Consider the following 56275-nt stretch of genomic DNA (forward strand, 5'->3'; position numbering starts at 1 on the left):
TTGCTTCATACTCTGTATCTATGCCATTGTTATGGATTTTGAATTAGAAGCCGCTTTCATTAACAGATATGTGACGAAGAACAAGCGTCAACGGTACTTAGACTTCATTGGCGTTCCAAAAAAGCGCAAGGTTTTTCTTGAAATGCTTTGCCACGGCCAACACCTCGATAAGAGTATACTTAAGCGTATAGTAGGCAATAACAAAATGGCTATTCTTGCACATATTGCGAGAATGCCTAATAATACACGATGCTATATTATATCGGTTGATCCTGCATTAGATGGCCGGGATTTTACGGTTTCGTCTGCACTTGATGAGTTGCACCCATACATAGAAGGATCAATTCTGATTTTCGGATGCTGCGAAGCAGTTTATTATGTCGGAGAACCACCAAAAAACGAATGGTTGAATAGATAAACGGCGCTTGGCATAGCAGGTGCCGCTTTAGATCTGATCAAATACTTCTTACTTCTGAAATGAATTTGGATTTGTATTTTTCATAAATAATTAGATATTTGTCTAAATAACTAACAGTACTTGAACGCTCTCTTCAAAGCCCTCAACGACCCCACGCGCCGCGCCATTCTGGTGCTGCTGCGCGAGCAGCCACGCACGGCCGGGGAAATAGCCGACCACTTCCAGTTCTCGAAACCCACTATCAGCCACCACTTGGACTTGCTTCGCCAAGCCGACCTAGTAACCAGCGACAAACAAGGCCAATTCGTGACCTATACTCTTAACATGACTGTAGTAGACGAGCTGCTGGGCTGGCTGCTACAGTTCAAACCTAGTAACGATTCAAGTTTATGAAACCGAAACTCACCATCTGGAACTTGTTGGTTCTGCTGCTGCTCGTACTGCCCGTAGCATATCTGGTGTATACGTGGCCACTGCTGCCGGCTCAGATTCCAACGCACTTCAGTGCAGCGGGCGCAGCCAACGGATTCACGGCGAAAGAAAACATCTGGTTGCTGTGTCTGGGAATGCCGTTGGGTACCTATCTACTGCTAGCATTCCTGCCTCGCCTCGACCCTAAAAAGCGCCTTGATACCAGCAGCGTAAACTACCAGAAGCTGCTGCTAGCCTTGGTGGGCCTAACGAGCGGGCTAGCCGTATTTAGCCTGTATGCCGCGCTGCATCCGGCGGTGCAGCCGGGTAGAGGGTTGGCCGTTATCATGGGCGTATTCTTTGCCCTGATGGGCAATTACCTGACCACCGTGCAGCCCAACTATTTTGTGGGGTTCAAGACGCCATGGGCCCTAGAGTTTCCGCTTATCTGGGCGCGTACGCATCGGCTGGGAGGTAGGCTATTTTTTGCCACCGGTGGGTTGAGCGCCTTGCTGGGCCTAGTAGGGTCAGCTGAAATAGCAATGGCAGTACTGCTCGTAGGCGTATTGGGTACAGTGGTGGCCGTGTATGCCTATTCCTATTGGCTATATCAGCAGGAAGTGAAGCAAGCCCGGGCCCATTAGTCTAACTATAGGCACACAACCTCAACAAAAAGAGCCGCCCGGTAAGGCGGCTCTTTTTGTTACGTGTCGTTTCAGTGGGCAACAAGAGACTATAGCTCCACCGCTTTGGTATTGTCTTCCAGCGTCCGGTCTACCAGCATGTGGTAGGGGTCGACGCCAGCTTTGGCGGGCTTTTTCGGCACAATGAACTCCAGGTGGTTGGTGCCCGCGTGCAGGCGGCGCTTCGTCATGGCTAGTGGCAGCACAGGCATTTTTTCTTTGCCTTGCTCCGGGAAAACGGCCACCGGCACCCAGTCCTGATACTTCGCGTCGCGCTCATTGCCGAGGCTATCGGCGTAAAACTTCCGCGACTCAATAGTCATCTTCACCTTGTACTGGCCGTTCGGCAGCTTCTGGGCGGTAGCAGCCGTCATGCGGTTGTCGTAGAGTGTGATGTTCTCGAACATGTCCTTTACTAGGTACTGCAACGAGTCGGGGGTAGCGCGCTTGATGTAGCCCAGAAACTCGGTGGAGTTAGTGAAGGGCGGGCCCTGGTAGGCCACAGCTTTCGTGTACTCCTTCAGCGCCGCGTTCAGCTTGGCTTCCCCGATGTAGTCGGCCAGGGCATACATTACCACTGAGCCTTTGCGGTAATGGATATAGGGCTGGTTTTCTACCTGGGCCAGCGGCACTTCCTTTTTGCGCTCCGAGGAGCGGCCGCCTAGGTAGCTGTTCAGCTCATACTTCAGAAACTTCTGCATCGTGTGCGCACCGTAATGGTGCTTCATCACCATCAAAGCCGCGTACTGCGAGAGGGTTTCCGACATGAGCGTCGAGCCCTGCACATCGCCCCCAATTACCTGGTGGGCCCACCATTGGTGCGCTACCTCATGCGAGGTCACGTAGAAGGGGTAGTCGATGTCGTCGGGGTTCTTGTCATCCACATCGGCAATGAACCCGATGCTTTCCGAGAACGGAATGGTATTGGCGAAACTCTGGGCAAACGAGGCGTACTGCGGAAACTCCAGAATACGCACCTGCCGGTGCTGGTAGGGGCTGAAGTTGCGCGAGAAATAACTCAACGACTCCTTCACGCCCTTCACCATGCGGTCGAGGTTGTACTCGTGGCCGGGATGATAATAGATTTCAATCGGGATGGTGCGCTGGCCCACGGAATCCACCCACTGGTCTTTTTTCACGGCGTAGCGGGCCGAGAGGAAGGAGTAGAAGTTGAGCATGGGCCGGTCCATCTTATAGTGGAAGTAGCGGCGGCCATCTGTGGTCCATTCCTTCTGCAAGTAGCCGGGCGCAACGGCTACTTGGTCGGGAGAGGTGCTAACGGTGGTTTCAAAGCGAATCCAATCCGAGTCGTGGCTGATATAGGTGTTCTGCCGCGCCTTCAGGTCATTTACGCGGGCCATGCGGGGCTTGGGCTGCAAGTCGTTGCGCTTGCGCACATCATCGTCGCCTAGCTCCCGATTTTCCGAATACCCCAAGGAAGGCAGGTAGCTGCTGTTGAAAAACGTGCCGTTGTACACGATGCTCGTGTTGGAGCCACTGTTCGGGAAGCCTTTCTCCTCATACGCTACCTCAAGGTTCAGGCGCAGCGAGTCGCCGGGAGCCAGGGGCTGGCCCAAGCGGTAAATGCGGTAGAGGTAGGCCGAGTCGTTCAGTACTAGGGTAGCGCCGGGCCCAAAGTCGAGCTTCCGGATGCGGGCGTCCTGCGGAATGGTTACGTGCACCGAATCGAGCGGCCGGCTGGTTTTATTTTGCAGCACAAAGTAGCCCGTGAAGTTCACCCGGCGCGCCTCCGGGAAGATGTCGGTGTTCAGGTTTACGGCCGTAATACGCGGCTGCGGAGCATTCAGGTAGCGGCGGTACTTCTTCTCGAAAGCGGCCTGCATCTGCTCTTCCGCCTTGGGCGTACGGTAGTCGTTCAGTACGTTGGTGTTGTAGAAGATAAAGCCTCCTGACACCAGTATCACCAACAGGCCCAGGCCGGCCGCTACCCAGGCTGGGCGCCGGAACCGCCGACCAGCTTCCTGGCGGCGCCAGCTTAAGGAGGCCTCCGTGCCCCGCACCCACAGCAGGTTGCTCAGCACCGCTAGCAGCACCGCAAAAGCCGCCCAGTACACCTTAAACCACACAAAGCCCTGCACAAAGTGACCATATCCGTTCATGGCCGAATACGGAATGTCGGGGTTTCCGCCGTAGTCGAGCAGGTGGTGGTTGAGGCCGAGCTGCCCGCGGAAGATGTTGGCAACATAGTACAGCACCATCACGAAGTGGCCCACATACTTGTTGTTTACCAGCACCTGCACCAGCATGGCCAGCACGCACAGCAGTAGGTAGTCGGGCAGTCGTCCGCCAAACAGTCCTTTAAGGTACAGCAGTGGCTCGTATTGGAAGTAGCCGTGCGCTGTTTGTATCAGCACGCCGCACACCAGCACCACCAGCAGCAACACCACCTGAATCAGGCCCAGGGCCATGAGCTTGGAAAAGAACGGCACCCAGTTGGGTACCGGTAACGAATCGGTGATTTGAGAAATGTTGGATTCCCGCTCCCGCCACACCAGCTCGCCGGAGTAATAGGTAATGATGATGAGCATGAACAGGGCAAAGTTGCCGCCCAGCGCATCCATGATTTCGTTGGTGACGGGAAACACCGTGGTGCCGTACATCTTGCCCACCTGGGTGCCGATTACGAGCAGATAAATAGCGCCCGAAGCCACAATGGCAATGAAATACACACTCCGCACAATACCGCGGAATTCCATCTTGGTCAGGCTCCACCATTGGCGCCAGCTCATGGCCGAAGTGAACAGCTGAGCAACCTTTGGGAGCTGCAATTGGGTAGGGGCGGGCATGGCGGCGGCTTGCGCCGCGGCGGCAGCTAGCGAAGCTGCTTTGCGTTTACCCGGTTTGGCCTCCGAAGCAAAGGCCGAGAAGCGGAACCGAGCAAAGCATAACGCCAGTAAGGCCAACGCCACACCGAGCCACACCCCGCGGTTCAGCAGGATGTATTTGCTCAGGGGCAGCAGCAGCGTGTTTTTCTCCGCAGGCGTCCAGTAGCGGGTAGTGAAGTAAATGGCGCCCGCCCCAAACGCATCCAGGGAAGAGGCCAGCACCTCATTGTCCATGTCGGAAAGGTAGGATTGGGCCACAATGTACCCTAGCAGCAGCACCACCGAGCCGATGTAGGTGCTCAGGATATTGCGCGTGAGTGTGGCCATCGTGAAGAACACTGCTCCTGAAAACAGCAGGTTTGGCAGCACCATAATCAGGTAAGGCCACACATAATGGCTCAGCTGCGTGGGCCCCAGCTTTTCGGGCTTGATCCAGGGCATAAGGGTAGCCAGCCAGATACCCAGCCCAATGCCCGTAAACACCACAATGGCCACCACAAACGAGCCCAGGAAGCGCCCGCCCAAATAGCCCCACTTGCTGATGGGGGTAGTGAAAAACAACGAGTGCGTTTTGTGCTCAAAGTCGCGGTACACGGAGTTGCTCATTAGGGCCGAAGCCACCAGCACCCCAATCCAGCTCAGTACCGAAATCATGGTGCTGATGGTGTGCGGCGCGTTAAGCTTCACGTTGGCATTGCCGCCAATGCTCACGCTGGAGCCCGGCAAACCACCTCCGGCCGCCGTCACCAGCAGAAACGCCATCAGCAAAAACAAGCCAAAGTAAATCCAGGTAGCGGGCCGCCGGAAGCGGTATTTCAGCTCAAAAAGGAATATGGGTAGAAACATACGGGAGGTAGAAAGTCAGATGGAAAAAGGAGGGAAGCGGCCGGCCCACTAGGGTCCGCCACAAGGCAAACCTCAGCTAACGGACGCCGGATAAAGCGTACCTGCGCCTATACCGCGGCGGCTTCTACCATCACCTTCCGCCCATTGATTTGGGCGAAGTACACATCTTCCAGGTCTGGGTTCACCTCTTCAAACGCGCCGTCGGGGCGGTCTTCGCTGAGTACGTGCACCACTGTTTTGCCCGCAAACAGGCGGGAGCTGATAACGTTGTGGTGGGTTTGCAGGGCCGCTAGCTCCGTTTTCTCTACCAACTTGCGCCACACGCGGCCGCGCAGCTCTTCCATTACCGTCAGCGGGTCGCCGTGCAGCAGTACTTGGCCTTTGTTGATGATGGCCATGTTGCGGCACAAATCCGACACGTCGCTGACGATGTGCGTGCTCAGAATCACGATGATGTTCTCGCCAATCTCGCTCAGCAGGTTATGAAAGCGGTTGCGCTCCGCAGGGTCGAGGCCGGCAGTGGGTTCATCCACGATAATCAGGCGCGGATTGCCGAGTAGGGCCTGCGCAATGCCAAAGCGCTGCTTCATGCCGCCGGAGTAGCCGCCCAGGTTTTTCTTGCGGGCTTCCCACAGGTTAGTTTGTTGGAGCAGGGCTTCCACAGCCTCTTTCCGCTCTTTTGCATTTCCTATCCCTTTCAGCACGGCCAAATGGTCGAGCAATTCCTCCGCCGATACGCGCGGGTACACGCCAAACTCCTGGGGCAGATAGCCCAGCACGCGCCGTACACTGTCTTTTTCACGCAGCACATCCAGGCCGTCCAGCAGTATGGAGCCGTGGTCGGGTTCCTGTAGCGTAGCAATGGTGCGCATCAGGCTGCTTTTGCCTGCGCCGTTGGGGCCCAGTAACCCGAACATGCCGGTCGGGATGGTGAGGCTGACGTCCTTCAGGGCTTGCGTGCCGTTGGGATAGGTTTTGGACAGATGCTCAATTACTAGGGCCATATCAGAGAGAAAGTGGGTAAATGATATACTGAAGGCGTTGTCCGGTACCACATCAATACCCCGCGGAACTGGGTAGGTGTCTGATGATGAGAATGTAAGATGCAGCTGGAAGGGCGCTAGGTAATATTATATAGCCCAATTCTAATGTTGGTGCATATTCAACCAACAGGCCACTATTGCCCCTCAAATGGCAGTGAGTGAGGGTTTAGCCGTGGTGCAAGGCTAGTAGGTAGAGTTGCTGTGCTGTAGTGGCGTAGGAGCTAGTTGCCGGAAAGGCAGAATCCTAAGGCATGATCAAAAATACCGCAGACAATTACAGCCATAAAACCGCAGTTTTGCTTGAAACTGCGGTTTTGTGGCTGTTTCTTCTATCTTTCCTGCTTCTCTGCACTTTTTTCCGCGTCCGTATGCGTCTGCTCCGCGACCTGAAGCTCGATGAGGTATTTGTCCTCGACATCGAAACCGTGCCTTGCGTGGGCTGCCACGACGATTTGCAGGAGATGCTGAAGGAGCTGTGGGAGCACAAATGCCACGCCCTGCGCCGCGAAAAAGGCTGGATTTCGCACCACGACCACATTGCGCCCCTGCCCGATGCGCTGCACGCCGCTTCGTTGTTTGAGCAGGCGGGCATCTATGCTGAGTTTGGGCGCGTGGTGTGCATTTCGGTGGGCCGCTTCCGGTACGCGCCTACCGGCGAGGCGTGCTTCAGCGTGAAGTCTTTTTATGGGCACGATGAGCGGAAGCTGTTGCTGGAATTCAGCAAGGCTATCAGTTACCGGCCACATTTCCGGCTGTGCGGACACAACGCCAAGGAGTTCGACTTTCCCTACATCTCGCGCCGCATGCTCATCAACGGGCTAGAGTTGCCGCCTCACCTGGATACCGCTGGCAAAAAGCCCTGGGAAGTACCCCACCTCGATACCATGGAGCTCTGGAAGTTCGGCGACCGGAAATCGTTTACATCGCTGAGCTTGCTGGCCGCCATGTTCGGCATCCCTACCCCCAAAGATGATATCCAAGGTAAGGATGTGGCCCGAGTATATTACGAGGAAAACGACTTGCCTCGCATTGCCCGCTATTGCCAGAAAGACATTATTACTACGGCGCGCCTGCTGCAGAAATTCCGGGGCGAACAGCCCTTCACTGACGACGCCATAGCTTACGCTGACGAAGAAACCGTGCTAATGCGCCGTACCTAAGAATTGTTTGGCGTGAAGGCCGCAGGCTAAACCACTGAACTACAAGCTCATTATATAAGAGCCTTTCTTCAGCTAGAGAAAGGCTTTTTTGTGTACGCGTGTATTTTACGTAATAATTCAAATAAAAAATTATACTTTACAATATGTTGGTTAGAAAGGGAAAGCTATACTTATGAAACAAACACAAGTACATTCATCTCATGCCTTCTTTACGGAAGATGTGCTGGCTCGCCTTGCGCTTGACACGCAGGAAAGCCTCACTGCCATTGGCAAGAGCCTGACGCAACTGGTTCCCCTAGTGGTTCGTGCGCTGGCTGGCCGCTCCAACGGCCCCGACGGTCCAGAAGCTATATGGCGCCTCAGCCGCGAAGCCTACGGCGCTAACGTGTTAGAAACAATATTTGGGGCTAGCCACACTGACTGGATAGCGCGCGGCGACACTATCATGCACGGGCTACTGGGCGAGTCCTATCACTTCACGGGCCTGCGGGTGGCCTCGGCAGCCGGTATCAGGGAAGCAACGGGGCATTATCTGCTGAGCTTAACCACCGTTGTGGCCCTGGGCATCGCCGGCGAGTATAGCCAGGAACATGGCTTCGATGCTATGGCATTGGCCCGTTGGCTACAGCAGGAAGAAGATACCATACGGCAGCTCCTGTTGGTTGGTAGTGCGCCCACAGCAGCAACTGCGGGCTCTGTGGTATTGCCGGAAGTAGCGCTGGGCGTGGGCACTTCTGATTCTGCTGTTGGGGCCTGGGCGGCTGCCGGTGCGGGTCGAACCTATACGCCTGCTACCCCTGCGGTAGCGGCGAAAAGCAACGGGCTGGTGTGGCAGGGAGGCTTACTGCTGCTCACAGCCGTCGGGCTGGGATATTTCTTTGGGCAGGGCAGCTTTTTCAGTATGGATGCCAAAGCAGGCCTAGCGACTACGGTGCAGGCTGCACCTACCACGGCCGCCGTACCAGATGGTGAGTCGGGAGGGCGCTACGATGCCACTTCCGGTAACTACATCTACGACACCGGCCAGCCAATCATCCTGCGCCTCGCCGATGGTACCACGCAGAAAGTAGGCGCTACTTCCACAGAAAATCGCCTCTATACCTTCCTGTCTGACCCAGCCATTGAAGTTGATTCCGTAAACCGCACCAAAGGCTGGATCAACTTCGACCGGGTGTATTTCGAAACCGGCCAGACGACCCTCACCGATGAATCGTTTCAGCAGCTGCGCAACGTGGCCAGTGTCCTGAAAACGTTTCCGAACTCCATTATCAAAATTGGCGGCTACACCGATAGCACTGGCAACTCCCTCAAAAACTTTCAACTCAGTGAAGACCGGGCCAAGACGGCCATGCTGGTACTTGCTACCCTCGGCGTCGACATAAACCGCATGCAGGCCAAAGGCTATGGCGGCAAGTACTTCGTTACGCCTAACACGACCCCCGAAGGCCGCGCCCTCAACCGCCGAATTAGCATCCGGGTGGTTAAAAAGTGAAGGTTAGATTACTTAGTGGGCCTAGTCGCATGGCTTCGGCTTAGGCTAATTCCAGCGCCTTCACCAGCACGGCATTGTGCTGCTTTTGCATATCGGGTAGGGCGTTTTCTACCACCACATCGGGCTGCACCCCCAGGTCTTCCAGCGGCTGGCCCAAGGTAGTGGTGTAGCGTTGGTGGGAGAATGTCACATCAAGGCCATTGGGCAGCTGCACACTGTACATATAGGAGAGCATGCCCTTGGTGGCAGTACCTACCTGCGTTACCTGTGGTAGCTGCGTGAGGACATTGCCCTTAATGTAACCCTAGCCCCCGCAACGGTCCTAACCGTGCCGCTTGCAGTTGCTTACCAGCCACACGCCAGAGCTCCGGCAACGAAAAAGCGCCTCTGCCGGAAGGCAGAGGCGCTTTGATAGATTTTACAACCTAGAACGGTTACAGAATCCCAGCTACTAGGCCCGGAAGTACGCCCAACACGACCGTCAGCAACGCAAGCAGGAGCAAAGCCGCCGACTGAAACGTGGTTACCGGAACTGGAGTGGCAGTTGTTACATCGGGGTTGCGCATGTACATGGCAATGATGGGGCGCAGGTAGTAGTAAATGCTCACCATCGACATCACCACCGCAAACACCACCAACCCAATGTAGCCATTCTCCACCGCTGCTGAGAAGACAAAGAACTTACCGAAGAAGCCACCCGTGAGCGGAATACCGGCCAAAGAAAGCATGGCTACCGTCAGGACGAAGGCCAGAAGAGGGTTCGTTTTTGCCAAGCCAGTAAGTCCGTTATAATCTTCCCGCGAACGGGAATCAGCTACTAGTTTAAGCACCCCAAAGGCGGCTACAGTGGCAATAGAATACGCCAAGGAATAAAAGAAAATGCCGTTAGCCGAGGCCCCTTCCAGTTGCCCATTGAACGCTACCAACCCGATGAGCAGGTAGCCCGCGTGCGATACGCTGGAGTATGCCAGCATGCGTTTGAGGCTGGTTTGCGCAACCGCCCCCACGTTTCCGATGAGCAAAGTAAGCACACACATAGCGGTAAGCGTAGGCAGCCACACCCCCTGGGCCGAAGCCGCGGGGAAAGCCTGCACCAGCAGTTTCAGGAAAGCCGCAAAGCCAGCGGTTTTCACCACGGTGCTCATGAAAGCAGTGAAGAAGGTGGGGGTGCCCTCGTACACATCCGGTGTCCAGAAGTGGAACGGAGCGGCCGAAACCTTAAAGCCAATACCAATCAGCATCATCAGCATGCCGATGTACAGCATGGGCGTTAGGGAAGCATTAGATGGGTTTTGCACCGCAAAGCTGATGTCGCGGAGCACAAACGTGCCGGTAGCACCATATACCAGTGCCATGCCGAAGAGCAGGATGCCGGTCGCAAAGGCCCCCATCAGGAAGTACTTCAGGGCGGCTTCGTTGGAGCGTAGGTTTCGCTTATCAGACCCCGCCAGCACGTACATGGCAATACTTAGCGTCTCGATGCCCAGAAACAGCATCAGCAGGTGGTTATAAGCTACCATCATGATAGCGCCTACCAGCGAGAACAAGAGCAGGGAATAATACTCCGCCAGATTTGCTTCTCCATCGCGCACGTAATGCTGCGAGAAAGGAATCAGCAAGAGGGCCGTCAGGACAACAATACCAGTGAAAGCCACCGAGAAGTTGTCAATAAGCAGCATGTCGTTGAAGTACGACTGCGACGTGCCCCAATCCAGGAAGTTAACGCCGAACACCACCGCCAGCATGAGCATGGCCGCAGGCAGCAGAAGCCGGTTGGAGCGGCGGAAACCTAAGAAGAGGTTACCGAGGCCAAGAACGGAAAGCAGAATGATTGAATTCATTAGCGTAGGAGGTAGCCGGGGCCGGAGCCGCGGGCTGCCGTCAGTTTAGCGTTTTACTACCTCGTTCAGAATCTGCATCACACTACCTTCCGATAGGTGCAGGAAAGTATTAGGGAACAAGCCAATCCAGAATACCAACACGATGAGCGGGACCAGAAGGGCTAGCTCCGCGCCACTGAGGTCGGTGAATGTAGCGGTATGAGCCGAGTCTGGACCTAGCATAACGCGCTGGAACATGCGCAGCAAGTACACGGCTCCCAGAATGATGGTAACACCAGCTACCGCTCCCATCCAGGCGTTGTATTGGTACACTCCGGCTAGCAGCAGGAACTCGCCCACAAAGCCATTGGTGAGCGGCAAGGCCACTGTGCCCAGCAGCAGCACCAGGAAACACACCGTTAGGATTGGTGCCTGGCGGGTGAGACCACCCAGGTCGGCAATGTTGCGGGTGCCGGTACGGCGCTCAATGGCATCGGCAATGAAGAACATGCCCACCACGTTGACACCGTGCGCCAGCATCTGAATGCTGGCACCCTGCATGCCTAGTTGCGTCAGAGAGAACACCCCGGCAATCATCAGACCCACGTGCGAAAGCGAAGAATAGGCAATAAGCCGCTTCACGTCCTGCTGCCGAATTGCAATGATAGCTCCGTAGATGATGCCGATAACTGCCAGAATCAGCACCAGGTTTTGCCAGTAATCAGTGCCTAGGGGCAGTACCGGAATCAACCAGCGCATACAGCCGTAGATACCCATTTTCAGCATAATGCCCGAAAGCAGCATAGTGGCCGGAGCCGGAGCCTCAGTGTAGGTATCGGGCTGCCAGGTATGGAACGGGAAGATGGGCATCTTCACGGCGAAGGCCGCGAAAATCAGCCAGAACAGCCACAGCTGCGTTTCGGCGGGCAGATTCAGGCTGTAAAAGGAAGCCAACTCCGAGTTGTGAGCTGATAAGCCGTTTGCGGCCGGACCCGTCTGGAAGTAGAGGTACACAAAGCCCGCTAGCATAAACAGCGAGCCGACAATGGTGTAGAGGAAAAACTTGAACGTAACCTTGGCGCGGTTCTCGCCGCCCCAAACACCCGCCAGGAAGTAAATCGGAATCAGTGCTACTTCCCACATAAAGTAGAATAGGAAGGCATCCTGCGCCGTGAATACGCCAATCAGGCCGGTTTCCATAAACAGCACCAGCGCATAGAAAACACTTTCGTTCTCAAAATTGCGGCGGAAGGCAGCCAGCAGGATAATCGGAACCAGGAAGGTGGTAAGCAGCACCAACAGCAGGCTGAGGCCATCCATACCTACATGGAAGTTGATGCCTGCGGAGGCAATCCAGGGGTAGTTGGCTTCAAATTGAGCCGCAGCTGAGTTTCCCAAGGCCAAACTGGCACCAGAGAAACCAGCGGCATAAAGCGCGATGGCAAATTCAACCAGCGCCGCGCCAAACGCCGCGACCCGGGCCGCACGACCTTTAAAGAAGTGCAGCAGCAGGGCGGCCGCCACGGGCCAGAGTAGGAGAAGGACAGTCAGCATTAGCTAATCAGGTTATTCCAATGACGTCTGCACCGGAAGGAAGCAACCGCTTCCTTATCAGCAGGCGACAGTTTCAGCGCAAGTTGAAGAGCAGCAAACCATCCGATGATAGTCCAGCCCAAAAGCAGATTTAAAAGAAGTATGGTGCCTGCATTCTGCTGTTCGCGGCCGAAAATGGCGGGCATGAAATAGCCAGCCAAAAGGAGGAAGATTCCGACCGGAGAGAAGCCGAATTCCATGGTGTCCGCTAGAAGCAAAATGCCAAGCATATGCTTAAAACTTCATAAAGTTCAGCGCCAGCACCAGCACAATGCCCACTACCATCAGGATGAGGTAGGTTTCCACGGAACCGGTTTGCACATAGCGAAGTAATTGCCCGCCACCCATGGTCATGCGGCCTAAGCCATTCACGATGGGGTCGATGATGCCGTTTTCCACGAAGCGGTAGAGGCCGCGCGAAAGGCCCATGATGGGGCGAACGAACAGCGCGTTATACAGCTCGTCGATGTAGTATTTGTGGTACACCAGATTCTCGGGAGCCGAGCGCTGGGCTTCATCTTCAGCTGGGCGCACGCCGCGGCTTACGTACTGCACGTAGGCCAGAATAATACCCAGCACGCCAGCCCCTACTGAAAGGCCGATGAGCATGTACTCGGTGGCATGATCAACCTCAGCGCCGAAGGCTTCCGGGTTAATGCGCTGCGAATAGGTGAAGAGTGGCGCGAGGTAATCGGCTAGGTAGCCTTTGCCCAGGAACAGTGGTGCGTTCATAAAACCACCTACAGCTGCCAAAATAGCCAGCACGATAAGCGGCAGCGTCATGGAAGCGGGCGACTCGTGCAGGTGGTGCTTCTGCTCTGCGGTGCCGCGGAACTCGCCGAAGAAGGTCAGGAACAGCAGACGGAACATATAAAACGCCGTTAGGAAAGCGGTAAACAGGCCTACTGCATACAACACTTTGCTGTGCTGATAGACGTGCAGCAGAATTTCATCTTTAGAGAAGAAGCCCGAGAAAGGCGGAATGCCCGCAATAGCCAAGCAGCCCACCAGAAAGGTGATAAACGTGATGGGCAACGATTTGCGCAAACCGCCCATGCGGCGCATATCCTGCTCATTGCTCATGGCATGAATCACGGAGCCGGCGCCCAGGAACATCAGGGCCTTGAAGAAGGCGTGCGTCAGGACGTGGAACAGGGACGTACTGTAACCCATTACGCCCAGAGCCAGGAACATGTAGCCGAGCTGCGAAACGGTGGAGTAGGCCAGCACCTTTTTGATGTCGTTCTGGGCCAGGCCGATGGTAGCGGCAAATAGCGCGGTAGCGCCGCCGATGATGGCAATAACCTCAAGCGTATCGGGGGCGAGCGTGAAGAGCACATTCGCGCGGATGATCATATAAATACCCGCCGTCACCATGGTAGCCGCGTGAATCAGGGCCGATACGGGGGTAGGGCCGGCCATTGCGTCGGGTAGCCAGGTATAAAGCGGCAACTGGGCCGATTTACCGGTAGCGCCCACGAACAGCAACAGCGTAATTACCGTGACGATGCTTGCCGTGTAGTCGCCAAACTGGCCTAGTGAAGCCTTCTGAAAGACCTCGCCAAACTGTACCGAACCGAAGGCGCGGTAAATCAGGAAGATGCCAAGCAGGAAGCCCAGGTCGCCCACACGGTTAATAATGAAGGCTTTCTTGGCGGCGTTGTTGTAGCTGGTATTCTTATTCCAGAAGCCAATGAGCAGGTAAGAGCAGAGGCCTACGCCTTCCCAGCCTATGAACAAAATCACGAAGTTGGCGCCCAGCACCAGCACCAGCATGCTGAACACAAACAGGTTCAGGAAGCTGAAAAACTTGCCCACGTTTTCATCGTGGTGCATGTAGCCAATGCTGTACACGTGAATCAGGAACCCGACGCCCGTCACGAGCAGCAGCATAATCAGGCTGAGCTGGTCGATTTGGTAGGAGAAGGGGATATGCATGGTACCTACCCGAATCCACTCAAACAGTGTGACGGTGTAAGGGTACTGGAAGGTAGCAAACAGGGTGGCCGAAATCAGGAACGAGCCTAACACAGCCGCTGAGCTGATAACGCCTGCCACCGTACCGGAAAGGCGCCGGTTCAGGAGCCCGTTGATGAGAAAGCCCAGGAACGGCAACAGCGGAATCAGCACGTACAGGAAGAGCGGGTACGGAGCGCCGGCAGCGGGGATTACTTGTTCTTGCATAGGTTGGGGGCTTGGGCTCCTGGGGCGGCTGACTAGGTAGGCAAACAGCGTAAACTGCGTGCCCGGCCTGAAGTCTTCGGCTCCAGAATCCTAACTCAGAACTTCAGTCGGTTAAGCAGATTGACGTCGGTATTCTGGAGGTTGCGGTAAATCATCACGATGATAGCCAAGCCCACTGCCACTTCGGCGGCGGCCACGGCCATGATGAAGAACACGAAAATCTGTCCGTTTGGGTCAGCGCGATACGCCGAAAAGGCCGTCAGCAGCACGTTCACGGCATTGAGCATCAGCTCTATGCACATGAAGATGATGATGGCATTACGCCTTGTGAGCACCCCCAGCACGCCAATCGAAAAAAGAGCCGTGGCGAAGAAGACGTAGTATTGTAGAGGTACCGTTTGGATAACCTGCGGTATGTTCTGATCCATGCAGTAAGGCTGACGGCGAAAGGACGTCCCGTTTTACGGATGAGGTAGGGACAACTAGCCGGCAAAGGTATCCTGAAAATCGGAAAACGCCACCCTTAAAATTGGCGTAGCTACGCGCTAAATCAGCTTATCTGCTAGGTGCCAGCCAAGGCTAAGCCACCGGCCTGCTACTACGCGCGCCAAACGGCCTCCTGCGCATGTGCCCAAGTGAAAAGCCAGAGGCTGGATTGATACAACACGTTACCTTCGTTCTATTCACCACCAACTGCACTTAAATGAGCATTACCATTAGCAGCCTAGCCGAGCTTCAGCGCTATGAAGGCCACGAGTTAGGCGTATCAAATCCGCATACTATCACGCAGGAGCAAATCAACCAGTTTGCGGCCGCTACCCTTGATTTTCAGTGGATCCATCTGGATGCGGAGCGAGCTCGTGTGGAGTCTCCGTTTGGGGCTACCATTGCCCACGGCTACCTCACGGTATCGTTGCTACCCTATCTCTGGACGCAAATCGTGACGATTGAGAACCTGAAGATGCAGGTGAATTATGAAGTGGAAAGCTTGCGCTTTAATCAGGCCGTGGTAGTGGATAGCCAAGTGCAGTTGCGGGCCAAGCTGCTTTCCGTAAAAGATTTGCGCGGCATTGCCAAAGCCCGCATTGAGGTAACGCTGGAAGTTATTGGCAGCCGTAAGCCAGCGTACACGGGCATCATTACCTTCCTATATCACTTCAACTAGGCTAGCAGTACTGGGCAAAGTTTCCCGCCATTTTACTACCCCTTCTATACTCAGCAACCCCTTTTTAGCCAGTATTTTTTGGTTAGAAGGAGGGTTGCTGAGTATAGAAGGGGTAGTAAATGAGGGGAAGCGAAGTCGGCCAAATTATTTTCTTTCGGAATAAAGTATTTTCCTGTTGCCCGCGTCTTTCAGGGCAGAATGGATACCATCGCCCTACCACTCGACGCCTCACGCATGACGGCCGGCCACCAGGACCTGCAGATACAGGAAGCCGTGCGCACCCAACGCACCCGGCTGTTGGCCTTTATCCGCCGCCGTATTCCGGATGAAGCCGAAGCCGAGGATGTACTGCAGGATGTATTTGCCGAGCTAGTAGAAAGCTACCGCATGCTGAAGCCTGTGGAGCAGGCCGCCGCATGGCTGTTCCGGGTGGCACGCAACAAAATCACCGACCTCTACCGCCGCAAACGCCCTACTTCTTTGGAAGAAGAACTAGCCCGGGGGCTTGATGAGGAGGAAAGCACACTGTTGCTGGCTGATATTCTGCCCGCGCCAGATGATGCACCCGAAAACCGGCTGCTGCGCGAAACCCTTATGGAAGCCCTAACGGATGCGCTTGCAGAACTACCTGCTGCCCAACGGCAGGTATTTATCTGGCATGAGCTGGAAGACAAAAGCTTCCGCGAGATGGAAGCCGAAACGGGCGTGCCGCTCAAAACCCTGATTTCGCGCAAGCACTACGCCGTACAGCACCTGCGCAAACGCCTCCAGACGCTGTACACGGAGCTGTTTACCGATTAAGCACACCCGCTTACGCATGAGGCATTACGTTGCTGCAACTGCCCGTGCCTGCGCTTGGACTACTAAATTCCCTACTAAAATGAACCGCTCTTCCTGGCTGCTTCGCGGCCTCAAATTCCTGCTCTTCGGAGCGCTACTGGTTGCTGTGGCTGGCTTCGTGACCATGAGCCTCTGGAACTGGCTGATTCCCTCCCTGTTTAATGGGCCTTACATCACGTTTTGGCAAACCTTGGGGCTGCTAGTGCTTTCCCGCATTCTGTTTGGAGGCTTCCGAGGTGGCCGTGCCGGCGGTTGGGCCCGCCACCGCCGGGCATGGCGGCAGAAAATGGAGTCGCGCATGGCCCACCTAACTCCCGAGGAACAAGAGAAATTCCGGCAAAAGATGCGCGCCAGCTGTGGCCCCGCCTGGTTGCGCCGCCAGCCCGCTGAAGACACGCAGACTGCTCCAATGCCCTAATAGCTTGCGGGGCAAGCCCCACTACTAAACGCAACGAAGCCCGTGGTAAGTACCACGGGCTTCGTTGCGTTTAGTAGGCTAGTTCGTACTAGTGTGTCCGGTGAGTAAAGTTCGTAAGCGCACCAGATAGGAAGGCGTTCCGGCATGTTCAGCTGGGGCAGTACGCTTGGGCTGAGCAGCCGGCACCGCTTGTTCCTTGCCTTTAGCACGCCCTTTACTAGCTAGCCCCCGGCGAGAAACCGTTGGTGCTTTTGCTTGGGCCAACGGAACCGCTGCTGGCATCTGGAAGCGGAGTATTGGGTTGCCATCAAACATATACACCGGCGCCATTTTGTCGTTTTCTTGCATCCGGTATTCCATCACGCGGGCATAGTAGGTATGGCCCGGCTGAAGTCCGTTGAGCCGTACGAGGCTATCAGGGCCAGCGGTTACTACAAAGTTGCCGTGGCCTAGGGTGGCACCTTGGCCTAGTATGCGGCCGCCAGCATAGCTGCGTCCTTCCAGCGGAAACGCATTCACCGGCCCACCTTCGCGCACTACTAATAGCCGGTGCGTACCATTGCCATTAGCCCAGGCCAGGGTGGCTGTATTCGGCGAAGCCTGAGCTAGGCGCAACTCAGAGGCATTTTGCTCGGGTGGGAACAGGTCGTAGCTAGGCCAGCTGTTGGTGCTATTGATGCAGTCCCAGCCCAAGTCCTCTAAGTCTTTCCAAAAGCGGTTGTTGCTCGGGAAGGAATTTATCAGAATGGCCCAAGTGTAGCCATCGGCATTGCGGGCTACTAGGCTTGCTGACCCATTGAGGCATCCTGTATGCCACCACACACCCCGCTTGTTTACCATCCAACCCTTTGCGTACCGCTTCATGACGTCGGAGGGGGCCGTCATGGTATCTAGGGTAGCACGCAGCAATAAGTCGGGGCGGGTCGGGGAGCCATCCACAGCCAACAACAAGCGTACTAGGTCTCGCGCCGTGAAAAGCCACCCGCCGTGGGCATTCATGGCCTCTAGGTTTGCGCCGCCATACGCGTAGGGCACCCGCTTACCCGTGCCGTAGCACGATTCGTTTGTCAAGGGCGAGTAATATTCCGCTTCATTTTCCTGCTTGTCTTCGAGCAGATTGTGCGCCATGTGCGCTTCGCGCACGCCACTAGGCTCCAGAATATTTGCACGCACCCACGCTTGGTACCGCTGGCCGGTTATCTTCTCAATGATTTTACCGAGCACCAAATACCCAATGTTAGAGTACGCAAAGCGAGTGCCCGGTGTAAAATTCAGCCCCTTGCTTAATAGATAGCGCACCAGAGTTGAGTCGCCAACCGGGTTAGGGACGCCCATTACCTGCGCCACATGCAAGGGAAAATCAATAGGGTCCGAGCTGCTGAAGCCATCAACGCCGGCGTCACGGTTCCAGCCGCCGGTATGCTCCAGCAGTTGTCGCACGGTTACATCATAGAGGCGCTCGTCCTCAATAACGTCGCTGTAGTACGCTCCATCAAGGTAGCCTGCCGGCCCGAAAACCTTGTGCTGCAGATCGAGGCGACCGTCCTCTACCAGCTTCATAATGGCAATCGACGTCACTGGCTTCGATACACTGGCCACCCTTACTAGGGTCGCAGGTGTCATGGGCTGGGTGCGTTCAAGGTCCGAATACCCAAACCCGCGGGCATACACCAGTTTCCCTTGCCGGCTGATGGCCACGGATGCGCCAGGTATCTTCCAGCGACTCATAAACTTTTGCACTACCGCGTCTAGCGGAACAGTTTCCGGCGACGATACCCCTGTTTGGGCCCAGGCCGGTATAGCAAGCAAGCCCAAAAGGAGGGCTAGTAACTTCTTCACAAATCCAACTTCATAAAAGTGCCTCTATAACAGCTAAATGCAGCTGCTGCAGTCTCGTGGCAGACTCACAATTTTATAAGATTAGAGGCAGAGTTACGCTAGCTTGATACGGGAATAAATTTGATTTTTCTAACAATATTAAAAGCCAGCGCGGCCTCTGAATTGTTCAGAGGCCGCGCTGGCTTAGCCAATGAAATGCTTGACTAAAAGTTCCGCTCTCCGGTTTCGCGCTTCCCTAGCATTACGGCTCCAACCATAGCTACCAGAAATAGCACTGAAGCCAACTCAAAAGGAAGCAAGTACTGCTGATACAGTACTAGGCCCAACCGGTCGACCATGCCAATTTGGGAGTTAAAGGACGCATCAAGAGTAGCGCCAGTAGGTTGCACATCTTTCAGGGCAGCTACCAATACCAACAGCAACGACCCGCCCGCAACAGCGGCAGCAATTTTAGCTAGTGCGGGCTTATGCGGCTCCGTGTCCACATTCAGGTTCAGGAACATAATCACGAATAAGAATAGCACCATGATGGCACCAGCGTACACGATAATGTTCACGGCCGCCAGGAACTGGGCATTCAGTAGCAAATAGTGACCTGATAACGCAAAGAACGTCAGGATCAGGAACAGCACGCTGTGCACTGGGTTTTTGGCAAAAACCACACCTAGTGCGCTGAGCAGCGCTACAAAAGCCAGAAAGAGGAAAATTGGAGACATTAGAAAAGCAGTAGCGCGAACACCTAGCTCGCAAAGGTCAAGACGGTGAAGAGAGGTAGCGCGGGCAGGGCACGAGCGGTTAGGCTCGCGCTACTACCTAGGCCAGCTGGCTGGTCATTTTGTTGCGCAGCGCATCAGCCTGCTCCGGCGTAAGCTGAATACCGCGCACGGAGCGTTCATCTGGCGAAACCGGCTCAACCAAGCGGTCTTTGCCATAGATAAACTCATCCCGCTCGTAACGTGGCGGCGCCATTTTATCGGCCTGCAGGTACACGGCTGCTTTCGGACAAGCTTCTTCACACAGGCCGCAGAAGATGCAGCGCAACATGTTAATCTCGTAGCTGATAGCATACTTCTCTTCCCGGTAAAGGCCTTCCTCGCCCTTTTTCCGCTCGCCGGCTACCATCGTAATGGCTTCGGCGGGGCAGGCTACAGCGCAGAGGCCACAGGCGGTGCACCGCTCCCGGCCCTGCTCATCGCGCTTCAGCACGTGCAGGCCTCGGAAGATGGGGGAGAAGGGGCGAACCTCCTCGGGGTAACGTACCGTGGCCTTCTTCATGAAGAAGTGGCGCATGGTAATGCTCAAGCCCTGGAAAATAGCCGGCAGGTAGGCCCGCTCGGCCAAAGTCATGGGCTTCTTTTCTAGTTTCTTGGCTCTATTGGTGAGTTGCATATCGTCAGACCGAGTGCCACGCTCTCTAGGTGAGAAGCCGTGACGAGGTAGTGGAAAAGTTACTAAATCACCCCGAACAGGATGAGCCCGCCGGTGATGAGGATGTTGATTACGGCCAGCGGAATCAGAATGGTCCAGCCTAGGCGCATCAGTTGATCATAGCGGAAGCGGGGCAAGGTCCAGCGAATCCACATGAAGAAGAAAATAAAGGCGAAGATTTTCGCAAACAGACCCACTGTACCCAGCACCGTAATCAAGTTTTGAGCTCCGGCCAGCGTCCAATCTTGGTTGCTTACCAACCAGTCACGCAGTTCATATTGGAAGGGGAAGTTAAAGCCCCCAAAATACAGCACGCTCATCACGGCCGATACCACGAAGATGTTCACGTACTCCGAGAAGAGGTAAAGACCCAGCTTCATCGAAGAGTATTCTGTGTGGTAGCCACCAACCAGCTCTGTTTCGCACTCGGGCAAGTCGAAGGGCGTACGGTTGGTTTCAGCGAAGGCACACACCAAGAAGATGATGAAGCCCAAGGGCTGTTTCACGATATTCCAGAAGTGCCACTCACCAGCAATGGACTGCTGCAGTGTGATTTCGCGCAGGCTCAGCGTGCCCGAAATCATGAGCACCGCAATAAGCGACATGCCCATGGCCAACTCGTAGCTAATGTTCTGGGAAGCGGCCCGTACGGCACCTAGCAAAGAGAACTTGTTATTGGAGGCCCAGCCGCCAATCATTACGCCATAGACTCCTAGCGAAACCACGCCAAAAATCCATAGCATCCCAATGTTCACCTCGATGCCCTGCAGGAAGAAAGCGTTTTCACCAAAGCTCACATTATTGCCAAACGGAATTACCGCCGACGACATCAATGCCGTAATCATGGCCAAGCAGGGCCCAAAAACGAAGAGAGCCTTGTTGGCGCCGCCGGGGAAGAACTCTTCCTTGGTGAACATTTTAACGGCATCGGCCAGAGGCTGAGCTAGGCCATACGGACCAGCGCGGTCAGGACCTACGCGGTCTTGCAAGAAGGCCGCAATAACGCGCTCAGCGTAGGTGCAGTAGGTTGCAATCAGCAGCGAAAGCGCAAATACAACGAAGATGACAATGGATTGCCAGCCTAATGCGGGTAGTTCAATCATTTCAGTTATGAGTTGTCAGTTGCCAATTGCCAGTTATCTGAAGTGCTAGCCTTGCCAAAATGGGCAATCGGCAACTCACAACTGGCAACGGATTACCCTAATTTCAGAGGAGGATTCTTTTCTAGGTCGCGCTGGGTACTTTCAGGCAGGTCAGCAATAACCGACTGATTCAGGACGGGCAGCTCGTAGTGGTTGGCCGAAATTACCGAAGAACGGTCGATGTGCGCAGGGCCTTCAATGGTCCAGTCCGATGTCTCTTTCTTTTCAAAGCGGCACTCGTTGCAAATCCACTCCTTTACCTCACCATACTGGTCCTTACGGGCTGTGGTGCGGAGTACTTCCTGGCCTTTATACCAGAGTACTACATTGCCTGAGCACTTAGGGCAGTCGCGGTGCGCGTTCACCGGCTTGGTGAACCACACACGCTGCTTAAAGCGGAACGTTTTATCGGTTAAGGCGCCTACTGGGCACACGTCGATAACGTTGCCAGAGAAGTCGTTGTCGATGATGTTCTCGATGTAGGTACCAATTTCAGCAGCATCGCCGCGGCCTAATACACCGTGCACCCGGTCGCCCTTAGCAATCTGATCAGCAGTATATACGCAGCGGTAGCACAAGATGCAGCGCGTCATGTGCAGCTGGATGAGTGGGCCGATATCAATTTTCTCGAAGGTGCGGCGCTCTTCTTGGTAGCGAGTCGTAGACACGCCGTGCTCGAAAGCAAAGTTCTGCAGGTCACACTCACCAGCCTGGTCGCACACGGGGCAGTCCAGAGGGTGGTTAATGAGTAGCATTTCTACAATGCCCTTGCGCACGTTCAGCACTTGCTCAGAGGTAGTGTTTTCTACTACCATCCCATCTTGTACCGGCGTCACGCAAGAGGCCACGAGTTTAGGCATCGGACGGGGGTCCTTGGCCGAACCAGCCGCTACCCGCACGAGGCAGGCGCGGCACTTACCGCCTGAGCCTTTTAGTGGGGTATAGTAGCACATGGCTGGGGGCACAATGCTACCCCCAATCTGGCGGGCTGCATTAAGGATGGTGGTTCCGTCCGGAACTTCAACCTCAATGCCATCAAAGGTTATTTTAGCCATTATCAAGAGCTTCCGGAGAGGAAGAGAAAGTCAATTACTAGAAATTAAACCAGTACTGCATTTGCGCGATACACGGCACCGGGCTGAGCAGCCTCTTTCGCGTGAGTCACGTGCCACTCAAATTCGTGACGGAAGTGACGCACCGCAGCTGCAACCGGCCAGGCGGCCGCTTCACCCAATGGGCAAATGGTGTTGCCTTCGATTTGCTTGGCCACGCTTACTAGCAGGTCGATGTCTTCCATGTGCCCGTGGCCGTGCTCGAGGCGGTGTAGCACTTTCTCCATCCAGCCTGTTCCCTCGCGGCAAGGCGAGCATTGTCCGCACGACTCGTGGTGGTAGAAACGGCTGAAGTTCCACGTGTTGCGCACGATGCAAGTCGTCTCGTCCATGGCAATAAAGCCACCCGAGCCGAGCATAGTACCCGTAATGAAACCACCGTCCGAGAGCGATTCATAGGTCATCAGGCGGTTTTCACCGGCTGCTGTTTTCAGAATCAACTCCTTGGGTAAAATTGGAACGGAGGAACCACCAGCCACTACAGCCTTAAGGTCGCGGCCTTTCCAAATACCGCCGCAGTACTCATCGGAGTAGATGAATTCCTCAACGGGCAGGCCGAGCTCGATTTCGTAGATACCGGGCTTGTTGAGGTGACCGCAAGCCGAGATTAGCTTGGTGCCAGTGCTCCGGCCCACGCCAATCTTGGCATACTCGTCGCCACCTTCGTTTACTATAACCGGCACGGCGGCAATCGACTCCACGTTGTTTACTACCGTAGGGCGAGCATACAAACCTTGCACGGCCGGGAATGGCGGCTTGTTGCGCGGGTTGCCGCGTTTGCCTTCCAAAGACTCCAATAGCGCCGTTTCTTCGCCGCAGATGTAAGCGCCACCACCAGGGTGCACATGCAGGTCCAGGTCGTAGCCCGAGCCTAGGATGTTTTTACCAAGAAACCCTGCCGCGTATGCCTCAGCAATAGCTTTCTCCAGAATGCGCAGCACGTACAATAGCTCGCCGCGGATGTAGATATACGAGGTGTTAGCGCCTAGAGCATATGAGCTCGTAATCATACCCTCAATGAGCAAGTGCGGCAGCTTCGACATCAACTGACGGTCCTTGAAGGTGCCCGGCTCTGATTCGTCGGCGTTGCAGACGAGGTAGCGCGGCACACCTTCGGGTTTGGCCAGGAAGCTCCACTTCATGCCAGTAGGGAAGCCAGCGCCGCCACGGCCGCGTAGCCCCGACTTTTTTACTTCTTCCACCACCTCGTCGGGGGTCATCGTTTTGATGGCCTTCTCTACCGAGCGGTAGCCGCCATGTTTGCGGTATACCTCAAAGGTGTCGATGCCTTCAACGTTAATATGTTCGGTCAGCAGTTTGCGTCCCATAGGTTCAGAGCTGAAAGACGTTAGTTGTTGGCCAGCGCGTTCGGGAGGCCAGTTTCTTCCCAGGGCAGGGCGGGGCGGTGCACTTGGTTGCGCAGCTCAGAGAGCATGGCATCCACAGCTTCCGGAGTATCGAGCTGCTCGTAATACTTCTCGCGTACCTGCACAATGGGAGCAAAGCCGCAAGCCGCTAGGCACTCTACCTCCTTCAAGGTAAACAAGCCATCAGCTGAAGCCGGACCGCCTACTTTAGCACCGGTAATGCGCTCCAAGTGAGCCGTCAGTTCGTCGGAGCCGCGCAGCATGCAAGGACCCGTGCGGCAGATTTCCAGCACGTGCTTGCCTACCGGCTTGAGGTTGAACATGGTATAGAAGGACGAAACCTCGTACACTTCAATCGGCTTGATGCCTAGCACCTCAGCTACCAGGTCCTGTACTTCGGGGCTCACCCAGCCACCAAACTCGGCCTGGGCAATATGCAGGACCGGCAGTAGCGCCGATTTGCGGCGGTCGTCGGGGTAGTGAGTAAGCAGACGCTTGATTTCAGCCTGCGCGGCTTCGGAAAATTGCGGCTTGACGGCAGTCGTCTCCATAGGGGTCAAATTCAGCAAAAAACTACGCGTCCAGCTCGCCGGCAATTACGTTCATCGACGACAGGGTCACGATGGCGTCGGAGAGGGTTTGGCCCACTACCATCTCGGTGTAGGCCTGGTAGTAAATGAAGCAAGGACGGCGGAAGTGCAGGCGGTACGGCGTGCGGCCTCCATCGGAAACCAGGTAGAAGCCCAACTCACCATTGCCGCCTTCTACCGAGTGGTAGACCTCGCCAACCGGAGCTTCAATCTCACCCATCACAATTTTGAAGTGATAAATGAGGGCTTCCATGTTCTTATACACGGCCTGCTTGGGTGGCAGGTAGTAATGCGGCGCATCAGCGTGGTAAGGGCCTTCGGGCAGATTTTCCAGGGCCTGCGTGATAATGCGCAAGCTCTGCCAGATTTCCTCGTTGCGCACCATGAACCGGTCATACGTGTCGCCCTTAGTGCCCACCGGAATTTCAAATTCGAAATCCTGATAGCTAGAATACGGGTTCATCACTCGCACGTCGTAGTCGACGCCAGCAGCCCGCAAGTTCGGCCCCGTGAAGCCGTAGTTCAGCGCTCGTTCGGCCGAAATGGCACCTACATCAACCACGCGGTCCATGAAGATGCGGTTGCGGTTGAACATCTTCTCAAACTCAGCCATAACGGCCGGGAAGGTTTTCAGCCAAGCCCGCAGTTTGGCAATGGCTACGTCGTTGAAGTCGCGCTCCATGCCGCCTACCCGGCCCATGTTGGTGGTCAAGCGGGCGCCGCTTACTTCCTCGTAGATTTCATAGACCTTCTCCCGTTCATCCATCAGGTAGAGGAAGCCGGTGAAAGCGCCCGTATCTACGCCTAGAATGCCGTTGCAGATCAAGTGGTCCGTAATACGGGCCAGCTCCATCAGGATAACCCGGATGTACTGCGCACGCTTCGGAACCTCTACACCCAGCAGCTTCTCTACCGTCATGTGCCAGCCCATGTTGTTGATGGGCGACGAACAGTAGTTCATCCGGTCGGTGAGAGGCGTAATCTGGTAGAAGGGCCGGCGCTCCGCAATCTTTTCGAAAGCGCGGTGGATGTAGCCGATAGTCGGGACGCCCGAAATGATCCGCTCCCCATCCATCTGCAGAATGTTCTGGAAGATGCCGTGGGTAGCAGGGTGAGTGGGGCCCAGGTTCAGGGTAGTGAGCTCCTGGTTGAAGTCGTTTACAGTAGGTGCCAACGGGTTAATCCGGGCCTGCTGCTCGCGGGCTTCTTCAATTATTTTATGGGTGCCTTCCAGCGTGTCGTTTACTGCCATGATATGGGTACCAGGGGCCTAGCGGCCGAAGAAAAGGTCAGTTTTATCTTCACGGGTGCCATCTTCCAGGGCGTACTCTTTGCGCATGGGATGGTAGTCCATGTCATCCACATTAAGGATGCGCATAAGGTTAGGATGGCCGGGAAAAATGATGCCGTAGAAGTCAAAGGCCTCACGCTCCATCCAGTTGGCAGTAGCGTAGAGGTCCGTCATGGTGGGTACTACCGGGTCGGCAATGGGGAAGAAGATCTTCAGCCGCAACCGGATATTTTGGGTCAGGCTGTGCAGGTGATATACCATGCCTAGCTCTTGGTCCTTCTTCTCAGGCCAATGCATGCCGCACATGGTGGTCAGGAAGTTGAGCTGCAACTCTTGGTCCTGCTGCAAACCGGCAATGATATCGTGAATCCGCTCCCGCGTGGTGGTCGCCGTTAGTAGGCCATACGGTTCTTCTACCTCAGTAAAAGCGTCCTCGCCAAACAAGCGGTGCAGCAAGGCCAGCAATTGGGCGTTTTTCTGCGCGGCTGGGTCCTGGACAGCTGCCGCTTCCTGTGCCGCCGGGGATTCGTTTTGGTCAGCCATTCTTTCTTTGAGAAGCTTGAAGATAGGAACTAGTGGCGGGAGGCAAGTAATAGGTTCTTACCTCCCGCTACTAGCTGCTTACTTAATGTTATAAGACGCTAGCAAAGCCTGATACTCGGGCGAGTTACGGCGGCGCGTCGATTCGTTGCGTGCTAGGTCTTGGATGCGCATCAACCCATCCAGCACCTGCTCTGGGCGAGGCGGGCAGCCGGGCACGTACACGTCAACCGGGATAATCCGATCGATGCCCTGCAGCACGGAATAGGTATCGAAGATACCACCCGAAGAGGCGCAGGCACCCATGGCCAGCACCCAGCGGGGCTCGGCCATCTGCTCGTACACCTGCTTCACGATAGGAGCCATTTTCTTAGCAATGGTACCCATCACCATCAGCAGGTCGGCCTGCCTGGGCGAGAAGCTGGGGCGCTCGGAGCCGAAGCGGGAAATATCGTAGCGGGCGCCCATGGTAGCCATGAACTCGATGCCGCAGCAAGAGGTAGCGAATGGTAGTGGCCAGAGGGAGTTAGCGCGGGCGATGCCCACAACTTTCTCCAGGGAGGTAGCGAAGAAGCCCGCGCCTTCCATGCCCTCGGGGGCGTCTACCATTTTGATTTCAGGAGCTCTATTTTCCATGATGGTCAGTCAGTTTGGGAGAAGCGAAATGCTTCATACAGGCAACACACGCCTGGGCTCAAAGGTTGCCCTAGCGGGCCTCATTCCAGCGCAAAACGCCTTTTTTGATGACGTAAGCGAAACCAGCCATCAGCAGCGCCAGAAATACAATCATTTCATAGAAGCCCTCTTTACCCAGGGCGCGGAAGTTCACAGCCCAGGGATACATAAAGATTACTTCCACGTCGAAGAGTACAAACAAGATGGCCGTGAGGAAGTACTTCACCGAAATAGGGGTGCGGGCGTTGCCCACCGATTCGATGCCGCACTCAAAAGCTTCGTCTTTTACTACGCTCTTGCGGCGCGGTCCCAGCAAGTGGGACGCAATCATAGAGAAAGCCACGAAAGCTATGGCAAGCACAAACTGCACGATAATCGGCAGGAAGTCAGAAGGTTGGTACTGGGTTGTAACAGCGAGAAGCATAGGCGTCTACAAAGTAAGGCCGCTCAGAAACGGCATGGAAGGCAAAGGTACCACGAAATGCGGGCGGAACAAACGTGAAATCTGGCTGCACGCCTGGCAATGCAACTAGGATGGATAGCCGATGCGCTGTATCGTACAAGTACAATCCAACACAAAGCCAATATGTTCTTGATGAGATATTGATTCTTGACTGCTAGCCTAGCTTCAGCCTAAAGCCCACGGCTTAGTGGCGCCAGTAAAGCAAGAAGCCACTGCAGTTTCCTGCAATGGCTTCCTGTTTACTAAGTCTGGTCAGGTTAGAAACCGCCCTGGCCGGTTACGTTCAGGTTTTCGCCGGTTTCCACGCCCAGGAAGGGGTAGCGGTAATCCGTTACGGGTACGAACGTTTCTTTGATGGCGCGCGGCGACACCCAACGCAGCAGGTTCAGCAAAGATCCAGCCTTGTCGTTGGTACCGGAAGCGCGGGCCCCACCGAAGGGTTGCTGGCCTACCACAGCACCAGTTGGCTTGTCGTTGATGTAGAAGTTGCCGGCCGCTTGCACCAGCTTCTTCGAGGCCAGATCAATGGCGTAGCGGTCTTGCGAGAAGATAGCGCCAGTGAGGGCGTACGGCGACGTGGTGTCTACTACCTCTAAGGTCTGCTCAAACTCGGCTTCGTCGTACACATACACCGTAACCACGGGGCCGAAGAGCTCGTCGCACATGGTGGTGTACTTGGGGTCTTTGGTCACGATAACTGTGGGCTCAATGAAGTAGCCTTTTGACTTATCGTAGCCACCGCCCGCCACAATTTCGGCGTTGCTGTCGGACTTAGCGCCATCAATATACTTGGCCAGCTTATCGAACGAAGCTTCGCTGATAACGGCGTTGATGAAGTTCGAGAAGTCCTCAACATCGCCCATTTTAAACGAGGCCAAGTCTTCCTTTACATAGCCCAGGATTTCGGTAGCCAAGTTGCTAGGCAGGTACACACGCGAAGCCGCCGAGCACTTCTGACCCTGATATTCGAACGCGCCACGGGTAATGGCGGTAGCTACTGCTTTGGCGTGCGCCGAAGGGTGAGCTAAGATAAAGTCTTTGCCGCCGGTTTCACCCACAATACGGGGGTAGCTCTTGTAGCGCTTTATGTTCTGGCCAATCGTCTGCCAGATGTTCTGGAACACGCCCGTGGAGCCCGTGAAGTGAATACCAGCAAAGGCAGGGTGTGAGAATATAACATCACCTGCTGTTGGGCCATCAACATACACTAGGTTAATAACGCCATCGGGTACGCCGGCTTCTTTAAACAACTCCATCAGCACCTGCGCCGAGTAGATCTGGGTGTTGGCGGGCTTCCATACCACTACGTTGCCCATCAGCGCGGCCGAGGTAGGCAAGTTGCCGGCAATGGAGGTGAAGTTGAAGGGCGTGAGGGCAAACACGAAGCCTTCGAGGGGACGGTGCTCCAAGCGGTTCCACATGCCGGGCTGGCTCTGGGGCTGCTGGCGATAGAGCTGCTGCATGAAGTGCACGTTGAAGCGGAAAAAGTCGATCAGCTCGCAGGCTGCGTCGATTTCTGCCTGGAAGGCGTTTTTGCTCTGGCCCAGCATGGTGGCTGCGTTCAGGCGGGCCCGGTAGGGGCCAGCCAACAGCTCGGCGGCTTTCAGGAAGATGGCGGCGCGCTGCTCCCAGGGCAGTTCGGCCCATTCGGTACGGGCGGCCAGGGCGGCGTCAATGGCCTGCTGCACGTGCGAGGCATCGCCTTCATGGAAGTAGCCTAAGGTGTGCTTATGGTCGTGGGGCGGGAAAATGCGCTGGGTTTTGCCGGTGCGTACTTCCTGGCCGCCAATGTGCATAGGTATGTCGCGCTCCTGTTGCTTTAGCTCTTTGAGCATCTTGAGTAGCTCAGTGCGCTCCGGCGAGTTAGGAGCGTATGCCTTAACCGGCTCGTTAATCGGGACAGGAACGTTGAAAAATCCGTTGGCCATGGGGGTTGCTGGTTTTGGGTTGCGTGGATGGTGGAGGGTAGTGGCAAAGGTAGCCAGTGAACGGAAATAGATGCTTGTTAGCCAAAATCTAAGTGGGTTGAGCGTGTATGGTGGCCTAGGACATCCTCGCTCCCCGAAATCCGTTTAGCTCAGCAGAATGCTTCTCGTTTCTTTTTGCCTGGTCTGCCGATGTCTGACGCTGCTACGTACCGCAACCCCATCTGGGATTTTGACTTTCCGGACCCTACCATTATCCGGGCTTCGGACGGATATTACTATGCCTACGGTACCCAAACCAAGCACCCTAACAGCTACATCATCAATCTGCAGGTAGCCCGCTCCTCTAACCTGATTGAGTGGGAGCACCTGGGCGAAGGCTTACCAGCGAAACCGCTGTGGGCCCTGACCACGCAAAAGTTCTGGGCGCCGCACGTGAGCGAGCACAATGGCATTTACTACCTCTATTATTCAGCCAAACCGGACTCCGGTGCCGGTTTGTGCCTAGCCGTAGCCACCGCCGCAACTCCTGCTGGCCCGTTTCGGGATATTGGCGCGCCGCTCAAGTGTGGCCGGGGGTTTCGGGAAATCGACCCCATGTCTTTCGACGACCCCGCGACCGGTAAGCGCCTTTTGTACTGGGGCTCGGGTTTCGGGCCGCTGCGCGTGCGGGAGCTGGCCGAAGACCGGCTTTCCTTTGCCGCTGGCAGCCAGGAAATAGTACTGCTGCAACCCGCCGGCGCCGGTGACCCACGTCGCTACGACCAATTGCTGGAAGGCAGCTGGGTGGTGCTGCGCAACGGCTGGTACTACCTATTCTATTCCGGCAACAACTGCTGCGGCCCCGATGCGCATTATGCCGTGCTTGTTGCTAGGTCGCGCGCAGCCACGGGCCCCTTCGAAACGCTAGCCGAAGCCACCCATGACCCGTACCGTACGCTGCTGGAAGGCAATGAGCACTGGCTTGCTCCGGGGCACAACTGTGTAGTGACTGACGCCGCCGGGCACGATTGGCTGGCCTACCATGCTATCGACCCGAAGCAACCCACTTTCCATGCAATTGATGATGAACAGGGCTTTTCCCGCCGCGTAATGCTCCTTGACCGGCTGGAATACGTGGATGGCTGGCCGCGGCTAATTACGGGCGGTGCCCCATCGTATCAGGAACAGGAGGCACCTAGTGTGTAATAATAGCGGATATGATATGTCCGGTTGGAGGAGAGGATGAAGTAGGCGATTAGTAAGACTATCGGTGGAAATAATATTTAGCTTATTCTGATATTATATTATACTTTGCATTGTAATAGTTAAGAAAAATATAATTTACGGACAATATAATACCGCGTTCTGAATGCTGTTGTAGATACAAGGCATGACGGAACTCTGATTGCGCCTTCATTTCATTCCACCTTACTCCACACTAATCGTCCCTGTATGAAGCAGTTTAAACGCGCACTGGCATTACTTACCTTCTCCACCGTCCTAGCAACTGGCTGTCAGAAGGAAATTGAAAGCGAAGTTAAACCTGTTGCTACCAAACAATCTGCTCAGTTGTCGGCACCAACGCTAGCGAAGCCCACACCCAATGCCTCATTGGTTCTCACAACCGATCCGCAACACCGGGATATGGTGCTGCGCGCATTGGCTTTGCAGCCAACGCCCTGTAGCAGAAATACTTCAATAAATCTGTGGCTGAATGAGCAACTAGCAGATTGGTCGGCTGATGCATTCTACTATGCTGATTTCACGGCAATGTTCGATTTGCCTACATATGATGCGTATGTATTCGAAAACAGCTCTGAAAACCAGTATTTTGGCGTAAAGGGAGAGTACACTCAGCCGCTTACCAAGGCGTTCAAAGACTTGCGGCGCTTCTGGAACATTCAGACCAGCGACATGGTGCTGGCTGCTATGCACGGCAGCATGCTGCAAGACCGCAGCAAAATCATCAGAACATACAAAGCGGTATATGGCCTGGATGATGCCTCAGCAGCGTATTATGCTGACTTCGTTTTAGTGCTTCTTGACTCTTTCCCGGAGCTTAGGGAGGGCAACCATCCAATCTTCACTTTCAACGCCTTCGCCCTGAAAGGCTTCAACTTTCCTCCCTACGGTACCATCCCTAATAAAATTATTATGGGAGATGGCATTATGGAAGCCTACACGGCCATCGGTTTCGACGATGTAGCTCCTCAGGCAATCTTAGCCCACGAGTTCGGGCACCAAATCCAGTTTCAGCTAAACTTATTTGGCAAAGTGTCTTCTCCGGAAGCTACCCGCCGAACCGAATTGATGGCGGATGCTTATTCTGCCTATTACCTTTCTCATGCACGAGGAGCTGCTATGCAGTGGAAAAGAGTACAGCAATTCCTGCAGGTATTCTTTAACATCGGCGACTGCAGTTTCACAAGCAATGGCCACCATGGCACGCCTACTCAGCGCATGGCCGCCGCGGCATGGGGATATAGCATTGCAAATGATGCCCAGAAACAAGGACACATTCTCTCAAGCCAGCAATTCACGGCCTTATTTGAAGCAAAATTGCCGCAACTGGTAACTCAATAGAGCGTGAGCCAAGTGACAAAAGGAAAAGAGGACGAATTATTAATTCGTCCTCTTTTCCTTTTGTTAAGTACTAGGTGCCAAATCTGGCTGAAGCGCAAAGCATTAGTGGCTGGCGCACTTTAGCAGTACCTGATGCCTAGCAAAATAACCGCTGAGTGAGACGGGCCAGTTTAGCGTATTAGGCGGGTGTACTTTTCCGCAAGCATTGTTTACAGCCGCTGCATTAGCTCGCGCACTTGCCGCTCTAGGTCTGATAGGGAGCCGGAGTTATGGATAGTGAGGGCAAAACTGGGGTATGTGTCGAGGGCGATTTCGCTGGGGTGGTTGTCGTCGCGGGTGCCGTCGCCGCGCTGGCGCAACGGGTCGCCTTCCACGCGTAGCATCAGGCCGCCGTGCTGCCGAATGAGGTCGGCCTCGCCAGGAAAGCGTACATCAGGCACTAGCACAAAGGCGTTGGGCGGAAGGCGCGAGAAGAAAGCCTGAATCCAGATATCCGGCTCCCATAGGCGCATGGCCTGGCCCACCTGCTGCAGCATTTCGCCGCGTGTACGCCCGAATGCAGGCAGCAGCTCCGTTTTGCCACGCTGCGAGTAATAGGGCGCTACTTCTTCGCCCGCCAGGGCAGCACACACGGCTTTAATGGCATCACCAAAAGAGCGAATGTACCACTGGCGCTCCGGTTGCAGCTGCTGAAGCAGCCGCGCCACGGTGTCTTTGCCGCTGCCGCGTTTTCCCGAAAGACCTACTAGGTGTATCATAGCGGCAAAGGTCGGGAGTTCCGGCTGGCTATACCTACAAAATGTCCTTCAGTTCGCTGAGGCAGCTGATTTCGTAGGTTATTTCGTTGAAGTGGCGGCGCTTGTCAGGGTTGAAATACACCTGGTCGAGGCCAGCGTTGTAGGCGCCTAGCACGTCGCACTCCAGGTTGTCGCCAATCATAAGGCTTTCTGGGGCGGTGGCGCCGGTGCGCTCCAAGGCGTGCTGAAAAATGCGGGTATCGGGCTTAAGATGGCCGCAGCACTCCGAGGTCACAATTTCCTGGAAGTAGTCCGTCAGCTTCGAGGAGTTGAGTTTTACGTACTGAATGTCTCGGAAGCCGTTGGTAATCAGGTGCAGCTCGTAGCCTTTGTCGCGCAGGTAATCCAGCACCTCGTAGGTGTGCGGAAACACGGCCGTTTTCAGAGGCAGCAAATCAGTAAACTCCGAGGAGATGTTAACCGGAGAGTCGGCCTCCGTCAGGCCTAGCTTCACGAAGGTGCGCGGGAAACGGGTGGCCCGCAGCTGCTCCTGCGTGATCTTGCCGCCCTGGTACAGGCGCCACAAGCCGTGGTTAATGTCAGAATAGACCTGAATAAACTGCTCCACGGTGAAGGCACGGTGGCGTTCTAACTTGTGCAAATCGTAGAGGTGGCGCAGGGTTTCATCGGCGTTGGTTTCAAAGTCCCAAAGCGTATGATCCAGATCAAAAAAAAGATGACGGTATTTCAAGAGACGAGGAGGTCAGAGCAAGGAAGATATACTAGGTGCTGAGGCAAGCTAAACCGCTGCAACGAACGGCAGAGGCGCCGCCTAGGTGCCGGCTGATTGAGCGGGAATAAGGGAGCGTAAGGGTAGTTGAGATGAATGCTTAACTTTCTAGCACTAGTCTCTTTACAACCCGGCCCTCGCCCAAGTGTTCGTGCACAATTTCGGCGGCGTCTTTGGGCTTTACGTCGCCGTATACGGTGCCTTCGGGGTAGATGATGAGCGCTGCGCCGGGGCCTTTTTTGCAATGCTTACATAGGTCGAGGCAGTTGCAGGTTTGCACGCGGGTTTTGCGTTTTTCACCCCCTAGCAGCAGGCTTTTTAGGCCTTGTTTTTTCAGCTCTAGTTTCAGGGCCCGGGCTACATCTTTGCCCACTTCATTTTTTTGGGCGGTGCAAACGAACAGGCGGGTAACGGCGACAGACTTCACAGAATTGGGGTTAAGCAGGAGAGGAGACCTAGCCAACTCAGCGCGGCTCGGGGCTGCCGGTCCAACGGCGGTTTTGCAGCTTATACGCCGCCAGCTCCCGATTCGACCAGAGTGTCTGGTAAATCTTCTGGTCGTGCACCAGCTGCGGGTCGCGCTCCATGTAGCTCAGCAGTTGGTGCAGGAAATCCTGCGCTTCATCTTTAATGAAGTAAAACACCCAATTGTCGAGGCGCTTGAAGTTTACGAGGCCCGCATTTTTCAGGTACGCTAGTTGACGGGAGGTTTTGGTCTGGGTGAAATCAAGCACCTGCTCAAGGTCAGAAATGCACATTTCCTGGTTGCGCCACAGCAAATGCAGGATGCGCACGCGGCTTTCATCGCCAAGGGCTTTGAATAGTTGCTGGCCGAATGCAACGGTAAAGTGTTTGAGGCGCATCTTTAGACGAAAGCGGGAAATTGAAGAAGCTGAACCAAAGTGGCTAGGCCCGAATTTAGGTTAAACCCACCAGCGGCCCCCGAAAGTGCCGTATCTTTGTCGTCTGTAATGCCTTGTATGTCTGCTGTGGCTCGAATTCATGTTTCTTTTTTGCCGGCCCTGCTAGGGTTTTTGCTGGTAGCGTTGCTGCTGGCTCCCGGTCAGGTGCGGGCACAGGGCCAGCGCAAAGTGGTGCAGTTTACCGGCATTGTGGCCTCCGGCGACTCCTTGCTGGGTGTGCAGGGTGCCGCCATTTTCGTACCCAAAGCCGGACGCGGTACCATTTCCAACCCTTACGGCTACTTCTCTCTGCCCGTGTTGGCCGGCGACAGTATTGTTATCCGGAGTTTGGGCTACCGCAATCAGTACGTGGTTATTCCGCCTGATTATCAGCGCCAGAGCTACTCCGTCATCGTGAACCTAAAGGAAGACGCCACCATACTGCCGGAAGTACGCATCTTCCCGTATGCCACCGAAAAGGCCTTTAAAGAAGCCTTCCTGGCCATGAAGGCCCCCGCTGAGCAAGACCGGACTGCCGCCGAAAAGCTCAACGAGCAAGTGATGCGCCGCATGTTCAACACGCTGCCGGCCTCCAGCATGGGCAACTACCGCCAGGCCATGCAAAACCAGCAGTACGACCAGCAGCGCCGCATGGGCTTTGGGGCCACCCCGGCTACCAACAACCCGCTGCTCAACCCCTTCAGCTGGCTTCAGCTCATCAAGCAGGTGAAAGACGGAGAGTTTAAGAAAAAAGAAGGGGTAGACTACTAGCCCTCTTCGCGCGCCAAACCGCTTATGCCCACCACGCTGCCTTCGGGTCAGCGTGGTGGGCTTTTTTTATAACCTCAGCCCTGCTTTTTCGGTACAGGATTTTGGCACTGTTGCCTGGGGTTGGTCTCGTCCTGTCCCATCACTTTCTGATACCGATTATGGATACCAATCTTCCGGTTACCTCTCAGCCGCGCGTTGTTATCATTGGCTGCGGCTTTGCGGGGTTGCGGCTGGCCAAAGACCTAGCCGATTCCCCCGTGCAGGTGGTTGTCATCGACCGCAACAACTACCACAACTTCCAGCCCCTACTGTACCAGGTAGCCACCGGCGCCTTGGAGGCCGACAGTATTGCGTATCCTATCCGAAAGATTTTTGCGGGCCAGACCAACTTCTTTTTTCGCATGGCCGATGTGCAGCGCATTGAGGCCGAGCGCAACACTGTGGTAACCAACATCGGCGACATCCACTACGACCACTTGGTTATTGCCACCGGCTCGCTTACCAACTACTTCGGGTTGGAAAGCATTGAGCGCAACTCCATGCAGATTAAGAGCGTGCCGAATGCCCTGAACCTGCGGAGCTACCTGTTTCAGAATTTCGAGAAAGCTCTGCTCACCGAAGACCCCGCCCAGCGCCAGGCCTTGCTGAATGTGGTAGTGGTAGGCGGCGGCCCTACGGGCGTTGAAATATGTGGCTCACTAGCTGAGATGCGAAAAGACGTGCTGCCCCAGGACTACCCCGAGCTAGACCTGAAACAGATGGAAATTTATCTGGTGGAATCAGGCGGCGAAGTGCTGGGGCCGATGTCGAAGGACTCGCAGGTGAAAGCCAAGAAATACCTGGAGGAAATGGGCATTCACGTGCGCCTCAATACCCAGGCCAAGCGCTTCGAGGACGGCAAGCTGTTCTACTCTGATACCGAATTCATCCGGAGCGAAAACCTGATTTGGGCGGCCGGCGTGAACGGCGCGGCCGTAGAAGGCCTGCCCGAGGAGGTAGTAGCCCGCAACAAGCGCATCAACGTGGATACAGTGAACCGCGTGACGGGCGCCAAAAACATCTATGCCATCGGTGATGTGGCCAACATGGTGACCGAGGAAATGCCGCGCGGCTACCCCATGCTGGCGCCGGTTGCCATTCAGCAGGCCGAGCAGTTAGCCGCCAACCTGAAGCGTTTCCTGCGGGGGGACGCACTTAAGCCGTTCAAGTACGTGAACAAAGGCAGCATGGCCATTGTGGGCCGTAACCGCGCCGTAGTAGACCTGCCCGGCGACAAGCACTTTGGCGGTTTCTTCGGGTGGCTTACCTGGCTGTTTGTGCACCTCATGACCCTAGTAGGCTTCCGCAACAAAGTCGTTACGTTCATTGGCTGGGCCATCAGCTACTTCAGCTCCGATAAAGCATTGCGCCTTATTATCCGGCCCTACAAGCGCAATGATTTCAAAGATGACAAAGGCAAAACCACGGCTCAGCATAACGCCTCTACGCCTGAGTACAATCCATCCGTACCCGTCCCGAATGCGGCAGTAGTAGGAGGATAGTTGTTCAATTGGTTTGTATAAAAAAACACCCTAGTGTAAGAGCTAGGGTGTTTTTTTGTAGTAGTAGCACTAGCAAGTTCCTTCACCTAACAGAAGCAGCGTTTCTTTTAGGTTGTGTCTGGAAACTCAAGTCCGGTCATGCTTCCACTGCGCTCAGTATGACCATCAGGAGGATCACAACAACTTTGCAGTCACTTACTTTTTACTGTCTCTCAGGCATAGTTTGCCCAGTACAATCTGTCTCGAGCTACTTTGGGCAGCGTGGGCTCTCTACCACCATTTGCGGTACATCGTAGGTTTGGTAGATGGCTAGGCAGGGGCGGGGTGTCGCTTCAGTAGCCGTTGCCGTTCGCAGCGCAACTACTAGCTCGTCTCCAGCAACAAGGGTGTCAGGCAACGCAGAATAAGTGCCAACTACATTCGGGTAAAGGGTGCCTTGATAGGTAATACTTTTACCTCCCTTATTGTCTTCCTGAATCTGAAGTAGGGTTCCGTTGCAGCTTGGCCCTAGCATCTTCACACGGGTGCACGGCACTACTACCGAGGGCGCGGGGTCCTCGCGGCAGCTTGCAAAGCTCAGGACACATAAGCCAACTAGTGCAATGGAGTAAGGAAGCTTCATAATTTCTTGGGTAGAGGTATACTCCCAAGAGTCGCTAGGCCTGAGGCAGGTTGCATCTTGCTGAGTCTGCTAGTTCAACAGAACATAACCCACCAGCAACTTGGCTACCGCAAGGCACCTAGTAGCTCAGTCACTTGCGCAGTAAGGCGGCTAGGGTCAGCAGTATCCAGCAGGCGCGCATCCAGGCCAACGCAGGTAGCTCCTGCTTCTTTCCATGCGCTCAGGCTTTCGTGAGTGGGCTGAATGCCGCCCGTCACCAGTAGGGGCACGTGAGGCAAGGGGCCGCGCAGAATTTGAAGGTAAGCAGGCGTGAGATACGCTGAGGGAAACAACTTTACCAACGTAGCACCCAAACGGTGGGCCTCATACACTTCGTTCAGGGTTTGGGCGCCAGGTAGCCACGCCAAATCATGGCTGCGGCAAGTGGCAGCCACATCGAGGCTTGTAATCGGCTGAATGATAAAATCAGCGCCAGCATCAATGAAGCGGCCCGCTTCTTCGGCCGTGAAAATAGTGCCAGCGCCAAGCAGCAAATCGGGATAATCAGACTCTACAAAGCGCTGCAGGTTAGCAAAAATGGTGTGCGCCTCGGGGCCCCGGTTGGTAAACTCAAAGAGGCGTACGCCGGCGGCGTAGCTGGCGGCCAGTACGGTGCGCGCATATGCTTCCTGCGCATGGTAAAAAACCGGAATCAGTGGGTGCTGCTGGGCCTGTGTAAGCGTGTAAGCAGCTGGAAAACGAGCCATAGGCAAAAAGAGAAAGCATGGTTGAGCTACCCTCCATTACGGAGGTTTTCGCATCAGCGCCTTAATCTGGCCGATTTACTAGCCCCGTTTATATCGCAAACTCACTAAGCGCCCGGTACACGTCGTACACGTTTTTGTCGCCGCGGAAGGTTTTGTTGATGGGCTCCGTTTGGCCACGCACCCAAATTTTGAGTTCTGCATCGAGGTCGAAGTGGCCGGTAGTTTCCATGGAAAATCGCTCGATGCTGCGGTACGGAATGCTTAGGTACTCGCGCTTTTTGCCCGTTACGCCTTGCTTATCAATCATGATGAGGCGCTTGGTCGTGAACACCATCAGGTCCCGAATGACGGCGTAGGCATTGCGCACCTGCTCGCCCGGCGCTAGCAGCTGGCTCAGCTCCAGTTGAATTTCATTAGCATCAGTTTGCGAGGCGTTGCCGAGTAGTCCGTCGAGAAGTCCCATAGGGCGAGTGGTTTTGTGATAGTGTAGTTAAAAAGTATCCAGCTTAAGAAGTGTACGCAACTTAGCATTGTCCGTCACTTTCTGTATAGTCTCTTATATGTCAAACGTATTTATATCTGTTTAAAAAACTTGGCAGTGGTACAGAGTATAGGCATTGCCCTGTTTCTTCACTATACTCGAAATGTCGCCTTCATAAGCGCTTAAGTTAATCTTGCTTGGTTCTGCAAAAGCACTAGAATCATACTTGATGCCGCCGCTGATATATCTTTTTGAAATCTGAATAGCGTGTAATGTGAAAAATAGGAGCATATTTCTCGGTCTGCTATTGGTAGTGGCTTGTTCAGATTCAGACAATAAGTCGAAAAACAACATTGAAATTTCAACTGCAACTAAATCAATTGAAGATGATATTGTAATTGATGATGTTTTAATTTATAGTGTTAAAAAAATAAAACCTATATTTAGGATAGATACTTCTGCAATATTGAGTAATAGCAATCTGACATCTATACTGTCGAAAATAGAGAGTGATTCAATTGAGGAAAAAACCAGTAAAAAGTTTATGCCGAAATTTATTGCCAATGCTTTGAATAGCGTGTCTATTACCGATACTTTTGATATTGCTGATTTTAATCAACCATTCCAATCAACTGATGTAGTTGATGATAATCCTTATATGCCGAATAGGCAAATTACCTATCTAGGAATAGGTAAACATACTGTTATTATAGCGTTTTATACTGGTGGAGTAGGTATGTGTGAGCGTGTTCTGCTCTTTGGGATAAACAATGATAAGATAAGAGACTTTTGGACTGGTACAATAAATATTGAAAATAAAAATAAAAAAGAAATAATTAAATACCTTAAAACTAATAGCAAGCTAAGTCCTTGGTTGTTAAACTCAAATAGAATCTATCTATAAATGCTGGTGTTAATGCAGATATTTAAACAAATAAAAAAGCCTTCCTAATTAAAGGAAGGCTTTTTTAATAAGCACATCAGGAGGCTAGTTGCCGCCGGCACCGGTAGTTCCTCCACCTTGCTTCGGCTGCTGCGACGACACGTTGCGCTGCTGCATGGGGTTGGTAGCGGGCTGCTGCTGCTGCTGGAACAGCTCGAAGCGCGACGGCGCCAACTTGCGCGGGAAGCCATTGTTCGAGAGGTCCGTATCGGCGGTTTGCAGGTAGGGGTCGAGGGTGAACGAAGCCACGGGCTTTTCGGTCACGAACACCTTGGTTACCTCTACATTGTTTTTGCGCCAGATTTCAGCCGGAATGTTCACCACTTCCTGCGTGCCATCGGCGTAGGTCATTTGCACGATAACGGGCATTACGAGGCCGCCCAGGTTCTTCAGGCTCATCTGGTAGAAGTTGAGGCCTTTGTTGAGCACTTCCTGCTGCTCGGGCGTGAGTTTGGCCACGTATTGCTGGTAGCGCGCTTTGTCGGCGTCGGTGGTAGTCAGCGGGTCGTAGCCGTTGTAGAAGTCCTTCAGCTCGGGCTTGTCGTCCAGCAGGGTTTTCTTGATATCCTGGAGGTTGCGCTGCTGCGACAGGGTTTTGGGAGCGGCATTCAGCTCCTCGCGGCGGGCAGCATTCTCAATGTCGGGGTTCTTGGAGTCAACCTTGTACCACTGCACACCTTCGATGCTGATGTCAGTATGTTCGTTGCCGTAGAACCAGCCACGCCAGAACCAGTCGAGGTCCACGCCCGAGGCGTCTTCCATGGTGCGGAAGAAGTCGGCGGGGGTGGGGTGCTTATAGGCCCAGCGCTGGGCGTAGGTCTTGAAGGCGTAATCAAACAGCTCGCGGCCCATTACCGTTTCGCGCAGAATGTTCAGCGCCGTGGCAGGCTTGCCGTAGGCGTTGTTGCCCAGCTGCAGCACCGACTCCGAGTTGGTCATGATGGCGTTCTGCATGTTCTGGTTCATGCTCATGTAGGGCACGATTTGGGCGGGTTCGCCGCGGCGCGAGGGGTAGCCCCGTTCCCATTCCTGCTCCGTGAGGTACTGCATAAACGTGTTCAGACCTTCGTCCATCCACGTCCACTGGCGCTCATCGGAGTTCACAATCATCGGGAAGAAGTTGTGTCCTACTTCATGAATAACTACCGAGATCAGACCATACTTCGTGGCTGCCGAGTACGTGCCATCGGCCTCAGGGCGGTAGCCGTTAAAGCTCAGCATCGGGTACTCCATGCCGCCAATGGGGCCGTGCACCGAAATAGCCACGGGGTACTCGTAAGGAATGGTGAATTTCGAGTACGTTTTCAGGGTATGCGCTACAGCCTGCGTAGAGTACTGACCCCACAGCGGGTTCGCCTCCTTGGGGTAGTACGACATAGCCACTACGGGCTTGCCTTCTACTTTCACCCCCATGGCATCCCAAATGAACTTCCGCGAAGAAGCCCAGGCAAAGTCACGCACATTTTTGGCCGAATACACCCACGTTTTGGTGCCTTTGGCGCGGCCTTGCTCGGCTTTGGTAGCCTCCAGCTGCGTTACAATAGCAATAGGCTTGGAGGCCGATTTGGCATCATCAAAGCGCTTGCGCTGCGTAGAGCTCAGTACCTGGTCGGCGTTCTGGAGCGTACCGGTAGCGCCTACCACGTGGTCGGCGGGAGCGGTAATGGCTACTTTGTAGTCACCGAAAGGCAAGGTGAATTCGCCTTGGCCCAGGAACTGCTTGTGCTGCCAGCCGTTCACGTCGTCATAAACGGCCATGCGCGGATAGAACTGGGCAATTTCGTAGAGGTAGTTTTTGTCCTGCTCGAAGTACTCGTAGCCCGAGCGGCCGCCAGTAGCCTTCTGGTCGTTCACGGTGTAGTGCCACTTCACCGTGAAGGTTACCGACTGCTTGGGGGCTAGGGCCTGCGGCAGATCCACCCGCATCATGGTGTAGTTCACGGTGTACGGCAGCTGCTTGCCGGCACCCTTCATCCGGATGTCGTCAATCTTAAACGAGCCATCGAACCCGGAGCGCTTAATGTAATCCAGCGCCTCAAACGACATCTTATTCCGCAGCTCCGCCGTCTGGGTCGAGGTCGTCATGGAGTTGGGCGCGTAGATGTTGGCATCTAGCTGCAGCCACAGGTAGCTGAGCTTATCGGGCGAGAGGTTGGTGTAGGTAATGTCCTCAGTACCCGTGATGCTCTGGTTGGCGTCGTTGAGCGTGACTTTGATGTTGTAGTCGGCACGCTGCTGCCAGTAGTCGCGGCCCGGGGCGCCCGATGCCGTCCGGAACGAGTTCGGCGTGGGCAGCTCCGTACCGAGCTGGGCAAATTTGTCGGTTCCGGAGTGGGTATTCTGCGCCAGCGTGGGTGTAGCTAGCAGCGCTACCAGTCCGGCAACCAGCAGAGTAGGTTTCAGCATAAAAGAAGGGGAGAAAAGAAGTCGCAAGGAAAAGCGAAGATACATACCAGCGGCGCAGTTACCCGCGCGTGCCGCGAAAGACACCATGTGGCCCGGAGCGTTGCACAATGCTGCAAGTAAATTGCTGCTTGGTAGGCCCCGCATTACTAGGCCAACAGCAGAGCCAAACCGTCGGTTCGCTAGGGTACTTGGCTACTGCAACTGCCCTAGTAACAGCACCACGGCAATGCCCAGCGCTGCGCCGCTTGTAACCAGCAGCCAGTCGCGGCGCGAAACGCTGAGGATGCGCAGCAGCACAAACCCCACCAACAGAATAATGCCCACAATCAGCAGCTGGCCGAGCTCTACGCCTAGGTTAAAGCTCAGCAGCTCCAGCACCGGCCGGCTTTGGCGGCCTAGCAGTTCGCGCAGGTAGCTGGAAAACCCTAGGCCATGGATTAGGCCAAACACAGCAGCCAGCAAGTTGGGCAGCGTCAGGAGCAGGGAGGTGGGTTTGCGCCGGTCAGTGAGGCGAGCGTTGGCTTTACCAGCCTGCGCCAGGTTCAGGATGCACGTCAGCACAATCGTGACTGGTATTAGCATCTCGATGGCCTTCGCCGAATAGCCTATGCCCCCCAGCGTAGCTAAGGCCAGCGTTATGGAGTGGCCGATGGTAAAGCTCGTTACCAACGCCACTACCTTCCGCCAATCCTGCAGCACATACGGCGCGCACAAGGCCAGCAGGAACACCATATGGTCGTAGGCCTGCAGGTTGAAAATGTGGTGGAAACCGAGCTGAAGGTAAGTAGTGAAGACAGATGGCATCGGGCAAATCTACAAGGTGTTCTTTACTTGGAATAAGGTTTTAAAAAGGAAATCTATACTTCGTTTAAGAAGCTTTGTACGTCACTTTTATGCCCTACCAAACGGGGGTAGTATTGTGGGTTGGATTTATTACTTACTACCTCGTTTTACATGATTACACGTGTACTCTGTTCTGGGTTTCTTGCCAGCATTATGTTCACCGCAAGTACTTTCACCGCAAATGCGCAAGAAATGCCTGCTGTGGGGTCTTCAGCTCCATCGGCCATTCAAGTGCCAGTTACAGCACCTCTCCTAACTCGTGCCGACACCGCGCGGGCCGTACATGAACTGTTTCGGAGCCGGCGCGGAGGTGGCATCGGGTGGTTAGCACTGGGTACGGTAAGCATGCTGGCCTCCATCTTACCCGCGCAGCAGTCTACCAGCGCCGGAGTCTGGACACCCGGGGTAGTAGCTGGTACTGCGATTGCTGGCATTGGACTAAACAAGCGTATTCAGTTCCGGCGAAGCCGAGAGCGGCTCATACTGCAGGAACTGGCCGCCACCGGCCACTTGCCTGTTGACATCAGCCGACGTTTGAAGGGCAATTTTCTTCCTGTACACGGCACTGCTTCCGAAGAGAATCCACTGCTGTCAACAGAGGTAGCACCTAGTGGTCAGGTGCCTTCTGTCTCGGTTCCTACTCATGCCCAAATGTTGGCTGATGCTCGGCAAGACACACTCGATGCTGTACAGGGATTTTTCAATGCCAAGCGCCTTGGTGGGCAGCTGCCCATTCTACTGGCGTTGCCAGGGTTACGCCTCATGACCGGGGCCGACGCCAGCAGTAGTTCTGTATCTTCGTATGGACAGCCCCAAAACAGCGAGCCTTCTGGGGGCCAAGTTGCCGCTGGCCTACTGTTGACAGCAGGTGGGCTTACATACATGTTCGTGCACAACGCTCCTTACTCAGATGCTAAGTTTGCTGCGCTACGTGCCAGTTACCTGGCCGGTGCGCCGTTGCCACCAGCTATCCGGTCCCGGCTCAAAGAAAAGCACATTGCTTCAGGACGAACCTACCGCGCAAGGATGGAACGTAAAGCTGCCCGTCGGCGCTAGGCAAGTCATTTTGCTGAAGCAGCTTCCCTACGCGAGGCGCTGTGCCAGCAAATGGAGTGGGAAAAACTGCAAACGCAGGTTATGCCTCGCTAATGCTTTCAACAAAGTGTAACTAGTCAAGCATCGTAGCAAGTTTATATATTAGAGGCAGTTAGTTATGCATCTATTTCCCCTTCGTTTATATGAAAAAGCTTATCCTCCTCTTCACCCTAGTAGTAGCACTGTGCGGTGCTAGTTTTGCCCAAACTACAGTGCCTGCAACCGGCTGGTACCCCGTAGATTCTCCGGGCGCCACCGCTGTTCGTGCTCCCTTACCTGATAGCGTCCGGCAAGTGGTGCACAAGCTCTTTAAATGGGGCCGACTATATAGCACAGTTGGGGCCGTTAGCGGGGGCGTTATGGTGGCCAGTGCTATTTCGTACATCGCCAGGCGTGATGATAACTGGACAACCGGAGTAGACCTGGTCTTAGGGGCCAACGCGCTAGCCTTTGGTACGGTAAGTATGGTACGCTTTAGTCGTAAGCGTGAGCGGAAGGTTATCGCTGATTTAGAGCAAGGTCAACCTCTACCGCCCGACGTAGCGGCCTGGGTGCCCTTGGTGAGAAATAACCGACGGAAAAATAAATAGCTTAATAAAAAGCCCCGCCGACGTAACGTTAGCGGGGCTTTTTAGTAAGTCATTTGCAATTACCCAACCGCCGGAATTTCCACGTTGTTGAAGCGGATCTGATGACCGTCTTCCAGCACAGCTTCCACCACGGCGTCTTTGCTTACGCGGCCTGAGAGGATGTCTTTCGACAGCTCATTGAGCACAAGGCGCTGCAGCACGCGCTTGAGTGGCCTAGCGCCAAACTGCGGGTCGAAGCCTTGCTCGCCGAGGAAGTCGAGCACCTCGTCGGTAGCCTCCAGCCGGATGCCGGCTTCTTCCAGGCGGTGCTGAATCTGCTTGAACTGGATGTCCACAATCTTGCGAATCTCCTTGCGCTTGAGCGGCTGGAACATCACAATCTCGTCGATGCGGTTCAGGAACTCGGGGCGCATATGCTGCTTCAGGCGCTCCACTACTTCGTCGCGGGTGCGGTCCACCACTTCGTCGTGGTTGTATTCATTCAGCTCTTTGAAGTTCTTCTGAATGATATCAGCCCCCGTGTTCGAGGTCATGATGATGATGGTGTTCTTGAAGTTCGCCACCCGGCCTTTGTTGTCGGTGAGGCGGCCATCATCCAGCACTTGTAGCAAGATGTTGAACACGTCGGGGTGAGCCTTCTCGATTTCGTCGAGCAGAATCACGGAATACGGCTTGCGGCGCACGGCCTCCGTCAGCTGGCCACCTTCATCGTAGCCCACGTAGCCGGGAGGTGCCCCAATGAGGCGCGACACAGCATGGCGCTCCTGGTACTCGCTCATATCAATGCGAACCATGCTGTTCTCATCATTGAACAGGTACTCGGCCAGGGCCTTGGCCAGCTCGGTTTTACCCACGCCGGTAGTGCCCAGGAAGATAAACGAGCCGATGGGCCGCTTGGGGTCCTGTAGGCCTGCCCGGGAGCGGCGCACCGCATCCGAAATAGCCGCAATGGCCTCGCTTTGGCCGGCTACCCGCTTGCCTAGCTCTTGCTCCAGGTTCAGCAGCTTCTCACGGTCCGACTGCAGCATTTTGCTTACCGGAATACCAGTCCACTTGGCCACTACTTCCGCAATGTCCTCCTGCGTCACCACTTCCTGCAGCATCGTGCCGCCGTCTTTGTTCTCATTGGCTTCATCCTGCAGGGCTTTCAGCTTGGCTTCGGCTTCCTGAATCTTGCCGTAGCGCAACTCCGCCACGCGGCCGTAGTCGCCCTGGCGCTCGGCTTGGTCGGCTTCCAGCTTGAAGCGCTCTATGTTTTCCTTCTCGGTCTGAATGCTGGTGAGAGCCGATTTCTCGTTTTCCCACTGGGCTTTCAAGGTGTCGCGCTTGGCAGTCAGCTCACTTAGCTCCTTGCTGAGCACGGCTTCCCGGTCGCGGTTGTCTTCGCGGCGGATGGCTTCGCGCTCAATTTCCAGCTGCATAATGCGGCGCTGCACCTCGTCCAGCTCGGCAGGCATAGAGTTCAGCTCGATGCGTAGCTTGGCTGCGGCCTCGTCCATCAGGTCAATTGCCTTGTCGGGCAGGAAACGGTCAGTGATGTAGCGCGAGCTAAGCTCTACGGCAGCAATTACGGCGTCATCCGTAATCCGGACGCCGTGGTGCAGCTCGTACTTCTCCTTAATGCCGCGCATGATGCTGATGGCGTCCTCAATGCTCGGCTCATCCACCATCACGGCCTGGAAACGGCGCTCTAGGGCCTTATCCTTCTCAATGTACTTCTGGTACTCCTTGAGAGTAGTAGCCCCGATGGAGTGCAGCTCACCACGAGCCAGAGCAGGCTTGAGCAGGTTCGCGGCGTCCATGGCGCCTTCGCCACCGCCGCCAGCACCAATCAGGGTGTGCATCTCGTCGATGAACAGGATGATCTGGCCTTCGGAGTCGGTTACTTCCTTGATGACGGACTTGAGGCGCTCCTCAAACTCGCCCTTGTACTTGGCGCCCGCAATGAGCAGACCCATATCCAGGGACATGATGATTTTGTCCTTGAGGTTTTCGGGCACGTCGCCGGCCACAATGCGCTGGGCCAGGCCCTCCACAATGGCGGTCTTACCTACGCCGGGCTCACCCAGCAGGACGGGGTTGTTCTTAGTACGGCGGCTCAGAATCTGGAGTACCCGCCGAATTTCCTCGTCGCGGCCGATAACTGGGTCCATTTTGCCGGTGCGCACCTGCTCGTTGAGGTTACGGGAGTAGCGGTTGAGACTCTGGTACTGGTCTTCGGCGGTCTGCGAGGTCACCTTGCGGCCCCCACGTAGCTCCTTAATGGCCGCTTTTAGGTCTTTCTCATTGAAGCCTGCGTCTTTCATCAGGGTAGCCACGGCGTCTTTACCGCCCAGCAGCCCCAGCAGCAGGTGCTCCACCGATACATATTCATCGTCAAACTCCTTCAAGAAGCCGGTAGCGCGCTGGAGAGCGGCAGCAGCTTCGTTGGAGAGGTAGGGCGAGCCCCCGCTTACTTTAGGGTAGCCCGCTACAAGAGCATCGAGGCGGGGCGTGAGAATGTTGAGGTTCACACCTAGCTTCTTGGCCAGAAACGACAGCACATTCTCGTCGCTCTGGAAGAGGCCCTTCAGCAGGTGGCCTGTTTCAATGGCTTGCTGCTGGTTGCCCCCGGCAATCTCGGTGGCCTTCTGCACGGCCTCCTGTGCCTTGATCGTATAGTTATTGAAGTTCATGATTGCTAGGTCGTTAGTAGGTGCTTCAGATTAAGAAGTTCTACGAGTGCCTTAGCAAACGGGGTGCAGAAGAGCCTTTACTGACTTTTTGGCTTATAATTGTTGAAATAGTTAGATTTAATGTGACAAAATTGCATAAATGAGCTGCTCTTACTGAGCAGATCGTGCCATATGTACACGTGCTGGGACGTTTCCTGGTGGCACTATATTCTCGGCAGACCTAACAGATACAGCTTTTTCGCTCGGCCGGTGAGCAAGCCTTTTTCCCACGTATAGTTTTCGGCTTCCAGATCGCTTATCAAAATGTCGAGATCATCCAGGGTGTAGGTTCGGGCGTTGGAAACGGCGCCATCCCAGGCAAAGCAGAAGGGAATAATAGGCAGTCCGTAGGTAAATAGCAGTTGCTTCCAGGTCAAGGGCCGCACAAACGGCGTAATGCACAAGCACATGAGGAATATCATGGGCAGCGAAACCCACCAAAGCGGGGTAGGAAAGCTGTTGTCGCTTATTTCGTAGATACAGATGGGTTGACGGCTGGCTTGGGCATTGGCAAGAATACGCCGGGCGGTATCGGGCTCCATGTGGTGGAAGCTCCCGACCATAGTGCGCACGCCCTGTAGCTCCGTAGTAACGTCGGCTGCATCTATCGGAGTCAGGGAGTAAGAAAGACCTGGAGTATGGCTGTTAGTTAGTCGCGTTGCGACTTCTACATTCGGGTACAAGTCGGTGAGCAGTAATGTTAGGTTGGCACCTCCCGGCTGGGCCTTCAATGCCTTGAATACCTCCAGCATGGGGCCGCCGCTACCAGAACAGAGGTCAACAATTGTTGGGCTGGATGAATGCTGGAGGGCTCTGGTTAACAGATGGGCTAGTTCTTGACGGGTGCCTAGCATGTTGTGCATTACCACCATAAGCCGGGTGAGGCAGTTCCTTAGCCACTTCGGAAACCATGAAAAATCCTCTAGCTCAAACAGGTGTATTCTCTTCATGCTACGGGATGCGCGGTGAAGCTGATGCACAAGAATATAGCGGGCAATATATAGAGCATAACTTAGTAGCAATTTATTCAATGCCCTAGCCGATAGTAGCGGAAGCAGCAAACAGCAACGCCCCGGAACCTGAGTGGTCGCGGGGCGTTGCTGTTTGTTAGTTTATGAGAATATTTAGCCCATATAGGCCTAGAGATCTACTTTACTAGGCCACCTGCTGGTTTAAGCCTAGGCCACTACCATTGGCGCGGCGAAACAGCAGACCCGATGCCACCCACAGACCGGCAAAGATGGTGTTCAGCACAATTACCCATAGCACACCCAGGTTAAGCTCAGGCCGCCAGATAGCCATAGCCACAAAAGGAACGGCAAACTGCGCAAGCGCCGTAGCAAACATGGCCTTCGACATGCCCTGCGGCTGGAGCTTCGCCAAAATGGCCCCGATGAAGCCGACAGCCAGCACCCCAGCATACAGCAGGTTGGCGGGGTTGTCTTCGCTGCCGATGAAGCCCACGGCAAGGTTGCCCCACACGAGTAGGAGGGAAGCCGTTATGGCCACGAGGGTAGCCCATCTATAGGCGCCACTGCGGCCTCGGCTTGCTACCAGCAGGTACACGAGACCTAGGACAAGCAGAAGGATGCCAGCCATTACAAAGTGCGCTACGGTCATAGGAGTAGTAGGTAAGGTGTAGAGATGATTCAGTTTGAAGCTCTGTACTGCTAGGCCAGTTGTTGGCTGGAACCCGAGCTGGGAGCACTGGCGCGGCGAAACAGCCAGCCCGAAACAGCCCATATCGCGGCGAAAGCCCCATTTGCTACCAACACGTTTACTAGGCCTACATTGGGTTCGGCAGCTGCACCTGCGGGCTTCCAGATAAATAAGGCTATTGCCGTAATTATCACATAGGTAAGCGAGGCCGCAAACATAGCGTTGGACATGCCCAGCGGCCGGAAACGCGCCACAAAGGCCCCGATGAGGGCAACCGCCAGCACCCCGACATACAGCATATTGACGGGGTTGTCTTCGCTCCCAACTAGCCCCACCGCCATGTTCGCCCACACGAGCAGGAGCCCGGCCGCTACCGCCACACCCACGGCAAGCCGGTACGCGGTACTGTTACCCATTCGTGCAATCAGAACAAACGTGAGGCCTGCGCCGAAGAGTAGGATGCCGGCCGCCACAAAGTCGCCGGGGCTCCAGAGCATGCCAGGGACAAACAATTTGGCCGCTAGGGGAATAAGCAGCAGTAGGCCAGTGCCCAGCGCCACGCGCAAAATGCTTTTGGTGAGTGTCATGACAGTAGTGCTTTGTGGTTGAAATGAGGGAGGAAAACTCTTTGGTCTCTGGTAGGTATTCGGTCTGGGCTTTTAGAAGAGGAGCGGCTATTGCTGCTCCTGAAGTGCTTTGCGAAATGCGACTTCGGCCTTCGTTATATCCTCCAGATACCCTTTCCGGTCAAGAAATGGAGCCACAGGATCGGTTGCGGTGGTGCGTTCTTCAAACTTGCGCTTCAGGCTAAAAGGCCGCGCATGGGAGGAGAGGTAGATATCGGCCGGTAGGCTCCGGAGCGTAGCAAAGCTGCGCTCTAGTTCGCGGCGTAGTGGCGCATCGTATGCCCAATTGAACAGGGAAGTAGGCATAGGCAACGACAGGCTGCCCACACTGACAGCTAGCAGTTCCCGGTTGCCATCCTGGACCGGAAATGCCCAGGTGGTGCAGCCCGGCGTGTGGCCAGCCGTAACGTGTGCCGTGAGGCGAATAGGCCCCAGGCTGATCTGGGCGCCGTCTTGGAACTGGTGGTCTATGTGGGGAGCCGGGTAGCGCATGAGGCCGCTGTATATAAGCCAGTTCAATGGGGCCACGTTCCGGTGGCTAGCCCCGCCCGAGGCTACCATGTCGGCATCCCCTTCACTTACCCACAATTGCGCGCCGGAGGCTTGCTGCAGTGCTGCTAGGCCACCGGCATGGTCGAAGTGGGCGTGGGAGTTGAGGAGGATTTTTACATCAGTAATGCGAAAACCTAGGGTGGCAATGTTCTTCAAAATCATTGGGGCCGTACCGGGGTAGCCGCCATCAATAAGCACGTGGCCCGCGGGGCCGGTAAGCAAAAAGGATGTTACATCACGGCTGCCCACATAATAGAGATTGCCAGCAATGCGAAACGGCTCCCTGGGCAGCTGTCCGCCATCGTTGATGGCTGCTTTCCACTTAGGCAGTAAAATGAGTGCAGCCACCGCAAGCACAACCGCAGCACCTACTAGGAATCGGCGCTTTAAGCTCCATCTACTTTTAATCCCTTTGGGGCTGGTCATGGCAACAGGAGGACTGATTCTGTGATGTTGTGCTGAGCAATTTATTACATGAGTAAAAGTACTTTGTTTTTCAAAGTAAGCAAGCAAATCCAGATAAATTTTGCCTCACTTATCTATCGAGTTTGCTGAGAGCTAATCCAGTCGAATAATTCGCTCTACCTGAAGCTGCTCTAGAAAAGCCTCATCGTGCGATACCATAATCAGGGTGCCGTGGTAGTCGTGCAGAGCTGCTATTAGGATATCCAGGTTCTGCAGGTCGAGGTTATTAGTAGGCTCATCCAAGATGATCAGGTCCAGGGAGTGGTGGCTGATCATCAGGCCGCAGAGCAGTATACGCATTTTCTCGCCGCCGCTCAAGGTGCGGCAGGGGTTGTCCTAATAAGCCAATTAAACAGGAAGCACATCAGCCAAATCTTGATTTCGTGCTCCTGCAGCCCTGATGCATTGAGCTGGCGGGCCTACTTGCCAATAAGCAATCTGTTAAGTGTGTTCTGCTGAAACCCTCGAGGATTAATTATCGGACACTAGGGTAGCAGAATATCCTCCTGGTAACCGCTACCGTAGCCAATTTAATCGGCGGCTATTTTTGCCAATGATTTTAAGTAGGTTGTACCCCTCCGTAGCTAGTATGCGAGGGTTCATGCGGGAAAAGATAATGCCCGGTTTAAGTTCTACGGGTACTGCAGCTACCCGCAACTGCGGAACTCGAGCCGTACGAAACAGGAACTCCAGATCAAATAGATACCGGTCAACCTGCGTTTGCAGAAATAGCGCCTTGCCTTGCGTATTGAATCCTTTGATGCCGCATTGAGTGTCGGACACCGGTAACCGCAGCAAATAGCGGGTGAAAAACCGCAAGGTGCGCGAAATGCCTGTGCGTATGGCGGGTACCTCGGCGTAGTAAGCATCGTCGCGTACGCCAACTGCAATGTCACAGCACTGCTCTGCTAGCTTGCGAAACACTGCCGCTACGCTATCTTCCTGATAGGGAAAGTCAATATCAGTGAAAAAGCAATAGGGATTGGCAGCCTGTTGTACCCCGTAGCGTAGGGCATAGCCTTTGCCCCGGTTTTGTTCATAGGATAAATAGTGAAACTGTGGCAGTGCTGCCCGAAGCAACGTGATGTCGGCCGCAGTAGGAGGCTGAGAGGAGCCATCGTTAACCACATATACCGTGAAATCGGCTTCTGGAACGCGCTGCTGCAAACCCCGCATACACGTAACAAGGTTGGCTGCCCAGCCTGCTGGTGGATTATAGCACGGGAGAACTAAGTCGGTAGGGATACGCGGCATGAGTTAGGAAGCCGGCTGCCAGGTAAAGCAGCCTGGTGGTAGTTTCTAATCCTGTAAAGGAAGATTGTTTTTGCACGGTCTGCCCGACGCAAGAGTTTCGTATACATCGGCATAGGCAGGCCGAATAAGTACATCAGCAGCTTCAAACTTCTCGCCTTCCAGATATACTTCCAACCGATTATCAGGATGTTGAAGCCGGGTGCTTAACCTGGAGCAAAGCCACCCGTGGTATATATCGGTGACCGTTGAAACCAATATTTCCTGGTTTCTTACTTCTTGGCCGGTTTTTCCGTCTAGTTCGCGCAAGTGCAGAACTGGCAAGCTTTTCATATTCACGGAGCTCACCCATACGGAGGCCTCGTATGTAGTAGTGTCCTGGGCTTGTGGTACTAGGCCCTTCCATAATACTAAGCTGCCCGTACCTGCTATACTGGGATTACCTAGGGGGGAGCGCCCCGCTGTAGGTTTCCAGGATTGCAGACGCACCACATCGGGCCGCGGCTCGTAAGTAGCTAGGGCGCTCAAAGCAGCCTTCCTATGAGGTTCTGCATTCAGGGCTGATAAAGGCAACTCGTAGAGTGAAGCGCGTTTGTCAGTCAGAAGTAAGCGAGCTTTGCTCACCAAGTTCTGTTCTGACTTACTCAACGGATGTGGGGTTACCAGTAATAGCAGAGGCTTTTGGTTAGGAAAATCACGGAGTATTTCTTTAGGCAGTACATCGTTGCTGAGAAGCTGCAGGATAGCCGCTGAGCGACTCCAAGAGGCTCGCGACATAGAAGCCGACACCAAGGGGAGACCAGTCTCAAGCGACGTGCGCATTGATTCGTACATAGAACCACCTCCTCCAAACTGGAGTACTTCTGACCCAATCAGGTAAAACGGCATCGGAAGAATAGCTTGGAAGTCGGTAACGGAACGATTCCAGCTTAAGTGTGCCATATACGAATCCTGGGGCTCCATAAAGTCCTGGGTTATCTCGATGCCCGAAACGCGTTGGGCAAACGATGTTGTAGCATTGCGGCTTTCCCAACCCCAAATGGCTATCAGCAGCACCGATAAAGACAACGCAAAGCGGCCGGCCCGCCTATTGCGCAGATAACGGAAAAGCAGGCTAAAGTAAAATACTACATACACCGTGTATATGTAATAGAAGATCCAGGCGAAACGGCCAATGGAGCGAAACTGCTTAAGTGGCTTCAGGTATTCTAGCAGCCCCGTGAGGCCCCAAATAAACGGAACGCCGCTGGCGAATAACGCACTAAGAATACCCGCATATATTCCAATGCGCAACGGCAAGGGCAACACCGGTTTTAGTATTAAGTCCGGTCGGAGGCGAATGAGGTATTGTACTACCCGAATAATAGTCAGGAACAGGGTTACTAGGCCAATAAGTCCTACATAAGCCCACCCCTCCCAAATCTCAGCCGATTCGGTTTTAAGTGCGGTTTTCCAAAACCCTCGCAGGGGTTCTAATACGGGGTAAAAGATACTGGCAAAGCCTGAGCGATAGTGCAGAAACCCCCAAGGAGTAGCAGGCCGGTCGGGAACACTATCAGTAGCCACCATAAAAAGCTGGAATACACCTACTGAAAGTAACCCCGCCAGCATGACGCGTCCGGTCAGTCCTTTAGTATAGGAAGAGGCCTTGTTATGCTGTAGTAAGGCCACAAGTCCATAAGCCAAGGCCAGCAACGCTGCCATCGTAACCCAATAGGGGTGCAGCAGGCCCGCCATAAAAGCAACTGCAACATAAAGTGCTAAGGGCCGCCAACTGTACTTTTCTGTGCTGGCAAAGGCCTTGATAAGAAGGTACCAGTAGAGCGGAATAATAAAGCTGTACGACAAGGCATAGTGCGCTAGGATACGCTCAAATTGCGGCGACATAAAGCTTATCAGTAGCGCCCCAATTACTGCTGACCACACAGGTACTAGATTAGCCCTAAGGATGCGGAACAACAGTAGCGCTGTGAGCGGAAAGGCTCCTAGCATAAACGCATTCAGGAAGCCTAAGCCAGAGTGAGGCAAGGGTAGTCCTAGTTGCTTTAGATAGGCTAGCGAGATAGATAAGAGAGGCTGCCCATCGGCGTAAACCACATGGTCGCCGTACGGATACATCATCCCACTGAAGTGAGTGTTGTAGCCGTATAGAACGTGATATAAGTAGGTATAATAGTTTTTTAGTCCGTCGCCATCAGAGCTGAGGAGATAAGAGCCCGGATGGATTAAGACATCCTTAAAAGCTGTTTTAAGAAGGAATAACGCAGCAACTAGCAGTACTATCTCAGGAAGCCTGCGGCGGAGAAACGAAATTATTTTATAAAGCCAAATGGACACAACTGGCAGATAAAAAGGGAAAGATATAGTGCAAATATAGGCGTAGTGATGTGTCTGGCTGGAATCATTTGCTTGTCATTGCAAGGATGGCCGCAGGTGGGCAGTACTGCTGCTTAGTGCTTTTACCTTTCAGTATGGAAGCTGAGCCGCTGATTGTAAGGCTTAAAACCAATGCACGCCGCCAGTGAAAGGTAGTGAACTATTGATGTGGCTTAGGTAAGCCGAATGGCTTGCTGTACATGCAATTGCTGCAGGAACAACTCATCGTGCGATACTACAATCAAAGTGCCGTGGTAGTCGTGGAGGGCGGAGGTTAGGATGCCCAGGTTCTGCAGGTCGAGGTTGTTGGTGGGCTCATCCAGAATGATCAGGTCCGGGGCCTGATGCCTGATCATCAGGCAACAGAGGAGCAGGCGCATTTTCTCGCCGCCACTGAGGGTGTGGCAGGGTTTATCCCGATAGGCCGAGGTAAGTAGGAAGCGGGCCAGCCGAATCTTGATTTCGTGCTCCTGCAGTCTTGATGTGTTGAACTGCTGCGCTTGCTCGTACACCAAAAGCTGGTTGTTAATGAGGGAATATTCCTGGTCGATGAAAACGGCTTTGTTTACGGCGCGATAGAGCGTGCCTTGCGTAGGCTCCAGGTAGCCTAGTAGAAGTTTGATCAGGGTGCTTTTGCCGGAACCATTCAGCCCGTGCAGCGCCAGTCGCTCACCGCTTTGAATCTGGAAGCTTAGGGCCTCAGGCCACAGTAGGCGCGGGCCGTAGCCGTAGTTCAGGTCAGTGGCGGTGAAAAGTATCTTGCCTTTGTGCAGACTGTAATCATCGAAGCCGAACTTTATTTTGTCGGTATCGGTTAGCTCCTGGGAAAGCGCGCCTACTTCTCAGTATGGATGCCCTTGAGGCGGGAGGTGCATTGTTCGGCGCTGTTGCGCATCATGTTAAACATGATGGTGGGTAGGCCTGCTTTGTATTGGTTTTTCTTGCCGCGGGCATCTAGCTTTTGTTTACGTTCCAAGGCTTCGCATTCCGTTTCGCGGGCTTTGCGGAGGGCAGTTGCGCGGCTCCTAATATCCTGGTTGAGCGCCTGACTTTCCACCTGCTTTTGCTCGGCATAGACCTCGTAGTTGCCACCATACAGCGCAATTCCCCGCTTGCTCAGTTCCGCAACCGTGTCGAGCAGATTCAGCAATTTCCGGTCGTGGCTGACTACCAGCAGCGTGGCAGAGCTGGTCTTGATGAAGTTGTAGAGCAGTTGCCGGCCGGCGGTATCGCGGTGATTGCTAGGCTCATCGAGCAATATCAGTTCGGGCTGACGCAACCCCTGGCCAAGCCCTAGTGCCCTAACGCTTCCTGGCTCCGTTCCTCAATGGTCCAGTCATCATCCAGCACGGCCATATTGGCTTCGGTGGCTTGGCCATCCAGAATGTCCTGCAGGGCCGTGATTTTGGCCTCAATATGCAGTGCCTGGGCCACGGTCAGGTGGTTGAACTGGCCAAAATGCTGCGGAATGTAGTAGGGCGCAGAGCTAGTCTGCACGCGCCCGCTGGATGGCACCAAAAGCCCTGCCATTATCTATAGCAGCGTAGACTTTCCGACGCCGTTGTTGCCGATCAGGGCAATCTTCTGGTGGCGATTAAGGGCCAGATTCAGACCCTCAAATAGCACATCTTTATTGGGGTGTGCGTACCCGAGGTTTTGTAGCAGTAGCATGAGTTCTTTCTCTAAAAGCAAGATATAGCCGCCCATAGGGTGGGTCGGCTACTCGATTGACGAAAGCAATCAGCTATTACATAAACCGGTATTTGGGGTTGGTAGATGCATAAATACGGTTTCTAGCCAACAGCTGCGCTAGGCTGGTAGCGGCGCCTTTATGTAAGTGGCAGAAACACTTACCGCCTGTTCAGCTTATAGAGTAGCTGGCCCGAAAGCCAGTAACACTCAAGAGAAAGCAACTATGAAAGAACAAGGCCTGACGGCGGCGGATATTGACCGCATCATAGAAATGGCCTGGGAAGACCGTACCCCGTTTGAAGCCATAAAGCTGCAATTTGGTCTTTCGGAGCAGGAAGTGATTACGCTGATGCGGCGAGAAATGAAGGCCTCGTCGTGGCGCATGTGGCGGGCTAGAGTGCAGGGCCGCGCCACCAAGCACCGGGCTAAAAGTGCCGTAGACGATGGTCGGTTTAAATCCAGCCTGCAGCGAAGCATCACGCTTAACACTATTTCTAAACGCAGATAAACTAATAGCTTGCTGATGCATTACTTATCAAGCAGCCGTATCCAAGCGGTAACATTATACTATGTCCTGTAGCTTAATGCCTAGGTACTGTGTTCGATAAATCAAGGCG

The 56275-nt window shown here is 54.5% G+C and carries 55 protein-coding genes; 15 read left to right on the forward strand and 40 right to left on the reverse strand.

The window, feature by feature from the left end:
- The 3 genes from ACYVGU_RS00245 to ACYVGU_RS00255 all read left to right on the forward strand — a co-directional run.
- The coding region (locus tag ACYVGU_RS00245) for a hypothetical protein (protein ID WP_460620426.1) at nucleotides 1–418 on the forward strand (418 nt) is incomplete at its 5' end.
- A 120-nt stretch (nucleotides 419–538) separates the two neighbouring features.
- The gene (locus tag ACYVGU_RS00250; protein ID WP_460620427.1) at nucleotides 539–811 is read left to right on the forward strand and encodes an autorepressor SdpR family transcription factor; all 273 of its coding nucleotides are present in this window, start codon (nucleotides 539–541) and stop codon (nucleotides 809–811) included.
- A complete protein-coding gene (locus ACYVGU_RS00255) occupies nucleotides 808–1473 on the forward strand; it encodes an SdpI family protein (protein WP_460620428.1) in 666 nt (221 codons plus the stop codon). Before ACYVGU_RS00250 ends, ACYVGU_RS00255 begins: the two co-directional genes overlap by 4 nt.
- 89 nt (nucleotides 1474–1562) lie before the next feature.
- On the opposite strand, the gene ACYVGU_RS00260 is transcribed toward ACYVGU_RS00255, so the two are convergent.
- Together ACYVGU_RS00260 and ACYVGU_RS00265 are read right to left on the reverse strand one after the other, a co-directional pair.
- A complete protein-coding gene (locus ACYVGU_RS00260; RefSeq protein WP_460620429.1) occupies nucleotides 1563–5204 on the reverse strand; it encodes an ABC transporter permease/M1 family aminopeptidase in 3642 nt (1213 codons plus the stop codon).
- 107 nt (nucleotides 5205–5311) lie between these two features.
- A complete protein-coding gene (locus ACYVGU_RS00265) occupies nucleotides 5312–6208 on the reverse strand; it encodes an ABC transporter ATP-binding protein (protein ID WP_460613065.1) in 897 nt (298 codons plus the stop codon).
- A 407-nt stretch (nucleotides 6209–6615) separates the two neighbouring features.
- On the opposite strand from ACYVGU_RS00265, the gene ACYVGU_RS00270 reads away from it, so the two are divergent.
- Nucleotides 6616–7407 (forward strand): 3'-5' exonuclease, encoded by a 792-nt coding sequence (locus tag ACYVGU_RS00270; protein ID WP_460620430.1) that lies wholly within the window; start codon nucleotides 6616–6618, stop codon nucleotides 7405–7407.
- A 172-nt stretch (nucleotides 7408–7579) separates the two neighbouring features.
- Nucleotides 7580–8899, forward strand: a complete 1320-nt coding sequence (locus tag ACYVGU_RS00275; protein ID WP_460620431.1) for an OmpA family protein — start codon at nucleotides 7580–7582, stop codon at nucleotides 8897–8899.
- 40 nt (nucleotides 8900–8939) lie between these two features.
- On the opposite strand, the gene ACYVGU_RS00280 is transcribed toward ACYVGU_RS00275, so the two are convergent.
- The 6 genes from ACYVGU_RS00280 to nuoK all read right to left on the reverse strand — a co-directional run bounded on the left by ACYVGU_RS00280 (nucleotide 8940) and on the right by nuoK (nucleotide 14924).
- Nucleotides 8940–9134 carry a S41 family peptidase gene (locus tag ACYVGU_RS00280; RefSeq protein WP_460620432.1) on the reverse strand — a complete coding sequence of 65 codons (195 nt, stop codon included), beginning with the start codon at nucleotides 9132–9134 and terminating at the stop codon, nucleotides 8940–8942.
- 199 nt (nucleotides 9135–9333) lie between these two features.
- On the reverse strand, nucleotides 9334–10740 hold the full coding sequence (locus ACYVGU_RS00285; protein ID WP_460613062.1) for an NADH-quinone oxidoreductase subunit N: 1407 nt from the start codon (nucleotides 10738–10740) through the stop codon (nucleotides 9334–9336).
- A 45-nt stretch (nucleotides 10741–10785) separates the two neighbouring features.
- Entirely contained in the window at nucleotides 10786–12273 is a 1488-nt protein-coding gene (locus ACYVGU_RS00290) for a complex I subunit 4 family protein (RefSeq protein ID WP_460620433.1), read from the reverse strand.
- Nucleotides 12273–12512, reverse strand: a complete 240-nt coding sequence (locus tag ACYVGU_RS00295; RefSeq protein WP_460620434.1) for a superinfection immunity protein — start codon at nucleotides 12510–12512, stop codon at nucleotides 12273–12275. The genes ACYVGU_RS00290 and ACYVGU_RS00295 overlap by 1 nt, the downstream gene beginning before the upstream one ends.
- A gap of 34 nt (nucleotides 12513–12546) precedes the next feature.
- The gene (gene nuoL, locus ACYVGU_RS00300) at nucleotides 12547–14496 is read right to left on the reverse strand and encodes an NADH-quinone oxidoreductase subunit L (RefSeq protein ID WP_460620435.1); all 1950 of its coding nucleotides are present in this window, start codon (nucleotides 14494–14496) and stop codon (nucleotides 12547–12549) included.
- A 95-nt stretch (nucleotides 14497–14591) separates the two neighbouring features.
- Nucleotides 14592–14924, reverse strand: a complete 333-nt coding sequence (gene nuoK, locus ACYVGU_RS00305) for an NADH-quinone oxidoreductase subunit NuoK (RefSeq protein ID WP_460613058.1) — start codon at nucleotides 14922–14924, stop codon at nucleotides 14592–14594.
- 275 nt (nucleotides 14925–15199) lie between these two features.
- Between nuoK and ACYVGU_RS00310 the strand changes: the two genes are divergently transcribed.
- From ACYVGU_RS00310 to ACYVGU_RS00320, 3 genes are all read left to right on the forward strand, one after another.
- Nucleotides 15200–15661, forward strand: coding sequence for a MaoC family dehydratase (locus ACYVGU_RS00310; RefSeq protein WP_460613057.1), 462 nt, complete (start codon nucleotides 15200–15202; stop codon nucleotides 15659–15661).
- A gap of 198 nt (nucleotides 15662–15859) precedes the next feature.
- Nucleotides 15860–16462: an RNA polymerase sigma factor gene (locus tag ACYVGU_RS00315; RefSeq protein WP_460613056.1), complete on the forward strand. Its 603-nt coding sequence runs from the start codon at nucleotides 15860–15862 to the stop codon at nucleotides 16460–16462.
- A 79-nt stretch (nucleotides 16463–16541) separates the two neighbouring features.
- Nucleotides 16542–16919: a hypothetical protein gene (locus ACYVGU_RS00320; protein ID WP_460613055.1), complete on the forward strand. Its 378-nt coding sequence runs from the start codon at nucleotides 16542–16544 to the stop codon at nucleotides 16917–16919.
- A 78-nt stretch (nucleotides 16920–16997) separates the two neighbouring features.
- On the opposite strand, the gene ACYVGU_RS00325 is transcribed toward ACYVGU_RS00320, so the two are convergent.
- The 12 genes from ACYVGU_RS00325 to pruA all read right to left on the reverse strand — a co-directional run bounded on the left by ACYVGU_RS00325 (nucleotide 16998) and on the right by pruA (nucleotide 29294).
- The gene (locus tag ACYVGU_RS00325) at nucleotides 16998–18758 is read right to left on the reverse strand and encodes a serine hydrolase domain-containing protein (RefSeq protein ID WP_460620436.1); all 1761 of its coding nucleotides are present in this window, start codon (nucleotides 18756–18758) and stop codon (nucleotides 16998–17000) included.
- A gap of 203 nt (nucleotides 18759–18961) precedes the next feature.
- The gene (locus tag ACYVGU_RS00330) at nucleotides 18962–19474 is read right to left on the reverse strand and encodes an NADH-quinone oxidoreductase subunit J family protein (protein ID WP_460613054.1); all 513 of its coding nucleotides are present in this window, start codon (nucleotides 19472–19474) and stop codon (nucleotides 18962–18964) included.
- Nucleotides 19475–19571: 97 nt separating this feature from the next.
- Nucleotides 19572–20147: a NuoI/complex I 23 kDa subunit family protein gene (locus ACYVGU_RS00335; protein ID WP_460620437.1), complete on the reverse strand. Its 576-nt coding sequence runs from the start codon at nucleotides 20145–20147 to the stop codon at nucleotides 19572–19574.
- A gap of 62 nt (nucleotides 20148–20209) precedes the next feature.
- Complete coding sequence (gene nuoH, locus ACYVGU_RS00340) at nucleotides 20210–21286, reverse strand: NADH-quinone oxidoreductase subunit NuoH (RefSeq protein WP_460613137.1); 1077 nt, start codon at nucleotides 21284–21286, stop codon at nucleotides 20210–20212.
- Between the two features lie 95 nt (nucleotides 21287–21381).
- On the reverse strand, nucleotides 21382–22383 hold the full coding sequence (locus ACYVGU_RS00345) for an NADH-quinone oxidoreductase subunit G (RefSeq protein ID WP_460613052.1): 1002 nt from the start codon (nucleotides 22381–22383) through the stop codon (nucleotides 21382–21384).
- 44 nt (nucleotides 22384–22427) lie between these two features.
- Entirely contained in the window at nucleotides 22428–23768 is a 1341-nt protein-coding gene (nuoF, locus tag ACYVGU_RS00350) for a complex I 51 kDa subunit family protein (RefSeq protein WP_460613051.1), read from the reverse strand.
- A 20-nt stretch (nucleotides 23769–23788) separates the two neighbouring features.
- Nucleotides 23789–24358: an NADH-quinone oxidoreductase subunit NuoE family protein gene (locus tag ACYVGU_RS00355; protein ID WP_460613050.1), complete on the reverse strand. Its 570-nt coding sequence runs from the start codon at nucleotides 24356–24358 to the stop codon at nucleotides 23789–23791.
- 22 nt (nucleotides 24359–24380) lie between these two features.
- Nucleotides 24381–25649, reverse strand: coding sequence for an NADH-quinone oxidoreductase subunit D (locus ACYVGU_RS00360; protein WP_460613049.1), 1269 nt, complete (start codon nucleotides 25647–25649; stop codon nucleotides 24381–24383).
- A gap of 18 nt (nucleotides 25650–25667) precedes the next feature.
- On the reverse strand, nucleotides 25668–26231 hold the full coding sequence (locus ACYVGU_RS00365; protein ID WP_460613048.1) for an NADH-quinone oxidoreductase subunit C: 564 nt from the start codon (nucleotides 26229–26231) through the stop codon (nucleotides 25668–25670).
- A 78-nt stretch (nucleotides 26232–26309) separates the two neighbouring features.
- Nucleotides 26310–26864, reverse strand: coding sequence for an NADH-quinone oxidoreductase subunit B (locus ACYVGU_RS00370; RefSeq protein ID WP_460613047.1), 555 nt, complete (start codon nucleotides 26862–26864; stop codon nucleotides 26310–26312).
- A gap of 70 nt (nucleotides 26865–26934) precedes the next feature.
- Complete coding sequence (locus ACYVGU_RS00375; RefSeq protein WP_460613046.1) at nucleotides 26935–27327, reverse strand: NADH-quinone oxidoreductase subunit A; 393 nt, start codon at nucleotides 27325–27327, stop codon at nucleotides 26935–26937.
- A 296-nt stretch (nucleotides 27328–27623) separates the two neighbouring features.
- Nucleotides 27624–29294: an L-glutamate gamma-semialdehyde dehydrogenase gene (pruA, locus tag ACYVGU_RS00380; protein WP_460620438.1), complete on the reverse strand. Its 1671-nt coding sequence runs from the start codon at nucleotides 29292–29294 to the stop codon at nucleotides 27624–27626.
- Nucleotides 29295–29483: 189 nt separating this feature from the next.
- Here pruA and ACYVGU_RS00385 point away from each other — a divergent pair, with 189 nt between their 5' ends.
- Entirely contained in the window at nucleotides 29484–30479 is a 996-nt protein-coding gene (locus tag ACYVGU_RS00385) for a glycoside hydrolase family 43 protein (RefSeq protein WP_460620439.1), read from the forward strand.
- A 246-nt stretch (nucleotides 30480–30725) separates the two neighbouring features.
- The gene (locus ACYVGU_RS00390) at nucleotides 30726–31856 is read left to right on the forward strand and encodes a neutral zinc metallopeptidase (RefSeq protein WP_460620440.1); all 1131 of its coding nucleotides are present in this window, start codon (nucleotides 30726–30728) and stop codon (nucleotides 31854–31856) included.
- Between the two features lie 209 nt (nucleotides 31857–32065).
- On the opposite strand, the gene ACYVGU_RS00395 is transcribed toward ACYVGU_RS00390, so the two are convergent.
- From ACYVGU_RS00395 to ACYVGU_RS00410, 4 genes are all read right to left on the reverse strand, one after another.
- Complete coding sequence (locus tag ACYVGU_RS00395; protein WP_460620441.1) at nucleotides 32066–32614, reverse strand: nucleoside/nucleotide kinase family protein; 549 nt, start codon at nucleotides 32612–32614, stop codon at nucleotides 32066–32068.
- A 34-nt stretch (nucleotides 32615–32648) separates the two neighbouring features.
- Complete coding sequence (locus ACYVGU_RS00400) at nucleotides 32649–33344, reverse strand: YjjG family noncanonical pyrimidine nucleotidase (RefSeq protein WP_460620442.1); 696 nt, start codon at nucleotides 33342–33344, stop codon at nucleotides 32649–32651.
- Nucleotides 33345–33483: 139 nt separating this feature from the next.
- Nucleotides 33484–33810 carry a (2Fe-2S) ferredoxin domain-containing protein gene (locus ACYVGU_RS00405; RefSeq protein WP_460620443.1) on the reverse strand — a complete coding sequence of 109 codons (327 nt, stop codon included), beginning with the start codon at nucleotides 33808–33810 and terminating at the stop codon, nucleotides 33484–33486.
- 37 nt (nucleotides 33811–33847) lie between these two features.
- Complete coding sequence (locus ACYVGU_RS00410; protein ID WP_460620444.1) at nucleotides 33848–34246, reverse strand: ArsR/SmtB family transcription factor; 399 nt, start codon at nucleotides 34244–34246, stop codon at nucleotides 33848–33850.
- Nucleotides 34247–34372: 126 nt separating this feature from the next.
- On the opposite strand from ACYVGU_RS00410, the gene ACYVGU_RS00415 reads away from it, so the two are divergent.
- Together ACYVGU_RS00415 and ACYVGU_RS00420 are read left to right on the forward strand one after the other, a co-directional pair.
- The gene (locus ACYVGU_RS00415) at nucleotides 34373–35056 is read left to right on the forward strand and encodes a carboxypeptidase-like regulatory domain-containing protein (protein ID WP_460620445.1); all 684 of its coding nucleotides are present in this window, start codon (nucleotides 34373–34375) and stop codon (nucleotides 35054–35056) included.
- 158 nt (nucleotides 35057–35214) lie between these two features.
- The gene (locus tag ACYVGU_RS00420; protein WP_460620446.1) at nucleotides 35215–36597 is read left to right on the forward strand and encodes an NAD(P)/FAD-dependent oxidoreductase; all 1383 of its coding nucleotides are present in this window, start codon (nucleotides 35215–35217) and stop codon (nucleotides 36595–36597) included.
- Between the two features lie 726 nt (nucleotides 36598–37323).
- Here the strand turns inward: ACYVGU_RS00420 and ACYVGU_RS00425 are convergent.
- Both ACYVGU_RS00425 and ACYVGU_RS00430 read right to left on the reverse strand, forming a co-directional pair.
- Nucleotides 37324–37965, reverse strand: coding sequence for a beta/alpha barrel domain-containing protein (locus tag ACYVGU_RS00425; RefSeq protein WP_460620447.1), 642 nt, complete (start codon nucleotides 37963–37965; stop codon nucleotides 37324–37326).
- An 88-nt stretch (nucleotides 37966–38053) separates the two neighbouring features.
- On the reverse strand, nucleotides 38054–38428 hold the full coding sequence (locus ACYVGU_RS00430) for a PH domain-containing protein (protein ID WP_460613035.1): 375 nt from the start codon (nucleotides 38426–38428) through the stop codon (nucleotides 38054–38056).
- A 331-nt stretch (nucleotides 38429–38759) separates the two neighbouring features.
- Between ACYVGU_RS00430 and ACYVGU_RS00435 the strand changes: the two genes are divergently transcribed.
- Complete coding sequence (locus tag ACYVGU_RS00435) at nucleotides 38760–39350, forward strand: hypothetical protein (protein WP_460620448.1); 591 nt, start codon at nucleotides 38760–38762, stop codon at nucleotides 39348–39350.
- Nucleotides 39351–39434: 84 nt separating this feature from the next.
- On the opposite strand, the gene ACYVGU_RS00440 is transcribed toward ACYVGU_RS00435, so the two are convergent.
- Both ACYVGU_RS00440 and ACYVGU_RS00445 read right to left on the reverse strand, forming a co-directional pair.
- A complete protein-coding gene (locus tag ACYVGU_RS00440) occupies nucleotides 39435–41795 on the reverse strand; it encodes a M1 family metallopeptidase (protein WP_460620449.1) in 2361 nt (786 codons plus the stop codon).
- Between the two features lie 192 nt (nucleotides 41796–41987).
- Entirely contained in the window at nucleotides 41988–42599 is a 612-nt protein-coding gene (locus ACYVGU_RS00445; RefSeq protein ID WP_460620450.1) for a HupE/UreJ family protein, read from the reverse strand.
- 192 nt (nucleotides 42600–42791) lie between these two features.
- On the opposite strand from ACYVGU_RS00445, the gene ACYVGU_RS00450 reads away from it, so the two are divergent.
- Nucleotides 42792–43694, forward strand: coding sequence for a hypothetical protein (locus ACYVGU_RS00450; protein WP_460620451.1), 903 nt, complete (start codon nucleotides 42792–42794; stop codon nucleotides 43692–43694).
- A 688-nt stretch (nucleotides 43695–44382) separates the two neighbouring features.
- Here the strand turns inward: ACYVGU_RS00450 and clpB are convergent.
- From clpB to ACYVGU_RS00510, 12 genes are all read right to left on the reverse strand, one after another.
- Nucleotides 44383–46998, reverse strand: a complete 2616-nt coding sequence (gene clpB / locus ACYVGU_RS00455) for an ATP-dependent Clp protease ATP-binding subunit (RefSeq protein WP_460620452.1) — start codon at nucleotides 46996–46998, stop codon at nucleotides 44383–44385.
- Between the two features lie 203 nt (nucleotides 46999–47201).
- Nucleotides 47202–47789 (reverse strand): hypothetical protein, encoded by a 588-nt coding sequence (locus ACYVGU_RS00460; protein ID WP_460620453.1) that lies wholly within the window; start codon nucleotides 47787–47789, stop codon nucleotides 47202–47204.
- A 403-nt stretch (nucleotides 47790–48192) separates the two neighbouring features.
- Entirely contained in the window at nucleotides 48193–48657 is a 465-nt protein-coding gene (locus tag ACYVGU_RS00465) for a hypothetical protein (RefSeq protein WP_460620454.1), read from the reverse strand.
- Between the two features lie 50 nt (nucleotides 48658–48707).
- Complete coding sequence (locus ACYVGU_RS00470) at nucleotides 48708–49283, reverse strand: hypothetical protein (RefSeq protein ID WP_460620455.1); 576 nt, start codon at nucleotides 49281–49283, stop codon at nucleotides 48708–48710.
- Between the two features lie 87 nt (nucleotides 49284–49370).
- A complete protein-coding gene (gene bla, locus ACYVGU_RS00475) occupies nucleotides 49371–50222 on the reverse strand; it encodes an MBL fold metallo-hydrolase (protein WP_460620456.1) in 852 nt (283 codons plus the stop codon).
- A 210-nt stretch (nucleotides 50223–50432) separates the two neighbouring features.
- A complete protein-coding gene (locus tag ACYVGU_RS00480; protein ID WP_460620457.1) occupies nucleotides 50433–50639 on the reverse strand; it encodes a P-loop NTPase family protein in 207 nt (68 codons plus the stop codon).
- Between the two features lie 216 nt (nucleotides 50640–50855).
- Nucleotides 50856–51593, reverse strand: a complete 738-nt coding sequence (locus ACYVGU_RS00485; protein ID WP_460620458.1) for a glycosyltransferase family 2 protein — start codon at nucleotides 51591–51593, stop codon at nucleotides 50856–50858.
- A 45-nt stretch (nucleotides 51594–51638) separates the two neighbouring features.
- Nucleotides 51639–53477 carry a hypothetical protein gene (locus ACYVGU_RS00490; protein ID WP_460620459.1) on the reverse strand — a complete coding sequence of 613 codons (1839 nt, stop codon included), beginning with the start codon at nucleotides 53475–53477 and terminating at the stop codon, nucleotides 51639–51641.
- A 662-nt stretch (nucleotides 53478–54139) separates the two neighbouring features.
- Nucleotides 54140–54766 (reverse strand): ATP-binding cassette domain-containing protein, encoded by a 627-nt coding sequence (locus tag ACYVGU_RS00495; RefSeq protein ID WP_460621981.1) that lies wholly within the window; start codon nucleotides 54764–54766, stop codon nucleotides 54140–54142.
- Nucleotides 54767–54801: 35 nt separating this feature from the next.
- Nucleotides 54802–55245, reverse strand: a complete 444-nt coding sequence (locus tag ACYVGU_RS00500) for an ATP-binding cassette domain-containing protein (protein ID WP_460620460.1) — start codon at nucleotides 55243–55245, stop codon at nucleotides 54802–54804.
- 14 nt (nucleotides 55246–55259) lie between these two features.
- Complete coding sequence (locus ACYVGU_RS00505) at nucleotides 55260–55463, reverse strand: hypothetical protein (RefSeq protein WP_460620461.1); 204 nt, start codon at nucleotides 55461–55463, stop codon at nucleotides 55260–55262.
- A gap of 36 nt (nucleotides 55464–55499) precedes the next feature.
- Nucleotides 55500–55637, reverse strand: a complete 138-nt coding sequence (locus ACYVGU_RS00510) for an ATP-binding cassette domain-containing protein (RefSeq protein ID WP_460620462.1) — start codon at nucleotides 55635–55637, stop codon at nucleotides 55500–55502.
- Nucleotides 55638–55881: 244 nt separating this feature from the next.
- Here ACYVGU_RS00510 and ACYVGU_RS00515 point away from each other — a divergent pair, with 244 nt between their 5' ends.
- Nucleotides 55882–56166 carry a TIGR03643 family protein gene (locus ACYVGU_RS00515; protein WP_460613019.1) on the forward strand — a complete coding sequence of 95 codons (285 nt, stop codon included), beginning with the start codon at nucleotides 55882–55884 and terminating at the stop codon, nucleotides 56164–56166.
- The last annotated feature ends 109 nt before the right edge of the window (nucleotides 56167–56275 follow it).

It is taken from the genome of Hymenobacter tenuis, assembly GCF_054780495.1.

What these genes read in the sequence shown, in the direction of transcription:
- ACYVGU_RS00255 (WP_460620428.1), top strand. Translation starts at nt 808, where the DNA reads ATGAAACCGAAACTCACCATCTGGAACTTGTTGGTTCTGCTGCTGCTC.
- ACYVGU_RS00260 (WP_460620429.1), bottom strand. Translation starts at nt 5,204, where the DNA reads ATGTTTCTACCCATATTCCTTTTTGAGCTGAAATACCGCTTCCGGCGG.
- ACYVGU_RS00265 (WP_460613065.1), bottom strand. Translation starts at nt 6,208, where the DNA reads ATGGCCCTAGTAATTGAGCATCTGTCCAAAACCTATCCCAACGGCACG.
- ACYVGU_RS00270 (WP_460620430.1), top strand. Translation starts at nt 6,616, where the DNA reads ATGCGTCTGCTCCGCGACCTGAAGCTCGATGAGGTATTTGTCCTCGAC.
- ACYVGU_RS00275 (WP_460620431.1), top strand. Translation starts at nt 7,580, where the DNA reads ATGAAACAAACACAAGTACATTCATCTCATGCCTTCTTTACGGAAGAT.
- ACYVGU_RS00280 (WP_460620432.1), bottom strand. Translation starts at nt 9,134, where the DNA reads ATGCTCTCCTATATGTACAGTGTGCAGCTGCCCAATGGCCTTGATGTG.
- ACYVGU_RS00285 (WP_460613062.1), bottom strand. Translation starts at nt 10,740, where the DNA reads ATGAATTCAATCATTCTGCTTTCCGTTCTTGGCCTCGGTAACCTCTTC.
- ACYVGU_RS00290 (WP_460620433.1), bottom strand. Translation starts at nt 12,273, where the DNA reads ATGCTGACTGTCCTTCTCCTACTCTGGCCCGTGGCGGCCGCCCTGCTG.
- ACYVGU_RS00295 (WP_460620434.1), bottom strand. Translation starts at nt 12,512, where the DNA reads ATGGAATTCGGCTTCTCTCCGGTCGGAATCTTCCTCCTTTTGGCTGGC.
- nuoL (WP_460620435.1), bottom strand. Translation starts at nt 14,496, where the DNA reads ATGCAAGAACAAGTAATCCCCGCTGCCGGCGCTCCGTACCCGCTCTTC.
- nuoK (WP_460613058.1), bottom strand. Translation starts at nt 14,924, where the DNA reads ATGGATCAGAACATACCGCAGGTTATCCAAACGGTACCTCTACAATAC.
- ACYVGU_RS00310 (WP_460613057.1), top strand. Translation starts at nt 15,200, where the DNA reads ATGAGCATTACCATTAGCAGCCTAGCCGAGCTTCAGCGCTATGAAGGC.
- ACYVGU_RS00315 (WP_460613056.1), top strand. Translation starts at nt 15,860, where the DNA reads ATGGATACCATCGCCCTACCACTCGACGCCTCACGCATGACGGCCGGC.
- ACYVGU_RS00320 (WP_460613055.1), top strand. Translation starts at nt 16,542, where the DNA reads ATGAACCGCTCTTCCTGGCTGCTTCGCGGCCTCAAATTCCTGCTCTTC.
- ACYVGU_RS00330 (WP_460613054.1), bottom strand. Translation starts at nt 19,474, where the DNA reads ATGTCTCCAATTTTCCTCTTTCTGGCTTTTGTAGCGCTGCTCAGCGCA.
- ACYVGU_RS00335 (WP_460620437.1), bottom strand. Translation starts at nt 20,147, where the DNA reads ATGCAACTCACCAATAGAGCCAAGAAACTAGAAAAGAAGCCCATGACT.
- ACYVGU_RS00345 (WP_460613052.1), bottom strand. Translation starts at nt 22,383, where the DNA reads ATGGCTAAAATAACCTTTGATGGCATTGAGGTTGAAGTTCCGGACGGA.
- nuoF (WP_460613051.1), bottom strand. Translation starts at nt 23,768, where the DNA reads ATGGGACGCAAACTGCTGACCGAACATATTAACGTTGAAGGCATCGAC.
- ACYVGU_RS00355 (WP_460613050.1), bottom strand. Translation starts at nt 24,358, where the DNA reads ATGGAGACGACTGCCGTCAAGCCGCAATTTTCCGAAGCCGCGCAGGCT.
- ACYVGU_RS00360 (WP_460613049.1), bottom strand. Translation starts at nt 25,649, where the DNA reads ATGGCAGTAAACGACACGCTGGAAGGCACCCATAAAATAATTGAAGAA.
- ACYVGU_RS00365 (WP_460613048.1), bottom strand. Translation starts at nt 26,231, where the DNA reads ATGGCTGACCAAAACGAATCCCCGGCGGCACAGGAAGCGGCAGCTGTC.
- ACYVGU_RS00370 (WP_460613047.1), bottom strand. Translation starts at nt 26,864, where the DNA reads ATGGAAAATAGAGCTCCTGAAATCAAAATGGTAGACGCCCCCGAGGGC.
- ACYVGU_RS00375 (WP_460613046.1), bottom strand. Translation starts at nt 27,327, where the DNA reads ATGCTTCTCGCTGTTACAACCCAGTACCAACCTTCTGACTTCCTGCCG.
- pruA (WP_460620438.1), bottom strand. Translation starts at nt 29,294, where the DNA reads ATGGCCAACGGATTTTTCAACGTTCCTGTCCCGATTAACGAGCCGGTT.
- ACYVGU_RS00385 (WP_460620439.1), top strand. Translation starts at nt 29,484, where the DNA reads ATGTCTGACGCTGCTACGTACCGCAACCCCATCTGGGATTTTGACTTT.
- ACYVGU_RS00390 (WP_460620440.1), top strand. Translation starts at nt 30,726, where the DNA reads ATGAAGCAGTTTAAACGCGCACTGGCATTACTTACCTTCTCCACCGTC.
- ACYVGU_RS00395 (WP_460620441.1), bottom strand. Translation starts at nt 32,614, where the DNA reads ATGATACACCTAGTAGGTCTTTCGGGAAAACGCGGCAGCGGCAAAGAC.
- ACYVGU_RS00410 (WP_460620444.1), bottom strand. Translation starts at nt 34,246, where the DNA reads ATGCGCCTCAAACACTTTACCGTTGCATTCGGCCAGCAACTATTCAAA.
- ACYVGU_RS00420 (WP_460620446.1), top strand. Translation starts at nt 35,215, where the DNA reads ATGGATACCAATCTTCCGGTTACCTCTCAGCCGCGCGTTGTTATCATT.
- ACYVGU_RS00425 (WP_460620447.1), bottom strand. Translation starts at nt 37,965, where the DNA reads ATGGCTCGTTTTCCAGCTGCTTACACGCTTACACAGGCCCAGCAGCAC.
- ACYVGU_RS00430 (WP_460613035.1), bottom strand. Translation starts at nt 38,428, where the DNA reads ATGGGACTTCTCGACGGACTACTCGGCAACGCCTCGCAAACTGATGCT.
- ACYVGU_RS00440 (WP_460620449.1), bottom strand. Translation starts at nt 41,795, where the DNA reads ATGCTGAAACCTACTCTGCTGGTTGCCGGACTGGTAGCGCTGCTAGCT.
- ACYVGU_RS00445 (WP_460620450.1), bottom strand. Translation starts at nt 42,599, where the DNA reads ATGCCATCTGTCTTCACTACTTACCTTCAGCTCGGTTTCCACCACATT.
- ACYVGU_RS00450 (WP_460620451.1), top strand. Translation starts at nt 42,792, where the DNA reads ATGTTCACCGCAAGTACTTTCACCGCAAATGCGCAAGAAATGCCTGCT.
- clpB (WP_460620452.1), bottom strand. Translation starts at nt 46,998, where the DNA reads ATGAACTTCAATAACTATACGATCAAGGCACAGGAGGCCGTGCAGAAG.
- ACYVGU_RS00460 (WP_460620453.1), bottom strand. Translation starts at nt 47,789, where the DNA reads ATGCTGGAGGTATTCAAGGCATTGAAGGCCCAGCCGGGAGGTGCCAAC.
- ACYVGU_RS00465 (WP_460620454.1), bottom strand. Translation starts at nt 48,657, where the DNA reads ATGACCGTAGCGCACTTTGTAATGGCTGGCATCCTTCTGCTTGTCCTA.
- ACYVGU_RS00470 (WP_460620455.1), bottom strand. Translation starts at nt 49,283, where the DNA reads ATGACACTCACCAAAAGCATTTTGCGCGTGGCGCTGGGCACTGGCCTA.
- ACYVGU_RS00480 (WP_460620457.1), bottom strand. Translation starts at nt 50,639, where the DNA reads ATGCGTATACTGCTCTGCGGCCTGATGATCAGCCACCACTCCCTGGAC.
- ACYVGU_RS00485 (WP_460620458.1), bottom strand. Translation starts at nt 51,593, where the DNA reads ATGCCGCGTATCCCTACCGACTTAGTTCTCCCGTGCTATAATCCACCA.
- ACYVGU_RS00490 (WP_460620459.1), bottom strand. Translation starts at nt 53,477, where the DNA reads ATGTCGCCGCAATTTGAGCGTATCCTAGCGCACTATGCCTTGTCGTAC.
- ACYVGU_RS00510 (WP_460620462.1), bottom strand. Translation starts at nt 55,637, where the DNA reads ATGCTACTGCTACAAAACCTCGGGTACGCACACCCCAATAAAGATGTG.
- ACYVGU_RS00515 (WP_460613019.1), top strand. Translation starts at nt 55,882, where the DNA reads ATGAAAGAACAAGGCCTGACGGCGGCGGATATTGACCGCATCATAGAA.